General features: G+C 60.9%; 48 protein-coding genes and 1 pseudogene. 31 read left to right on the forward strand and 18 right to left on the reverse strand.

Features of this window, described 5'->3' with window-relative positions:
* Positions 1-144 precede the first annotated feature (144 nt).
* Together ACODTO_RS16145 and ACODTO_RS16150 are read right to left on the reverse strand one after the other, a co-directional pair.
* Positions 145-933 carry a hypothetical protein gene (locus tag ACODTO_RS16145; protein ID WP_139648983.1) on the reverse strand — a complete coding sequence of 263 codons (789 nt, stop codon included), beginning with the start codon at positions 931-933 and terminating at the stop codon, positions 145-147.
* A gap of 99 nt (positions 934-1,032) precedes the next feature.
* Positions 1,033-1,998: an alpha/beta hydrolase gene (locus ACODTO_RS16150; RefSeq protein ID WP_489106730.1), complete on the reverse strand. Its 966-nt coding sequence runs from the start codon at positions 1,996-1,998 to the stop codon at positions 1,033-1,035.
* 142 nt (positions 1,999-2,140) lie between these two features.
* Here ACODTO_RS16150 and aroC point away from each other — a divergent pair, with 142 nt between their 5' ends.
* The 5 genes from aroC to mtnC are packed head-to-tail and all read left to right on the forward strand — an operon-like array spanning position 2,141 to position 6,281.
* Complete coding sequence (gene aroC, locus ACODTO_RS16155; RefSeq protein WP_489106718.1) at positions 2,141-3,232, forward strand: chorismate synthase; 1,092 nt, start codon at positions 2,141-2,143, stop codon at positions 3,230-3,232.
* 34 nt (positions 3,233-3,266) lie between these two features.
* A complete protein-coding gene (locus tag ACODTO_RS16160; RefSeq protein WP_489106719.1) occupies positions 3,267-4,412 on the forward strand; it encodes an MFS transporter in 1,146 nt (381 codons plus the stop codon).
* Positions 4,409-5,029, forward strand: a complete 621-nt coding sequence (locus tag ACODTO_RS16165) for a methylthioribulose 1-phosphate dehydratase (protein ID WP_139648990.1) — start codon at positions 4,409-4,411, stop codon at positions 5,027-5,029. The genes ACODTO_RS16160 and ACODTO_RS16165 overlap by 4 nt, the downstream gene beginning before the upstream one ends.
* A gap of 18 nt (positions 5,030-5,047) precedes the next feature.
* Positions 5,048-5,593, forward strand: coding sequence for a 1,2-dihydroxy-3-keto-5-methylthiopentene dioxygenase (locus ACODTO_RS16170; RefSeq protein WP_139648992.1), 546 nt, complete (start codon positions 5,048-5,050; stop codon positions 5,591-5,593).
* Between the two features lie 4 nt (positions 5,594-5,597).
* On the forward strand, positions 5,598-6,281 hold the full coding sequence (mtnC, locus tag ACODTO_RS16175) for an acireductone synthase (RefSeq protein ID WP_489106720.1): 684 nt from the start codon (positions 5,598-5,600) through the stop codon (positions 6,279-6,281).
* 72 nt (positions 6,282-6,353) lie between these two features.
* Here the strand turns inward: mtnC and ACODTO_RS16180 are convergent, their stop codons facing one another.
* Complete coding sequence (locus tag ACODTO_RS16180; protein WP_139649123.1) at positions 6,354-6,632, reverse strand: DUF3509 domain-containing protein; 279 nt, start codon at positions 6,630-6,632, stop codon at positions 6,354-6,356.
* 350 nt (positions 6,633-6,982) lie between these two features.
* Here ACODTO_RS16180 and ACODTO_RS16185 point away from each other — a divergent pair, with 350 nt between their 5' ends.
* From ACODTO_RS16185 to ACODTO_RS16200, 4 genes are all read left to right on the forward strand, one after another.
* Positions 6,983-8,809, forward strand: a complete 1,827-nt coding sequence (locus ACODTO_RS16185; RefSeq protein WP_489106721.1) for a long-chain-acyl-CoA synthetase — start codon at positions 6,983-6,985, stop codon at positions 8,807-8,809.
* Positions 8,810-8,904: 95 nt separating this feature from the next.
* Positions 8,905-9,423 carry an ankyrin repeat domain-containing protein gene (locus ACODTO_RS16190; RefSeq protein WP_139648998.1) on the forward strand — a complete coding sequence of 173 codons (519 nt, stop codon included), beginning with the start codon at positions 8,905-8,907 and terminating at the stop codon, positions 9,421-9,423.
* Positions 9,424-9,673: 250 nt separating this feature from the next.
* Positions 9,674-10,204, forward strand: coding sequence for a hypothetical protein (locus tag ACODTO_RS16195; protein ID WP_489106722.1), 531 nt, complete (start codon positions 9,674-9,676; stop codon positions 10,202-10,204).
* Positions 10,205-10,274: 70 nt separating this feature from the next.
* On the forward strand, positions 10,275-10,466 hold the full coding sequence (locus tag ACODTO_RS16200; RefSeq protein WP_003204476.1) for a PLDc N-terminal domain-containing protein: 192 nt from the start codon (positions 10,275-10,277) through the stop codon (positions 10,464-10,466).
* A 49-nt stretch (positions 10,467-10,515) separates the two neighbouring features.
* On the opposite strand, the gene ACODTO_RS16205 is transcribed toward ACODTO_RS16200, so the two are convergent.
* From ACODTO_RS16205 to gcl, 9 genes are all read right to left on the reverse strand, one after another.
* The gene (locus ACODTO_RS16205; protein ID WP_489106723.1) at positions 10,516-11,703 is read right to left on the reverse strand and encodes an MFS transporter; all 1,188 of its coding nucleotides are present in this window, start codon (positions 11,701-11,703) and stop codon (positions 10,516-10,518) included.
* Positions 11,704-11,926: 223 nt separating this feature from the next.
* On the reverse strand, positions 11,927-12,925 hold the full coding sequence (locus ACODTO_RS16210) for a sulfate ABC transporter substrate-binding protein (RefSeq protein ID WP_139649004.1): 999 nt from the start codon (positions 12,923-12,925) through the stop codon (positions 11,927-11,929).
* Between the two features lie 85 nt (positions 12,926-13,010).
* Positions 13,011-13,835 (reverse strand): ion transporter, encoded by an 825-nt coding sequence (locus ACODTO_RS16215; RefSeq protein ID WP_139649006.1) that lies wholly within the window; start codon positions 13,833-13,835, stop codon positions 13,011-13,013.
* 20 nt (positions 13,836-13,855) lie between these two features.
* Positions 13,856-14,758 carry an urea transporter gene (locus ACODTO_RS16220; RefSeq protein WP_489106724.1) on the reverse strand — a complete coding sequence of 301 codons (903 nt, stop codon included), beginning with the start codon at positions 14,756-14,758 and terminating at the stop codon, positions 13,856-13,858.
* Between the two features lie 117 nt (positions 14,759-14,875).
* Positions 14,876-16,291, reverse strand: a complete 1,416-nt coding sequence (pyk, locus tag ACODTO_RS16225) for a pyruvate kinase (RefSeq protein WP_489106725.1) — start codon at positions 16,289-16,291, stop codon at positions 14,876-14,878.
* On the reverse strand, positions 16,281-17,561 hold the full coding sequence (locus ACODTO_RS16230) for a glycerate kinase type-2 family protein (RefSeq protein ID WP_175363172.1): 1,281 nt from the start codon (positions 17,559-17,561) through the stop codon (positions 16,281-16,283). The genes pyk and ACODTO_RS16230 overlap by 11 nt, the downstream gene beginning before the upstream one ends.
* Before the next feature lie 144 nt (positions 17,562-17,705).
* Positions 17,706-18,596: a 2-hydroxy-3-oxopropionate reductase gene (locus tag ACODTO_RS16235; protein WP_139649014.1), complete on the reverse strand. Its 891-nt coding sequence runs from the start codon at positions 18,594-18,596 to the stop codon at positions 17,706-17,708.
* Positions 18,597-18,779: 183 nt separating this feature from the next.
* Positions 18,780-19,562, reverse strand: a complete 783-nt coding sequence (gene hyi / locus ACODTO_RS16240; RefSeq protein WP_489106726.1) for a hydroxypyruvate isomerase — start codon at positions 19,560-19,562, stop codon at positions 18,780-18,782.
* Between the two features lie 153 nt (positions 19,563-19,715).
* Complete coding sequence (gene gcl, locus ACODTO_RS16245) at positions 19,716-21,491, reverse strand: glyoxylate carboligase (protein ID WP_489106727.1); 1,776 nt, start codon at positions 21,489-21,491, stop codon at positions 19,716-19,718.
* Between the two features lie 267 nt (positions 21,492-21,758).
* Between gcl and ACODTO_RS16250 the strand changes: the two genes are divergently transcribed.
* Both ACODTO_RS16250 and ACODTO_RS16255 read left to right on the forward strand, forming a co-directional pair.
* Entirely contained in the window at positions 21,759-22,199 is a 441-nt protein-coding gene (locus ACODTO_RS16250; RefSeq protein ID WP_139649020.1) for a GlcG/HbpS family heme-binding protein, read from the forward strand.
* A gap of 211 nt (positions 22,200-22,410) precedes the next feature.
* On the forward strand, positions 22,411-22,869 hold the full coding sequence (locus ACODTO_RS16255; protein WP_489106728.1) for an REP-associated tyrosine transposase: 459 nt from the start codon (positions 22,411-22,413) through the stop codon (positions 22,867-22,869).
* 109 nt (positions 22,870-22,978) lie between these two features.
* On the opposite strand, the gene ACODTO_RS16260 is transcribed toward ACODTO_RS16255, so the two are convergent.
* Positions 22,979-23,593, reverse strand: coding sequence for a TetR/AcrR family transcriptional regulator (locus tag ACODTO_RS16260; RefSeq protein WP_139649024.1), 615 nt, complete (start codon positions 23,591-23,593; stop codon positions 22,979-22,981).
* Between the two features lie 131 nt (positions 23,594-23,724).
* On the opposite strand from ACODTO_RS16260, the gene ACODTO_RS16265 reads away from it, so the two are divergent.
* Positions 23,725-24,639, forward strand: coding sequence for a DUF808 domain-containing protein (locus ACODTO_RS16265; RefSeq protein WP_175385766.1), 915 nt, complete (start codon positions 23,725-23,727; stop codon positions 24,637-24,639).
* A 132-nt stretch (positions 24,640-24,771) separates the two neighbouring features.
* On the opposite strand, the gene ACODTO_RS16270 is transcribed toward ACODTO_RS16265, so the two are convergent.
* Positions 24,772-25,512, reverse strand: coding sequence for an MlaA family lipoprotein (locus ACODTO_RS16270; RefSeq protein ID WP_217510119.1), 741 nt, complete (start codon positions 25,510-25,512; stop codon positions 24,772-24,774).
* A 25-nt stretch (positions 25,513-25,537) separates the two neighbouring features.
* The gene (locus ACODTO_RS16275) at positions 25,538-26,836 is read right to left on the reverse strand and encodes a serine/threonine protein kinase (protein ID WP_175385767.1); all 1,299 of its coding nucleotides are present in this window, start codon (positions 26,834-26,836) and stop codon (positions 25,538-25,540) included.
* A gap of 373 nt (positions 26,837-27,209) precedes the next feature.
* On the opposite strand from ACODTO_RS16275, the gene ACODTO_RS16280 reads away from it, so the two are divergent.
* The 3 genes from ACODTO_RS16280 to ACODTO_RS16290 all read left to right on the forward strand — a co-directional run bounded on the left by ACODTO_RS16280 (position 27,210) and on the right by ACODTO_RS16290 (position 30,412).
* A complete protein-coding gene (locus ACODTO_RS16280; protein WP_041024955.1) occupies positions 27,210-28,064 on the forward strand; it encodes a glycine betaine ABC transporter substrate-binding protein in 855 nt (284 codons plus the stop codon).
* Positions 28,065-28,445: 381 nt separating this feature from the next.
* Positions 28,446-28,757 (forward strand): DUF485 domain-containing protein, encoded by a 312-nt coding sequence (locus ACODTO_RS16285; protein ID WP_139649032.1) that lies wholly within the window; start codon positions 28,446-28,448, stop codon positions 28,755-28,757.
* Entirely contained in the window at positions 28,754-30,412 is a 1,659-nt protein-coding gene (locus ACODTO_RS16290; protein WP_139649033.1) for a cation acetate symporter, read from the forward strand. Before ACODTO_RS16285 ends, ACODTO_RS16290 begins: the two co-directional genes overlap by 4 nt.
* Before the next feature lie 268 nt (positions 30,413-30,680).
* Here the strand turns inward: ACODTO_RS16290 and gltA are convergent, their stop codons facing one another.
* Positions 30,681-31,970 carry a citrate synthase gene (gene gltA, locus ACODTO_RS16295; protein ID WP_041024952.1) on the reverse strand — a complete coding sequence of 430 codons (1,290 nt, stop codon included), beginning with the start codon at positions 31,968-31,970 and terminating at the stop codon, positions 30,681-30,683.
* A 350-nt stretch (positions 31,971-32,320) separates the two neighbouring features.
* Here gltA and sdhC point away from each other — a divergent pair, with 350 nt between their 5' ends.
* The 11 genes and pseudogenes from sdhC (at position 32,321) to ACODTO_RS16350 (ending at position 46,498) form a co-directional block, all read left to right on the forward strand.
* Positions 32,321-32,707 carry a succinate dehydrogenase, cytochrome b556 subunit gene (sdhC, locus tag ACODTO_RS16300; RefSeq protein WP_199275399.1) on the forward strand — a complete coding sequence of 129 codons (387 nt, stop codon included), beginning with the start codon at positions 32,321-32,323 and terminating at the stop codon, positions 32,705-32,707.
* Complete coding sequence (gene sdhD / locus ACODTO_RS16305; RefSeq protein ID WP_055137329.1) at positions 32,701-33,069, forward strand: succinate dehydrogenase, hydrophobic membrane anchor protein; 369 nt, start codon at positions 32,701-32,703, stop codon at positions 33,067-33,069. The genes sdhC and sdhD overlap by 7 nt, the downstream gene beginning before the upstream one ends.
* A gap of 3 nt (positions 33,070-33,072) precedes the next feature.
* Complete coding sequence (gene sdhA, locus ACODTO_RS16310) at positions 33,073-34,845, forward strand: succinate dehydrogenase flavoprotein subunit (protein ID WP_489106729.1); 1,773 nt, start codon at positions 33,073-33,075, stop codon at positions 34,843-34,845.
* A gap of 11 nt (positions 34,846-34,856) precedes the next feature.
* Complete coding sequence (locus ACODTO_RS16315) at positions 34,857-35,561, forward strand: succinate dehydrogenase iron-sulfur subunit (protein ID WP_024780617.1); 705 nt, start codon at positions 34,857-34,859, stop codon at positions 35,559-35,561.
* 261 nt (positions 35,562-35,822) lie between these two features.
* Entirely contained in the window at positions 35,823-38,654 is a 2,832-nt protein-coding gene (locus ACODTO_RS16320; protein ID WP_041024949.1) for a 2-oxoglutarate dehydrogenase E1 component, read from the forward strand.
* A 42-nt stretch (positions 38,655-38,696) separates the two neighbouring features.
* Positions 38,697-39,920: a 2-oxoglutarate dehydrogenase complex dihydrolipoyllysine-residue succinyltransferase gene (gene odhB / locus ACODTO_RS16325; RefSeq protein ID WP_139649035.1), complete on the forward strand. Its 1,224-nt coding sequence runs from the start codon at positions 38,697-38,699 to the stop codon at positions 39,918-39,920.
* Between the two features lie 110 nt (positions 39,921-40,030).
* On the forward strand, positions 40,031-41,467 hold the full coding sequence (gene lpdA, locus ACODTO_RS16330) for a dihydrolipoyl dehydrogenase (RefSeq protein ID WP_175363802.1): 1,437 nt from the start codon (positions 40,031-40,033) through the stop codon (positions 41,465-41,467).
* A gap of 196 nt (positions 41,468-41,663) precedes the next feature.
* Positions 41,664-42,830, forward strand: a complete 1,167-nt coding sequence (gene sucC, locus ACODTO_RS16335) for an ADP-forming succinate--CoA ligase subunit beta (RefSeq protein ID WP_003179235.1) — start codon at positions 41,664-41,666, stop codon at positions 42,828-42,830.
* Complete coding sequence (gene sucD, locus ACODTO_RS16340) at positions 42,830-43,714, forward strand: succinate--CoA ligase subunit alpha (protein ID WP_003179236.1); 885 nt, start codon at positions 42,830-42,832, stop codon at positions 43,712-43,714. The genes sucC and sucD overlap by 1 nt, the downstream gene beginning before the upstream one ends.
* Positions 43,715-44,172: 458 nt before the next feature.
* On the forward strand, positions 44,173-45,486 hold the full coding sequence (gene brnQ / locus ACODTO_RS16345) for a branched-chain amino acid transport system II carrier protein (RefSeq protein ID WP_139649039.1): 1,314 nt from the start codon (positions 44,173-44,175) through the stop codon (positions 45,484-45,486).
* A 260-nt stretch (positions 45,487-45,746) separates the two neighbouring features.
* A pseudogene (locus ACODTO_RS16350) lies at positions 45,747-46,498 on the forward strand (DUF599 domain-containing protein).
* 56 nt (positions 46,499-46,554) lie between these two features.
* Here the strand turns inward: ACODTO_RS16350 and ACODTO_RS16355 are convergent.
* Entirely contained in the window at positions 46,555-46,806 is a 252-nt protein-coding gene (locus tag ACODTO_RS16355; RefSeq protein ID WP_041024944.1) for a hypothetical protein, read from the reverse strand.
* 157 nt (positions 46,807-46,963) lie between these two features.
* Here ACODTO_RS16355 and ACODTO_RS16360 point away from each other — a divergent pair, with 157 nt between their 5' ends.
* The 4 genes from ACODTO_RS16360 (at position 46,964) to ACODTO_RS16375 (ending at position 50,684) form a co-directional block, all read left to right on the forward strand.
* Positions 46,964-47,440: a PaaI family thioesterase gene (locus tag ACODTO_RS16360; protein WP_175385770.1), complete on the forward strand. Its 477-nt coding sequence runs from the start codon at positions 46,964-46,966 to the stop codon at positions 47,438-47,440.
* Positions 47,437-47,898, forward strand: a complete 462-nt coding sequence (locus tag ACODTO_RS16365; protein ID WP_175385771.1) for a PaaI family thioesterase — start codon at positions 47,437-47,439, stop codon at positions 47,896-47,898. Before ACODTO_RS16360 ends, ACODTO_RS16365 begins: the two co-directional genes overlap by 4 nt.
* A gap of 86 nt (positions 47,899-47,984) precedes the next feature.
* Positions 47,985-49,889, forward strand: a complete 1,905-nt coding sequence (gene htpG / locus ACODTO_RS16370) for a molecular chaperone HtpG (protein ID WP_175363798.1) — start codon at positions 47,985-47,987, stop codon at positions 49,887-49,889.
* A 66-nt stretch (positions 49,890-49,955) separates the two neighbouring features.
* Complete coding sequence (locus tag ACODTO_RS16375; protein ID WP_175363797.1) at positions 49,956-50,684, forward strand: dienelactone hydrolase family protein; 729 nt, start codon at positions 49,956-49,958, stop codon at positions 50,682-50,684.
* A gap of 138 nt (positions 50,685-50,822) precedes the next feature.
* Here ACODTO_RS16375 and ACODTO_RS16380 read toward each other — a convergent pair whose 3' ends face one another.
* Complete coding sequence (locus ACODTO_RS16380) at positions 50,823-51,683, reverse strand: pirin family protein (RefSeq protein WP_489106731.1); 861 nt, start codon at positions 51,681-51,683, stop codon at positions 50,823-50,825.
* A 106-nt stretch (positions 51,684-51,789) separates the two neighbouring features.
* On the opposite strand from ACODTO_RS16380, the gene ACODTO_RS16385 reads away from it, so the two are divergent.
* A complete protein-coding gene (locus tag ACODTO_RS16385; RefSeq protein ID WP_489106732.1) occupies positions 51,790-52,821 on the forward strand; it encodes an amidohydrolase family protein in 1,032 nt (343 codons plus the stop codon).
* Positions 52,822-52,883 lie beyond the last annotated feature (62 nt).

Raw genomic sequence — 52,883 nt, forward strand, 5'->3', positions numbered from 1 at the left:
AAGCGAGATCGCCTGTCAGTTCCCCCTGTGGGAGCGAGCCTGCTCGCGAAGGCGTCAGATCAGTTGCAGGGTAGTGGCTGACACACCGCCTTCGCGAGCGGGCTCGCTCCCACAGGGGATTGCATCCATAGCTATAGCGTGGTCTCAGTGCCGCGTCGCAATCCAGATCAGCAAGCCCGCCTGGAACATGGCAAACGCCACCAGGCAGGTGATGGTGAAGCGCAGGCCGGTGTCTTCGCGCTTGAACTTGTTGACCTTTTCCTCCTGCTGCTTGAGTTTGACCTCCTGTTCCGCAAGGTTCTGCTCGGCCTGTTGCAGCATCTGCGCGGCTTCGAGGATTTCCACGAACTGCAGCTTTTCGGTATTCCAGTCTCCTTTCAGGTCGCCGACCTGGGCATCCTTGACGCTGCCCTTGAGGTGCTGGGCGTCGGCATACACCACCTCGAAGCCATGGGCTTGCAGGAAGCGGTCGCGACGCAGTCGGGTGTCTTCGTTCAGCGCGTCCTTGTTGTTCAGGTCGGCGCCGTCCACCCGGTAGCTTGACCAGCGTTTCTTGGCCCACGTAATGGCCTGGGCGGCGAGGAAGCGGCCGATGCCACGGTTCATGGGCTCCATCTGCAGGCTGTCCGGGGAAAAATGCAGGCGCTTTTCGACGTGATCGGCCCAGACGTCCAGGTGGTTCTGTTCCTTGCGCACGCGCTGGCCCGGCAACTGGATACTCATGCGCAACAAGCTGCGTTCCTTGCTATGGCGCTCGGCGTAGCTGAATTCGACAAACCGCAGCGGCCGCGCGCCCGTGGCACGGTCCGTCTTGAGCGGGGCCAGCCGGAGCATCTTGTGGTGCTCGGCTTGCACGTCCGCCCAAGGCAGCTCCGCCGCCGGTGTGGCGGGCGTTTCGGCGGTGGTGTCGGGTGAAGTTTCAGTCTCAGTCATAACGGCGAAATCCTGTCCTGGCCGGCTCGTCGGCAGCCAATGCGCTGTCCGACACCGGTCTATCGGCCACTTTTTCCAAGACTGGAGGGCTAAAAGCGTTTAACGGGTCGTTATCGAGTCAATAAAGGCCAGGATATGAGTGCCGAGGGCCGCCGCCAGGGGCAGGTCGGGGTTCTTGTAAGACGCCAGTTGCCGTTTCTCGTCGTTGGGCACGATACGCATCACGTGGTTCATGCCCTCGATCAGGGCCAGCTCGGCGTCGGGTTTGGCCGCCTTCAATTGCCGGGCATCATCGACGCTGACCTGGATGTCGTGACTGCCCTGGATGATCAGGGCTGGCACTTTCAGCGCGGCGAATGCCCGGGCCGGGTCCTGGCGGAACAGCGAGATCAGGTACGGCTGCACGCTGGGGCGGAAAATGAACTGCAACGGCGCTGGCACGTTCGCATCGACGCGACCGGCCTTGAGGCTGTCCAGCAGTTCATTGCTGCGCAACATCAGCGGCGGAGGCAGGCGGTTGCCCAGTTGCTGGCGCAGCACCAGGTCGATAGGCCGGGCGCTGCCGGCCACCGAGATGACTGCCGCCGCATTGGCCTGGGGGGCGGCGAGGCTGGCGATCAGCGCGCCCTCGCTGTGCCCCAGCAGAATCAACGGGCCCAGCCGTGGGTCGGCGGCCAGCTTGTGACTCCAGGCCACGGCGTCGGCCACATAGGCCTCGACACTCAGGTCGCGTTCGTCCGGTGTCGCGGCCAGGCTGGCGGCCACGCCGCGCTTGTCATACCGCACGCTGGCAATGTTGTGTTTGGCCAGCACCCAGGCCAGGCGCTTGAGGCTGTCATTGCGCCCGCCCTCGGGGTTATTGCCGTCGCGATCCGTAGGACCGGACCCGGAAATGATCAGGACAACCGGCACCGGCGTGTCGGATTTTGGCAGTAACAGTGAACCGAAGAGTTCCCCATGGCCGGTATCGAGGCTGATCGGTCTTAGCAGGACCGTCGCCTGGGCCAGGCTGGAAAACAGGCCGATCAACAGGGTAAGGCTCAGGACACGCAGGTTTAGCATCATCACGCCACTGGTTACGAAGGTGCCGGTTGGACTGGCGGTCACCGATAAGGTTCGAGGATGAACTACGCAGTTAGCCTGCGTATACTGGCGCCCATCACGAATCCCAGATTGAGTTTCTCAGCGATTTCACGGAGCACCCTGCATGTCCGGCAATACCTACGGCAAGCTGTTCACCGTCACCACCGCGGGCGAAAGCCATGGCCCGGCGTTGGTCGCCATTGTCGACGGCTGCCCGCCGGGCCTGGAGCTTTCCCTGGAGGACCTGCAGCGTGACCTGGATCGCCGCAAGCCCGGTACCAGCCGCCACACCACCCAGCGCCAGGAAGCCGATGAAGTCGAGATCCTGTCCGGCGTGTTCGAAGGCCGCACCACCGGCTGCGCCATCGGCCTGCTGATCCGCAACACCGACCAGAAGTCCAAGGACTACTCGGCCATCAAGGACCTGTTCCGCCCGGCCCATGCCGACTACACCTACCACCACAAGTACGGTGAGCGCGACTACCGTGGTGGCGGTCGCAGTTCGGCCCGGGAAACCGCGATGCGCGTGGCGGCCGGGGCGATTGCCAAGAAATACCTGGCCAGCCAGGGCATCGTGATTCGTGGCTACATGAGCCAGTTGGGCCCTATCGAAATCCCGTTCAAGACCTGGGATTCGGTGGAGCAGAACGCCTTTTTCTGCCCCGACCCGGACAAAGTGCCAGAGCTTGAGGCCTACATGGATCAATTGCGCCGGGACCAGGATTCGGTCGGCGCGAAGATCACCGTGGTGGCCGAAGGGGTGATGCCCGGCCTCGGCGAGCCGATTTTCGACCGCCTCGACGCCGAACTGGCCCACGCACTGATGAGCATCAACGCGGTGAAAGGCGTGGAAATCGGTGCCGGTTTCGCCTGCGTCGCCCAGCGTGGCACCGAGCACCGCGACGAACTGACCCCGCAGGGTTTCCTCAGCAACAACGCCGGCGGCATCCTGGGCGGCATTTCCTCGGGCCAGCCGATCGTGGCGCACCTGGCCTTGAAACCGACGTCCAGCATCACTACGCCGGGCCGCTCCATCGATACTCAGGGCAACCCGGTGGAAGTCATCACCAAGGGCCGTCACGACCCGTGCGTCGGCATCCGTGCCACGCCGATCGCCGAGGCGATGATGGCGATCGTGTTGATGGATCACCTGTTGCGCCATCGCGGCCAGAACGCCGATGTAAGGGTCAGCACCCCGGTGCTGGGTCAGCTTTGATGGCTGACCTGCCGACCGCCGTGGCCTGACGACCATGGCGGCACTGCCGTACTGGCGGCTTTCCAGCTTCTATCTGTTCTATTTCGCCTTGCTCGGTTCGACGGCGCCGTTCCTGGCGCTGTATTTCGATCACCTGGGATTCAACGCGGCACGCATCGGCGAGCTCGTCGCGATTCCCATGTTGATGCGCTGCGTGGCGCCGAATATCTGGGGCTGGCTGGGGGATTACACAGGGCAGCGCCTGGCGATCGTGCGGTTCGGCGCGGTCTGTACGTTGCTGACCTTTTCCCTGATCTTCATCGACAAGAGCTACGCCTGGCTGGCGATGGTCATGGCGTTGCACGCGTTCTTCTGGCACGCGGTGCTGCCGCAGTTCGAAGTCATCACCCTGGCCCACCTGAGCGGGCAGGCCTCGCGCTACAGCCAGATCCGCCTGTGGGGCTCCATCGGTTTCATCATCGCCGTGGTCCTGCTGGGCCGGTTGTTCGAATGGCTGAGCCTGGACATCTACCCGCTGGCGCTGGTGCTGATCATGGGGGGCATCGTGCTCGCCAGCTTCTGGGTGCCCAATGCCCAGCCGGTGCAGGGGCCGCGGGTGACGGGCGACGGGTTCCTGCGCCAGTTGCGCAACCCCGGTGTGCTGGCCTTCTACGCTTGCGTCGGCCTGATGCAGATGAGCCACGGGCCGTATTACACCTTCCTGACGCTGCACCTTGAACGGCTGGGTTACAGCCGTGGGGTGATCGGCGTGCTGTGGGCCGTCGGCGTGGTGGCGGAAGTCCTGGTGTTCCTGGTGATGAGCCGGATCCTGGCGCGGTTTTCCGTGCGACGGGTGCTGCTGGCGAGTTTCCTGCTGGCGGCGTTGCGTTGGTTGCTGCTGGGATCATTGGCCGAATTTCTCTGGGTACTGCTGTTTGCCCAGGTGCTGCATGCGGCGACCTTCGGCAGCTTTCACGCCGCTGCCATCCATTTCGTGCAACGTAGCTTCGGCTCCCGCCAGCAAGGCCAGGGCCAGGCGCTGTATGCCGCGCTGGCCGGCACGGGCGGGGCATTGGGCGCGTTGTACTCCGGCTACAGCTGGAACGCCTTGGGCGCCACCTGGACTTTCAGCATCGCCAGCGTCGCAGCTTTCGCTGCAGCCGTTATCATTGCCACACGTATGCAAGAGGACAGGCCATGAGCCTTACCCGTGAACAGCTTGCCCGGGAAATCATCGATGCCGGGCGTTTTCTGTATGGCCGCGGTTGGTCCCCGGCCACCAGCAGCAATTATTCCACCCGTCTTGCCCCTGACCAGGCCTTGCTCACCGTGTCTGGCAAGCACAAGGGGCAGTTGGGCGTTGATGATGTGCTGGCCACTGACCTGGATGGCAACAGCCTGGAACCGGGCAAGAAACCTTCCGCCGAAACCCTGCTGCACACCCAGCTCTATCGCTGGCGCCCGGAGATCGGTGCGGTGCTGCACACCCATTCGGTGAACGCCACGGTGCTGTCGCGCCTGACTAACGAGGCGTTCATCGATTTCGAAGACTATGAACTGCAAAAAGCCTTCAGCGGCGTGTCGACACACGAGTCCCGGGTGCGTGTGCCGATTTTCGACAACGACCAGGACATCGCCCGCCTGGCCGCCAAGGTACAGCCGTGGCTCGCCGAGCATCCCGATTGCGTGGGTTACCTGATCCGTGGCCACGGCCTGTATACCTGGGGGGCACGCATGAGTGATGCGTTGCGCCAGATCGAGGCGTTCGAGTTCCTGTTCGAGTGCGAGCTGAAAACCCGCGCACTCCTGAACCGTTAATTTGCTGGAGTCATTGCCATGAGCAGCCTGTCCGTTTACCACGTCTCAAGTCCTGACATCCCGAACAAGGTGTTGACCCACTTTGAAGACATCGCCGCGACCCTGGCCGAACAAGGGGTTCGCTTCGACCGTTGGGAGGCCGCGATGAAAATCCAGCCTGGCGCGACCCAGGACGAAGTCATCGCCGCCTATCGGAGCCAGATCGATCAATTGATGACCGAGCGCGGCTACATCACGGTCGATGTCATCAGCCTCAACAGCGATCATCCGCAAAAGGCCGAGTTGCGCGCCAAGTTCCTCGATGAACACCGTCACGGCGAGGACGAAGTCCGCTTTTTCGTCGCCGGGCGTGGTCTGTTTACTCTGCACATTGATGATTACGTCTACGCCGTGTTGTGCGAAAAGAACGACCTGATCTCCGTACCTGCCGGTACACCGCACTGGTTCGACATGGGCGAGCACCCGCACTTCGTTGCCATTCGCCTGTTCAACAACCCGGAAGGCTGGGTCGCCAAGTTCACCGGCGACGACATCGCCAGCCGTTTCCCACGTCTGGAGGACTGAGCCCGTGTCGATCAAAGCCATACTCACCGACATCGAAGGCACCACCAGCGCGGTGAGTTTCGTCTTCGACGTGCTGTTTCCCTACGCGGCGAAGCATTTGCCGGCATTTGTCCGTCAGCACGCCGACCGCGGCGACGTAGCCGGGCAACTGGCTGCGGTGTGCCAGGACAGTGGCGAGCCGGAGGCAGACATCGAGCGGGTCATCGCGATTTTGCTGGGCTGGATTGCCGAAGACCGCAAGGCCACGCCACTCAAGGCGTTGCAGGGCATGGTCTGGGAGCAGGGGTATCAGGCCGGGCAATTGAAAGGACACGTGTACCCGGATGCGGTAGAGGCCCTCAAGCGCTGGCATCAGGCTGGCTATGGGCTCTATGTGTATTCATCGGGGTCGATCCAGGCGCAGAAGCTGATCTTCGGCTGTTCGGAAGCCGGTGACCTGTCGCCACTGTTCAGCGGTTACTTCGACACCACCTCAGGGCCCAAGCGCGAGGTCCAATCCTATCAGCGGATCAGCCAAACCATGGGCATTGCGCCGGACGAGATCCTGTTCCTGTCGGACATCGTCCAGGAACTGGATGCGGCCCAGGGGGCTGGCATGGCGACGTGTGGATTGGCTCGAGAGGGGGGGGAGTTACCTGGACATCTCACCGTGAAGAGTTTTGCCGACATAAACCCCGAGGGTTTCTGAGGATCACCGCAAATCCTGTGGCGAGGGGATGAATCCCCTCGCCACAAAAGCTCAACCGTTAGAACTTCGGCATCAAGCGCTGTGGTACGTCGGCAGCGCGAAGCGATGCTGGCTTTGCAGCATAGCGATCTGCGGCAGCTCGCTGGCCTGTTCAGCCAAGTCACGACGGATAGCACTGATCACCCAGGACAATTGGTCCCCTGCATGCAGCTGGGCGTAGGAAATCGAGCGTTTGAACTGTTTGCCTTCGCTATTGCGCAATGTCAGCAGGATGCCGCCGTCCGGGCGAGCTTGTGTAGTCACTTCGTAGTTGGAAAACAGGGACGCGAACTTCTCTTGAATCATATTCATATGACTGCTCCTTGGTGGTGGCAAACCGTGGAGGAGAAGTTGCACTGACCATGCCAGCATTGGATCCGCTTTAAATCCTTTTAAAAACAACAAGTTATATTTTTTGTGTTTTTTCGCTTTCGTGCATCTTGCATGAATAGCCATCGTGCATCCTGCATTTTGCGTGGTCAGGCAATCATTTTTGGAACCAAATCGATTTCTGACGCTCACGTCTCGCCTGTTCCCGGCGGTGGATACAAAACATTGCAAAAACCGCGTGTACAGCGCGGCAACCGCTGGGTACTTTCGACCGAACATCGCTGCCAGCCTGAGCGCAGGAACCGAGACCCGCAGGTCGAACAGGGAGTTTCATGAGTCGTATACCCAGCGACGCCATTACCTGGGGCATGATGCTGCGCAAGCTGCCTGCCCTCGTCAGCGTCGTTCCCCGGATCGTCAAGGGTCGCAAGCTCGTCTATGTCCGGGACCCGGCCCAACCCTGCGGCCTGGGCTGGAGCTTCGAACAGGCCACGCAACGCAATCCCCAGGGCCCGGCATTGCTCTGCGGCGACATGGCCTTGAGTTATGCACAGGTCAACGAGCAGGCTAATCGCATCGCCCATTACTGGTTGGCGCAGGGCATCGGCAAGGGCGACTGCATCGCGATCTTTCTCGAAAACCGTCCACACCTGCTGATCACGCTGCTGGCGGTGGCGAAGGTCGGGGCGGTCAGCGCCATGCTCAACACCTCGCAAACGGGGGATGCGCTGGTCCATAGCCTGGCGTTGGTTGCGCCGGTCGCGGTCGTGGTGGGGGATGAGCGGGTCCCGGCTTTCGAGGAAGTGCGCGGCCGCACCGCGCTGTCGAGCGCTCGCACCTGGTGGCTGGCGGACGAGCAAGGCGCCGCTGTCCCTCGGGGGTTCGTCGACTTGCTGGGCAACAGCGATGACTACCCCGGTGATAACCCGGCCAGCAGTCGGCAGGTGTTTTTCAACGACCCGTGTTTTTACCTCTACACCTCGGGCACCACCGGGCTGCCCAAGGCCGTGATATTCCGTCACGGGCGCTGGACGCGCACGTCCACCCACCTTGGCCTGATTGCCCTGGACATGCGGCCCGACGACGTCCTCTATTGCCCCTTGCCCCTGTATCACGCCACGGGCCTGTGCATGTGTTGGGGAGCGGCGATTTGTGGCGCGTCGGGTTTTGCGATCCGGCGCACGTTCAGCGCCGGCCGGTTCTGGAGCGATGTACGCCGTTATCGGGCGACCACGCTGGGTTATGCGGGGGAGCTGTGCCGCTACCTGATCGACCAGCCCGCCAGCGTTGAAGACCGGTGCCATGGGGTGAAGAAGATGATCGGCAATGGCCTGCGGCCGGGCGCGTGGGCTGCGTTCAAGACCCGCTTCGGTGTCGAGCACATCTGTGAGTCGTACGCGGCCAGCGACGGCAATATCGGCTTCACCAACCTACTGAATTTCGACAATACCGTCGGTTTTTCCCTGACGGGTTGGGCGCTGGTGCAGTACGACCATGGCAGCGGGAGGCCGTTGCGCAACCTGCAAGGGCGAATGCAGAAAGTGCCGAAGGGCCAGCCGGGCCTGCTGCTGGCCCGGATCGATGACCAGGCGCCCTTGGATGGCTACACCGACCCGGTCCGGACCGAAGAGGCTATCTGCCGGGATGTCTTCGCCCCTGGCGACCGTTACTTCAACACCGGTGACCTGCTGCGTGACCTCGGCTTTGGCCACGGGCAATTCGTCGATCGTCTCGGCGACACCTACCGCTGGAAGGGCAAAAACGTTTCCACGACACAGGTCGAGAATGTCTTGCTGCAGCATCCGCAAGTGGCTGAGGCGGTGGCCTATGGGGTGGAGATCAACGGCAGCGATGGGCGCGCCGGCATGGCGGCGATCACCCCGTCCGAATCGTTGGCAACCCTTGATTTCGGCGAGCTGCTGCAGTTTCTGCAAGCCAGGCTGCCGGCCTGTGCGGTGCCGCTGTTCCTGCGCATCAAAGTGAAAATGGACATCACCGGCACCTTCAAATACCACAAGACCCGGCTCAGGCGCGAAGCCTTCGACCCCTGCGTCATGGGCGACGAGCCGGTCTACGCATGGTTGCCCGGCAGCAGGACCTACGTGCGGGTCGACCGCCAGTTGGCGACGCAGATCCAGGGTGGGCAGTTCGACTATTGATTCTGGCTATGACGGGTACTGAGAAAAAGGGGATGACAGGCCCTGCGCCGCTCGGGAAACTAGCCGCATTCTCGAAGACTCAAGTGGAGTACCCCATGTCCGATACAAGCCGCCAGATGACCCCGGAAGAGGCCGCGGAATTTGCCGAACAGGTGTTCAACGTGGCGCGCCAGGGTGACGCCGCCATGATGGCGGCCTTGCTGAGCAAAGGCTTGCCGCCCAACCTGCGTAACCACAAGGGCGACACCTTGTTGATGCTGGCCGCTTATCACGGGCACGTGGAAACGGTGAAAGTACTGCTGGAACACAAGGCCGACCCGGAAATCCGCAACGACAACGGCCAGAGCCCGATTGCCGGCGCGGCGTTCAAGGGCGACCTGGCGGTGGTCTCGGCGCTGGTGGACGGTGGCGCACAGGTGGAAGGTGCCTCCTTCGACGGTCGCACGGCGCTGATGATGGCGGCGATGTTCAACCGGGTGGCGATCGTCGACTACCTGATCGGCAAAGGCGCGGACCCGAAGGCGAAGGACGCCAACGGCGCCTCGGCCCTGGACGCGGCCCGGACCATGGGCGCGGCGGATACCACGGCGCAGTTGGAGAAGTTGTTGGGTTGATATCTTTACGAGTACGGCTCTTCAGTCTGCAATACCTTGTGGCGAGGGGATTTATCCCCGCTGGGGCGCGAAGCGGCCCCACAACCTGACAACTCGGTGTTCAGGTTATCTGGAGGGGCTGCTTCGCAGCCCAGCGGGGATAAATCCCCTCGCCACAAAAGCATTGATGCAGCGGGTCTGTTTCAGTCCCTGGCCGGGTGTGATCGGGTATCCTGCGTGCCCTTGAATTTCATTGCCACAGGATTCGCCCATGAAAGCCGTACTCGTCGAACTCATCAGCAAAATCAGCTCCGGCTGCCTGGGCGATGCCGACATTGACAGGATTGCCGACGAAGCGGCCCAGGCCTATGCCGATCCGGCGGCTTTCCTGACGGCCAACCCGGACATCAACTACGACGACACCTTTCCGATCCCCCTGGGCGAATGGGTGGTCGTCGGCAGTTTGCCCGACACCGTGCTGTTCCAGGCTGACACCTATGTGCAGTTGTTCGAGCAGATCGTCGCGTCTTTCGGCCCCGGCGTGGCGTTCAACCTCAAGCCCAAGCAACTGGCGAAAACCGAGGCCCTGACGGCGCTCAACCGCATCCAGATCCAGATGAGCAGCCTGAACAAGGAAAACGGCGGCTATGTGCTGATGAACTTCAGCCAGTTGCTCGATGATGAATTGCAGATGGTGCTGGTGTACGGCAACGACGTGCCGCGGGTGCTGGAGTTGTGCGCGCAAGCCGGCATTGCCGCCGCCCCCGCCCTGGAAGCCCTCAAGGTCGCGATACACGTCTGAAGCAATAAAACGGAACCCTCGTCGGGGCCGACTATCCTAAGTGTGCATGCCATCACTTGGGAGCGACACCATGGGTTCCACCTTCAACGGCCTGGTTGGCCTGATCATCCTGGCGCTCGATATCTGGGCGATCATCAATGTGCTCAAGAGTGGCGCGGAAACCGGGATGAAAATCCTCTGGGTACTGCTGATCCTGCTGTTGCCGGTATTGGGCCTGATCATCTGGGCGATTGCCGGGCCGCGAGGCAACGTGCGGATTTGACGACGCTTGCGCTGTACCCGGCAGGCTTTGCCCGCCGGGCCTCTATCGATTACGCCGCCGCCAACGCGTGTTTCTGTGACGTGCCAAGAAAGCGCAGCAGGGCCAGCAGCGGGAAGGCGCTGCCGATGATCACGACCCACAACCAACCGCCATGCTCGTACACCGCACTGGCAATCGATGAGCCGAAGGCACCGCCGACGAAGATGCTGGTCATGTACAGGGCATTGAGACGGCCGCGGCTTTTGGCATCCAGGGCATAGATGGTGCGCTGGCCCAGCACCATGTTCATCTGCACACAAAAGTCCAATACCACGCCCGTGACAGCCAGGCCGATGACGCTGTAGAGCGGATGGATGAACGCTGGCAGGAAACTCAGGCTGGCGAACAGCATCGCCAGCAGCGAGGCGATGCGGGTGTGACCGGCGTCGGCCAGTCGACCGGCAATGGGGGCAGCGATGGCGCCAATGGCACCGACCAGGGCGAACAGGGCAATCTCGGTCTGGGACAGCCCATGGTTACGCGCCAGCTCCAGGGGCACGGCGGTCCAGAACAGGCTGAACGTGGCGAACATGCAGGCCTGGTAAAACGCCCGTTGGCGCAGCAGCGGTTGTTGTCGCAGCAAAGTGCCGAGAGAACCCAGCAGTTGCCCGTAGGTGGCACTGTGGTCAGGTTGGCGCTTGGGCACGGTGAACGCCAGGACAAGGCTGATCACCGCCATCAATGCCGCCGCAATCATGAACATCGCGCGCCAGCCGAAGTGATCGGCCACCACGCTGGACACCGGCCGTGCCAGCAGGATCCCCAGCAGCAGCCCTCCCATGATCCCGCCGACCACTCGACCCCGGGACGCTTCCGGCGTGAGATGCGCGGCGAGGGGAATCAGGACTTGCACCGACACTGAACTGAACCCCACCAGCAGCGAAACCAACAGGAAAACATTCGGTTGATCGGTGAACGCCGCGCCCAACAGGCTGGCAATCGCCACGAGGGTGGTGAGGATCATCAACCGGCGGTTTTCCAGCAGGTCGCCCAGCGGCACCAGGAAGAACAGGCCCAGGGCGTAACCGATCTGGGTCAGCGAGACGATCAGGCTGGCCATGGTGTTGGACAGGCCGACGTCAGGGGCGATCAGGTCGATGATGGGTTGGGCGTAATAGATGTTCGCAACGATGGCGCCGCAGCAGAAGGCGAACAGCAGGACCATGTCTCGGGTCAGGGCGGGGGAGTTGGCGGTCATGGGGTTTCCGTCAATGACTAGTAAGGATTGCGGGCAAGGCTAAAGGCTGTGCCGGCTTTGGGGTAGTCGCCTGGATTGATAACAACCATGTCCGGGATTGATGCGACTGTGGGAGCGAGCCTGCTCGCGATGGCGGTGTGTCAGTTACCAGTGCTTGTCTGACACTCCGCCATCGCGAGCAGGCTCGCTCCCACAGGTTTTTGTGTGGCCTGGAAAGTGGCGTTTATTGCCCGTTGTAGATCTGGTCGAAAATCCCACCGTCATTGAAGTGCGTCTTCTGCACGGTGCGCCAGTCGCCGAAGGTTTTTTCTACCGACAGGAAATCCACTTTCGGGAAGCGGTCGGTGTATTTGGCCAGGATGGCTGGGTCCCGCGGACGCAGGTAGTTGGCGGCGGCGATTTCCTGGCCTTCGGGCGACCACAGGTACTTGAGGTACGCCTCGGCGGCGTCGCGGGAGCCTTTTTTATCCACAACCTTGTCCACCACGCTGACCGGAGGCTCGGCTTCGGCGGACACGCTTGGGTAGACCACTTCGAACTGGTCGCGACCGAACTCGCGGGCGATCATCTCGGCTTCGTTTTCAAAGGTCACCAGCACGTCGCCGATCTGGTTGGTCATGAACGTGGTCGTCGCGGCACGACCGCCAGTGTCCAGCACAGGCGCCTGCTTGAACAGCTTGCCGACGAAGTCCTTGGCCTTGGTTTCATCGCCGCCGTTCTTCAGCACATAGCCCCAGGCCGACAGATAGGTGTAGCGGCCGTTACCGGAGGTCTTCGGGTTGGGCACGATCACCTGCACGCCGTCCTTGAGCAGGTCGGGCCAGTCTTTCAGGGCCTTGGGGTTGCCCTTGCGCACGATGAACACCGTGGCCGAGGTGAACGGGGCGCTGTGGTTCGGCAGGCGGCTGACCCAGTCCTCGGGCACCAGTTTGCCGTTGTCCGCCAGGGCGTTGATGTCGGTGGCCATGTTCATGGTGATGACATCCGCCGGCAACCCGTCGATGACCGAGCGTGCCTGCTTGCTCGAGCCGCCGAAGGACATCTGCACGGTGATGTTCTCGTTGTGCTCGGCCTGCCAGTGCTTCTGGAAGGCGGCGTTGTAATCCTTGTAGAAGTCGCGCATCACGTCGTAGGACACGTTGAGCAGCGTCGGTGCGGCGTGGGCCAGGCTGCCGAAGGTCAGGCCGGCGGCGAGAAGAGTGGCGCCAAAAAAGTTCTTCACTGCGAATTCCTTTTTTATAGGGAAGGAGATGCCGGGCAAACTAGCCGCAAGCTCATAGGTCTTCAAGCATTTAAAAGTACTTTGCTTATTCCAATTTCTTAAACAGCGCGTTGCCACAACGGGAGCAGAAAGCCGCTGCCTGTTCATGGCTGTTTTTACTGCACACCGGGCAATCGTGATTAAGTTGGTCACCGCGCATGGCGGTGGCCAGTTCCGCGGTGAAGATACCGGTGGGCACCGCGATGATCGAGTAACCGGTGATCATCACCAGGGATGAAACCACCTGGCCCAAGGGCGTCTTGGGCACGATATCGCCGAAGCCCACGGTGGTCAGCGTCACGATCGCCCAGTAGATGCCCTTGGGAATGCTGGTGAAGCCATGCGCCGGGCCTTCGATGACGTACATCAGCGTGCCGAACACCGTCACCAGGGTGGAGACGCTGACCAGGAACACGATGATCTTCTGCTTGCTGCCTCGCAGCGCCGCCATCAGGTAATTGGCTTGCTTCAGGTAAGGGCTGAGCTTGAGCACCCGGAAGATCCGCAGCATCCGGATGATCCGAATGATCAGCAGGTACTGGGCATCGCTGTAATACAGCGCCAGGATACCCGGCACGATCGCCAGCAGATCCACCAGGCCGTAGAAACTGAACGCATAGCGCAGGGGCTTGGGCGAGCAATACAGGCGCAGGCCGTACTCGACGATGAAGACGAAGGTGAAACCCCATTCGATCCCGGCCAACACGCCCGCGTAGTTCTTGTGCACGCTGTCGATGCTGTCGAGCATCACGATCACCAGGCTGGCAAGGATGATCAACAGCAGCGTACTGTCGAAGCGTCGACCGGCCACGGTGTCGGTCTGGAAAATCATGATGTAGAGGCGTTTACGCCAATTGTCGGTGCTGTCCATAACCTTCGCCTGATTCAGAGTCAGCGAAGCCTAGGGCGATAGCCCCGCAGAGCGCAAGGCGCGGTGTTGCGTCTGGCTGGGTGCCACGTTCGAATCGTGGCGCGGACCAGCCAGCCGGCGAGGATGAAAGGGGCGGTCAGCGGTGCCAGGCCGAGGGCGGCGAACCCGGGTGTGAGCAGTATCGCCAGGAGGATGCCCGCGAGCGGCAGCCAGGGTGAGCGTCGCGTTTGGCCGAGCGCCAGCGCCACCAGGGCCGGGTTATAGCCAGCCAGCCCTGACAGGGCGGCTGCATTCTCATGATGCAACAAGGCGAAGGCCAGGCCGGCAACGGAACCGAACAATGCCCAGCGTGCGGCGCGAGGGTTGGTCAGCAGCAGGCCGGTCGCAATCAGCGCTCCGGCCAACGGTTGGTCGAGAAACACGATCTGGCCCAATCCATTCAAGCAACCGGTGAGCAGGTTGGGCATTGTCAGTTCGACTGTCAGTGGGGGCGGATGCAGCGGGGCGAATCCCAGCAGCAACCAGCCCAGCCCCACGAAGGGCGCTGTGTAGGCGGGCAGGCAGCGCGGGCCACGGGTGCGCTTGAGCCATTGCTGGGTCAGCATCGCACTGAGGCCGCCGCCCGCGATGATCAGCGGCGGCAGTAAGACGGACCAGGGCAAGACCAGGCCCGACAGCAACCCCAGCAGGATGCCGTTGTAGCTGAACAGCCCGGCCTGGCGATCCGCCTTGGGGTAATCGCGTCGCTGGGCCGTGAGTAGCCCGGCCACGCCGCCCAGCAACGCCCACCCGAACAGAGCCGGCGCGCTGAACAGGATCGCCAGCAGGCACAACAGGCCGCACAGCGGATGACGTTGGAGGAAGATCTGGCTGAAGCCGTTGAGCAGGGCGGTGGCCCAGTCGGGGCAGTGGGTATTGGGCATGGCTGGGTGGTATGTCTGATGGATCGAGTCGAGCCCATCGCGAGCAGGCTCGCTCCCACAAAGAGCGACGCAATCCCTGTGGGAGCGAGCCTGCTCGCGATGGGGTCCGTACAAGCGCTAGATCAACGTCTCGATGCGCAACGAATTGGTCGACCCCGGCTGCCCGAACGGCACGCCCGCCGTGATCAACAGCGTATCGCCGCGTTGCGCCATGCCTTGGGCCTGGGCAATTTCCAGGGCGGTGGAACATACTTCATCCACCTGCCGCAGCCGATCATTGACCACGGAGTGCACGCCCCAGGCCACCGTCAAGCGGCGGGCGGCTTGAAGGTTCGGCGTAAGGTTGAGGATCGGCACCGTCGGCCGTTCCCGCGCGGCTCGCAGGCTGGAGCTGCCCGATTCGCTGTAGTTCACCAGCACCGCCACCGGCAGGACGTTGCTGATGCGACGGATCGCGCAACTGATGGCGTCCGACACCGTGGCCTCGGCTTTCGGTCGGCTGACGTCCAGTTGGGCCTGGTAATCCGGGCCGTTTTCGACCTGGCGGATGATCTTGCTCATCACCTGCACGGCTTCGAGGGGGTAGTCGCCCGACGCGGTTTCCGCCGACAGCATCACCGCATCGGCGCCTTCTGCCACGGCGTTGGCGACGTCGGTGACCTCGGCTCGGGTGGGGGCCGGGGAGAAGCGCATCGACTCCAGCATCTGGGTCGCCACCACTACCGGTTTGCCGAGGGCGCGGCAGGTGCCGATGATGTTCTTCTGGATCTGCGGCACGCTCTCGGCCGGCACTTCAACGCCCAGGTCGCCACGAGCAACCATGATCGCGTCGCTCAACTCGGCGATTTCCCGCAGTTGGGCCACCGCCGACGGTTTCTCGATCTTGGCCATCAGGAACGCCTTGTCGCCAATCAGTGCACGGGCTTCGCGGATGTCTTCGGGACGTTGGACGAACGACAGCGCCACCCAGTCCACGCCCAATTCCAGGCCGAAGCTCAGGTCGCGACGGTCCTTGGCGGTCAGAGGGCTCAGGTCGAGTACCGCTTGGGGCACGTTTACGCCTTTGCGGTCCGACAGTTCGCCACCGTTGAGCACTTCGGTGTCGATGGCATCGCTATGCCGGGCAGTCACCCGCAGGCGCAGCTTGCCGTCATCCAGCAACAGTTCCATGCCCGGCTCCAGGGCCGCGATGATTTCCGGGTGGGGCAGGTTGACCCGGCGTTGATCGCCGGGCGTTGGGTCCAGGTCCAGGCGCAGGGCCTGGCCGCGTTGCAGCAGGACCTTGCCGTCAGCGAATCTGCCGACCCGCAGTTTCGGGCCTTGCAGGTCCATCAGGATACCCAGCGGATAGTTGAGCCGCTGCTCCACTTCGCGAATCCACTGGTAGCGCCGGGCATGGTCGGCGTGATCGCCGTGGCTGAAGTTCAGGCGGAAGATGTTCACCCCGGCCCGCACCAGCTCATGGATGTCGTCGATCCCGCGGGTGGCGGGGCCGAGGGTGGCGAGGATCTTGACCTTTTTGTCAGGCGTCATGGGTGGGGTTCTCGAGTATCAGGATGGCGCGGAAGTCGTTGACGTTGGTGCGGGTCGGCTCGGTGACGATCAACCCATCCAGCGCGGCGAAATAGCCGTAGCCGTTGTTGTTGTCCAGCTCGTCGCTGGCGCTCAGGCCCAGCTCGGCGGCGCGGCGGTAGCTGCCTGGGGTCATGATGGCGCCAGCGTTGTCTTCGGAACCGTCGATGCCGTCGGTGTCGCCGGCCAGTGCATAAATACCGGGGTGGCCCTTGAGGTTGTCGGTCAGGCTCAACAGGAATTCGGCATTGCGACCGCCTCGGCCGTGGCCGCGCACGGTCACCGTGGTTTCGCCGCCGGACAGGATCACGCACGGTGCCGCCAGGGGCTGGCCGTACCGGGCGATTTGCCGGGCGATGCCGGCATGGACTTTCGCCACTTCCCGCGACTCGCCCTCCAGGTCGCCAAGGATCAGCGGGCTGAAACCGGCCTGGCGGGCTTTCACCGCAGCCGCTTCCAGGGATTGCTGGGGGCGGGCGATCAATTGGAAATGACTGCGGGCCAGGCTCGGGTCGCCGGGCTTGACGGTTTCCGACTCCGCGCTGCGCAGCCAGGCGTGCACCGACGCCGGGACCTCGATGCCGTAGCGCTGGAGGATCGCCAGGGCTTCGGCCGATGTGCTGGGGTCGGCCACGGTGGGGCCGGATGCGATGACGGTGGCGAGGTCGCCCGGCACATCGGAAATCGCATAGGTGTAGACCGTCGCTGGCCAGCAGGCCTTGCCCAGGCGTCCGCCCTTGATTGCCGAAAGGTGCTTGCGCACGCAGTTCATCTCGCCGATGGTGGCGCCGGATTTGAGCAAGGCTTTGTTGATCGCCTGCTTGTCGGCCAGGGTGATGCCGGCCGCCGGCAGCGCCAGCAACGCCGAGCCACCGCCGGACAACAGGAAGATCACCCGGTCGTCTTCCGTCAGGTTGCTGACTAACGCCAGCACCCGTTCGGCCACTGCCAGGCCGGCCGCGTCAGGTACGGGGTGGGCGGCTTCCACCACCTCGATTTTCTGGCAAGGCGCGCCATGGCCGTAGCGGGTCACCACCAGGCCGCTGACCTCGCCCTGCCAGCAACGCTCGACTACCTGCGCCATCGCGGCGGCGGCCTTGCCGGCGCCGATGACAATCACCCGGCCGCTGCGGTCGGCTGGCAGATACTGTTCAAGGACGTGCTGCGGATGGGCCGCGTCGATGGCTGCGGCAAACAGCTCGCGGAGCAATTGTTGCGGATCGACCGACATGGCGGGCTCCCGATTCTTATTATTGGATTGATGCGATCTTCTGTGGGAGCGAGCCTGCTCGCGATAGCGATGCTTCAGACACAGCCTTATCGACTGTGAAACAGCCATCGCGAGCAGGCTCGCTCCCACAGGGAAACACCGGGCTCAGTTATCGCGAATCGAGAAATTCGCCATGTGTTCCAACCCCTTGATCAGCGCCGAGTGATCCCAGTTACTGCCGCCGATGGCTGCGCAGGTGCTGAACACTTGCTGGGCGTTGGCGGTGTTGGGCAGGTTGATGTTCAGTTCCCGTGCACCTTGCAGGGCCAGGTTCAGGTCCTTCTGGTGCAGGCTGATGCGGAAGCCCGGATCGAAGGTGCCTTTGATCATGCGCTCGCCGTGCACTTCCAGAATCTTCGACGAAGCAAAACCACCCATCAGCGCTTCGCGGACCTTGGCCGGATCGGCGCCGTTCTTCGACGCGAACAACAGGGCTTCGGCCACGGCCTGGATGTTCAGCGCGACGATGATCTGGTTGGCGACCTTGGCGGTCTGGCCGTCGCCGTTGCCGCCCACCAGGGTGATGTTCTTGCCCATGGCCTGGAACAGCGGCAGGGCGCGTTCAAACGCGCTGCTGTCACCACCGACCATGATGCTCAGGGTTGCGGCCTTGGCGCCGACTTCGCCACCGGACACCGGGGCATCGAGATACTGCGCGCCTTTCTCATTGATCTTCGCTGCGAATGCCTTGGTGGCGGTGGGGGAGATCGAACTCATGTCGATCACCACCTTGCCCGAACCCACGCCCGCCGCGACGCCGTCGGCGCGGAACAGCACGTCATCGACCTGGGGCGTGTCCGGGACCATGACGATGATGAACTCGGCTTCCTGGGCGACTTCCTTCGGGTTGGCCAGGGCCACCGCGCCGCCGGCCAGCAGATCGGCGGGAGCCGGGTCGTGATGTTGGGACAGGAACAGGCTGTGCCCGGCCTTTTGCAGGTTCAGTGCCATGGGGTGACCCATGATGCCGGTGCCGATGAATCCGATTTTAGCCATGGGAGAATCCTCTTGTTTTGTTGCTGCTTCAGGCAAATGAAGAACTGCTTTTATGTGGGAGCGAGCTTCTGTGGGAGCAAGGCTTGCCCGCGATAACATCGGCTCGGTACCAGGATGAACCGAGGTGCCTGCATCGCGGGCAAGCCTTGCTCCCACACGGGCCCGCTCCCACAGGAGTGCATTTCAGATCGCGTTATGGGTTTTCAGCCAGTTCAGGCCTGCTTCGGTGGTGGTCAACGGCTTGTATTCGCAGCCGACCCAACCGGAGTAACCGATGCGGTCCAGGTGTTCGAACAGGAAGCGATAGTTGATCTCGCCGGTGCCCGGCTCGTTGCGCCCCGGGTTGTCCGCCAGTTGCACATGGTTGATCTCGCCCAGGTGCGCCGACAGGGTCCGGGCCAGGTCTCCTTCCATGATCTGCATGTGGTAGATGTCGTACTGCAGGAACAGATTGGTGCTGCCCACCTGCTCGCGGATCGACAGTGCCTGGGCGGTGTTGTTCAGGTAGAAGCCGGGGATGTCGCGGGTATTGATGGCTTCCATCACCAACTTGATGCCCTTGGCTTGCAGCTTCTCGGCGGCGTACTTCAGGTTGGCGACGAAGGTTTTGCGCACCAGGGCTTCGTCGCAACTGTGCGGGCAGATCCCGGCCAGGCAGTTGACCTGGGTGTTGCCCAGCACCTGGGCGTAGGCGATCGCCAGATCGACACCGGCGCGGAACTCCTCGACCCGGTCCGGCAGGCAGGCAATGCCACGTTCGCCCTTGGCCCAGTCACCGGCCGGCAGGTTGAACAGCACTTGGGTCAGGCCGTTGGCGTCGAGCAGGGCCTTGAGTTCGGCGGAGCTGTAGTCGTAGGGGAACAGGTATTCGACACCCGTGAAACCGGCCTTGGCGGCCGCTTCGAAACGGGCGAGGAAATCCTGCTCGGTAAACAGCATGGACAGGTTGGCGGCGAAACGCGGCATGACAGTCTCCTATGAATATTCTGAAGCCGTTGTGAGAATGGGCCTCTGTGGGAGCAAGGCTTGCCCGCGATAACATCGCCTCGGTATCAAGATGAACCGAGGCGCCTACATCGCGGGCAAGCCTTGCTCCCACACGAGCCCGCTCCCACAGGGTCAATCGAGCAACGAAATGGCCGTCGGCGCGTCGTTGCCCACCAGTGCCAGGTCTTCGAATTCGCTGACGGCGTTGATCTCGGTGCCCATGGAAATATTGGTCACCCGCTCCAGGATGACCTCGACGATCACCGGCACCCGGAACTCCTCGATCATTTCCTGGGCCTTGCGCAACGCCGGCTGGATGGCGGACGGTTCGAACACCCGCAGCGCCTTGCAACCCAGGCCCTCGGCGACGGCGACGTGGTCCACCCCATAGCCGTTGAGTTCCGGCGCGTTGAGGTTGTCGAAGGACAGCTGTACGCAGTAGTCCATGTCGAACCCGCGTTGTGCCTGGCGAATCAGGCCCAGGTAGGAGTTGTTCACCACGACGTGCATGTACGGCAGTTTGAACTGCGCACCCACGGCCAGTTCTTCGATCATGAACTGGAAGTCGTAGTCCCCCGACAAGGCCACGACCTTGCGGCTCGGATCGGCCTTGACCACCCCCAGCGCAGCGGGAATGGTCCAGCCCAACGGACCGGCCTGGCCGCAGTTGATCCAGTGGCGTGGCTTGTAGACGTGCAGGAACTGCGCCCCGGCGATCTGCGACAGGCCGATGGTGCTGACGTAGCAAGTGTCCTTGCCGAACACCTGGTTCATTTCTTCGTACACGCGCTGGGGCTTGACCGGCACGTTGTCGAAATGCGTCTTGCGTTGCAGGCTGGCCTTGCGCTGCTGGCAGTCCTGCAGCCAGGCGCTGCGGTTCTTCAGTTTGCCGGCGGCCTGCCATTCACGGGCGACTTCGATGAACACCGTCAGTGCCGAAGCGGCGTCGGAGACGATGCCCAGGTCCGGGGTGAACACGCGGCCGATCTGGGTCGGTTCGATGTCCACGTGAATGAACCGACGACCTTCGGTGTAGACATCCACCGAACCGGTGTGGCGGTTGGCCCAGCGGTTGCCGACACCCAGCACCAGGTCCGACTTGAGCAGCGTCGCGTTGCCGTAGCGGTGGGATGTCTGCAGGCCGACCATGCCGACCATCAGCGGGTGGTCATCCGCAATTGTGCCCCAGCCCATCAGCGTGGGGATCACCGGGATACCGGTCAGCTCGGCGAATTCCACCAGCAGCTCGCTGGCATCGGCGTTGATGATACCGCCACCGGCCACGAGCAAAGGGCGTTCGGCCTGATCGAGCATCGCCAGGGCTTTCTCGACCTGCGCACGGTTGGCCGCAGGCTTGGCCAGCGGCAGCGGCTGGTAGGTGTCGATGTCGAACTCGATTTCCGCCATCTGCACGTCGAAGGGCAGGTCAATCAATACCGGGCCGGGGCGGCCGGAGCGCATCTCAAAGAACGCCTTCTGAAACGCATAGGGCACCTGGCCCGGTTCCAGGACGGTGGTGGCCCACTTGGTCACCGGTTTGACGATGCTGGTGATGTCCACCGCTTGGAAGTCTTCCTTGTGCAGGCGGGCGCGGGGAGCCTGCCCGGTGATGCACAGGATTGGGATCGAGTCGGCCGAGGCGCTGTAGAGCCCGGTGACCATGTCGGTGCCGGCCGGGCCCGACGTGCCGATGCAGACGCCGATGTTGCCAGCCTTGGTGCGGGTGTAACCCTCAGCCATGTGCGAGGCGCCTTCAACGTGGCGCGCGAGGACATGATCGATGCCACCCACTTTCTGTAGGGCGGAATACAGCGGGTTGATCGCGGCACCCGGAATACCGAAGGCGGTGTCCACGCCTTCACGGCGCATCACCAGAACGGCGGCTTCGATTGCTCTCATTTTGCTCATGGTTTTGTGCCTCTTACGTTTTGTAATTGTATACAAGTGGCTTTTCGGCGAGTTTATTCACGGCGAATGGTGCAGGTCAATCCTTTTCCTCAAGTGCCTGTTTCATTCGTCGGAAGGCCGATAACCATGGGGGCTTTGGTCGCGTATGGCGATTTAAGGAAATTATTGTATACAAAAATAAATAGTATTGTGTTCTATTTGTTGTGTGAGGTTTTGCTGAAGGTGAAACCCAGAAGGCTTTCCAACAACAAAAGAAGGACAGCATCCATGAGCGCTCTAACCTTGAACGTCGCCGTCAACCTGGCGGGGCAAGCCCTTGTCGCGGGTCGTGAAATCAACGCAGCACCCCTGACCGTCGCGGTCCTCGACAGCGGCGGGCACCTGATTGCCCTGCAGCGCGAAGACGGCGCCAGCCTGCTCCGTCCGCAGATCGCCATCGGCAAGGCCTGGGGCGCCATTGCCCTGGGCAAAGGCTCACGCCTGCTGGCCCAGGACGCCCAACAGCGCCCCGCCTTCATCGCTGCATTGAACAGCCTGGGGCAGGGCAGCATCGTGCCGGTTCCGGGTGGGGTATTGATCAAGGATCAGGCAGGGCAGGTATTGGGTGCGGTTGGTATCAGCGGCGATCTATCGGATGTCGATGAGCAGGTGGCTGTCAGGGCTGTGGAGGCAATGGGGTTGTGGGCGGATGCGGGGGTGGTTGCTTGATGCGGCGGTGAGTTGACGAACGCCTTCGCGAGCAAGCCCGCTCCCACAGGTGTTGGTGGTGGATACAAAATGTATGCATACAGGAAACCCCTGTGGGAGCGGGCTTGCTCGCGAAGGCAATCGACCAGACACATCCAGCTAAAAGTCTGATCATGATCTTGCATTCCTGTCGCTAGCCTTTTCAGGAGTTCACTGCAAAGGAAGCAATGGAATGTCTATCCGCTCAGCTTCACACCGCCTGCGTATTGGTCGATATGCAGAGCCAAATCGCATCTATCTGCTGACAGCCAACACATTGGCGCGCGAACCTGTCTTCAAGGACTATGGTTTGGGCAGGATAGTTATTCAGCAGTTCAGGGAAATACAGAAATGTGGCATCGCAGACTCCTTGGCTTTCGTCGTAATGCCCGACCATTTTCATTGGCTAATTCAGCTGCATCGCGGGTCTTTAGGGGCGTTGATGTGTCAGGTGAAATCGCTAAGTGTCAGGGGAGTCAACGAGAGGTCTGGGAGATCAGGTGGCCTTTGGCAGCAGGGATACCATGACCGGGCACTGCGGCGGGAAGATGACTTGGTCAAGCTCGCGCGGTATGTCGTGGCCAACCCTTTGCGGGCCGGATTGGTCAAGCGGTTTGGCGATTATCCACTGTGGGATGCGATCTGGGTCTGATTTGGAATTGAGTCGCCTCCATCGCGAGCAGGCTCGCTCCCACAAGGAAAGCAGTCATACAGCCAGACCCTGTGGGAGCGAGCCTGCTCGCCATAAAGGCGACTCGATGCTAAGCCTGGCGATCCAACTCACACCCCTTCAACACCAACCGGATAATCGTCTGCGCCGCCGCTTCATAATCGGCTTCATCCAGCTTCGTCTTGCCGGTGATGGCAGTAATCTGCCAGTCGAAGTCGGCATAGGTCTGGGTGGCGGCCCAGATGCTGAACATCAGGTGGTTGGGGTCGATGGGGGCTATCTGGCCGCGGTCGATCCAGGTCTGGATACAGTCGATGTTGTGCCGGGCCTGGGCATTGAGCTGTTCCACCAGGTCGGGGCTCAGGTGGGGGGCGCCGTGCATGATCTCGCTGGCGAAGACTTTCGAGGCGAAGGGCAGGTCGCGGGAAATGCGGATCTTGGAGCGGATATAATGGCTCAGCACTTCGCCGGGCACGCCGTCGGCGTTGAAGGGGGTCGAGGCCTGGAGGATCGGCTCGATGATGCTTTCCAGGACCTCGCGGTAGAGGTTTTCCTTGGATTTGAAATAGTAGTAGACGTTGGGTTTGGGCAGGCCCGCCTTGGCCGCGATGTCGCTGGTCTTGGCCGCCGCGAAGCCCTTGTCGGCAAATTCCTCGCTGGCGGCACGCAGGATGAGTTCTTTGTTGCGCTCGCGGATAGTGCTCATAAACCCAGGGGTTCCTTGCCTGTTCTGGCGGTGGCGCATGGTAGCACCGGCCTCGCGCGACGCTCAAGAATGCCCCGTGGCACGGCGGCTCGCGGTATGCTGCGCGGCATTATCATTCAAGGAGCCCCTCCATGGCTGGAAGCAGTTTGCTGGTATTGATCGACGACATCGCCACCGTGCTCGACGATGTTGCGCTGATGACCAAGATGGCCGCGAAGAAAACCGCCGGCGTGCTTGGCGACGATCTGGCGCTCAATGCCCAGCAAGTGTCCGGCGTGCGGGCCGAGCGAGAGCTGCCGGTGGTTTGGGCCGTGGCGAAGGGCTCATTCATCAACAAGCTGATCCTGGTGCCGTCGGCCCTGGCTATCAGTGCCTTCGTGCCGTGGCTGGTGACGCCGCTGTTGATGGTGGGTGGCGCCTATCTGTGTTTCGAGGGGTTCGAAAAACTCGCCCACAAGTTCCTCCACAGCCCGGCCGAGGACCAAGCCGAGCACACGCAGCTGGTCGAGGCCGTGGCCGATCCGGCGGTGGACCTGGTGGCGTTTGAGAAGGACAAGATCAAGGGCGCGGTGCGTACTGATTTCATTCTGTCGGCGGAGATCATCGCCATCACCCTCGGCACCGTCGCCGATGCACCACTGACCCAGCAGGTGATTGTGCTGTCGGGCATTGCTGTTGTCATGACCGTCGGCGTCTACGGCTTGGTGGCCGGGATCGTCAAGCTCGATGACCTGGGGCTGTGGCTGACGCAGAAGCCGGGGCAGGTTGCCAGAAGCATCGGTGACGCCATCCTGCGCGCCGCGCCGTACATGATGAAAAGCCTGTCGGTGATCGGCACGGCGGCGATGTTCCTGGTGGGCGGCGGCATCCTCACCCATGGCGTGCCGGTGGTGCACCACTGGATCGAAGCCGCGGCGGCGAGTGCCGGCGGGGCCGGGTTCATCGTGCCGATGTTGCTCAATGCGGTGGCGGGGATCGTCGCGGGAGCGGTGGTGCTGGCGGGGGTGATGGTGGTGGGCAAGGTCTGGAAGGCGCTGAAAGGCTGAACCTGACAACCCGGAACCACTGTGGGAGCGAGCCTGCTCGCGATAGCGCTCTGTCAGGCAACATAAATGTTGAATGTCAGGCCCTCATCGCGAGCAGGCTCGCTCCCACAGGGGATCTCACTTGGCCGACTGTTACTCGGCAATCTGCAACTTGCGCGATTCCGTGTACACGTAGCGCACCTTTTCATACTCGAACGGCGAGTTCAGTTGGCCATAGCGGAAGGTGGTCTGGTAGCGCTTGTCCACGCCGCGCAGGAGCAGCAGTTCCGGGTGGTTGGCGCTGACTTCCGAGACGTTCAGGAAGTTGATCGCTGACTCGGCGGTGTAGTCCACCAGCAACCCCGAAGTATCCCGCAGGTTGGAAGGGCCGAAGATCGGCAGTACGAAGTAGGCGCCGGCGGGCACGCCGTAGAAGCCCAGGGTCTGGCCGAAATCTTCGCTCTGGCGCGGCAGGCCCATGGAGGTGGCGGGATCCCACAGGCCGGCGACGCCGATCGTGGTGTTGAGCAACAGCCGCGCCGTGGTCTCCATCGAACGCTTGCCCTTGAATTGCAGCAGGCTGTTCATCAGGTTCGGCACGTCCCCCAGGTTATTGAAGAAGTTGCTGACCCCGGTGCGCACGAAACTCGGGGTGACGTAGCGGTAGCCATCGACCACGGGGAGGAATACCCATTGGTCGAAACGGTAGTTGAAGTGATAGACGCGACGGTTCCAGGACTCGAGCGGGTCATAGACGTTCAGCGCGTTGAGGGTCGAGCGCTCGAATTCGCGCTGGTCCAGGCCCGGATTGAACTTGAGTTTGCTCAGCGGTTCCTTGAAGCCGTCGGCATCCACCGTGGGCTTGTCATCGGCGTGAACCACGCCCGCACCCATTAACGCAGCGATAAGCAGGAGGTATTTAGCCACGGAAGAACTCCAGCATGGCGTCGCTGTTGACGCGGTAATTGAGGTTGCCGCAGTGGCCGCCCAGTGGATACACCGTCAGGCGGTCGCCAAAGGTCTTGCGCAGGAAGCCCAGGTCGCCGGGGCCGAGGATGACGTCGTCGGCGTTGTGCATCACGGCGATCTTCGAGCTTTCATGCAGATAATCCTTCAGGGCATAGAGGCTGACCTGGTCGACCAGTTGCAGCAGGCTGCCGCCGTCGGTCCGCGCGCGCCACATCGGGATCACTTGTTCGGTGAGGTAGCAGTCGAAATCGCATTGCAGCGCACGCTTGAGAAACGGCGTCAGGCTGGTGCTTTCGGTGATCGGGAACTTGGGCGGGGTAATCAGGCCGCGACGGTTGATCAGGTCCGAAGTGAAGGCGATATCGGCCGCCGAGAAACGGAACGACGTGCCGATCAGCATCGCCATCTGTTCGTTGCTCAAGTGTTGCTTGGACTGCTGGAAGTCATAAAGGAGGGCATCGTTGAGGTCGATGTAGCCTTTTTGCTGGAAGTAGCGGGTCAGTTTGTTCAGCACCACTTCATAGAAAGTCGTGGTGCTGTTGATGCCCTTGACCTTGGTCTGGACCAGTTTGTCCAGGTTGGTGACCGAGGTATAGAGGTTCACCGGCGGGTTCAGCAACAGCACTTTCTTGAAGTTGAAGCTGCGCCGGGTTTCGTCCAGGTGCGCGACGAAGGCTGCGTCCAGCGCGCCTAGGCTGTAGCCGGTGAGGTAGTACTCGGTCACCGGCACCTTGGGGTGCTGCGCACGCACGGCTTGCATGACCCGGTACATGTCTTCGGCATCTTCCTTGGTGATGCCCGGGGTGGCGAAGCGCGAAGCGGAGCTCATGAAGTCGAAACTGGTGGGCGACGACAACTGCACCACGTGATAGCCGGCCTTATAGTAGAGGCGCTTGAGGTATTCGTTGAGGGTGCTGTCGTACCGGGCGCCGGTACCGGCGATCAGGAAGATCAGCGGGGCCGGTTTGTCCTGGGTGGCCATGCGGTAGGTGAGGCTTTTCACCGGCCAGAAGTTGTCCGGCAGGATGAACTCGCGCTCCGGGCGCAGGGTGACGCTGTAGTCCGCCTGGTTGATGTCCTCGATCAAGGGCAGCTCGGGGCGCAGGTCAGGCGGGGTGGTCGCAATGGTCGCCTCGAACGGGTTGGTCAAGGGGTAGCCATAACTGGCGGCGTCGATGTCCACCGCCAGTGCGGACGCACTCAGGATAAGGCCGCCGATGAGGGCAGCGAAGCGCAAGGAACGGAGCATGACTGGATCCCTTAGAGGATGGTGCCGAATGAGGTTCGCAGGCTATGACCACTGAAGCGAAACCAAGTGCCATGATCGGCACGAAACAGGTTTGAGTCGGGGGTCGGCAGCAACGGGACGATACACGGTGTGGGTGGTTGGTGGCTAGTTGCCTACACTTGTCGTGGATGGCGTTCTGATGTCGCTCCTCGCTGTTTCGATGTCGCTAACAGATCAGGTTCCAGATCGTCGCAGGTTGATGATCGTTGCATCAGTACTCCACTGATGTTCGAACTGGCTTGGCAGGCGAGCGTGATGGGGGCGCTGAGCACCATAACAACACGTTGACGTCGCTCGGCATTCGTCGGGCGCAGCACTTTCGGGGAAGTACACGATGAAGATGCGACGACTCATGGGCGCAGGTGCCGCACTGGTACTGGCGATCAGCTCCACACTGGCCAGCGCCGAAACCAAAACCCTGAGCATCGGCTACGTTGACGGCTGGTCCGACAGCGTCGCGACGACTCACGTAGCGGCGGAAGTCATCCAGCAGAAGCTCGGCTATGACGTGAAACTGCAAGCGGTGGCGACCGGGATCATGTGGCAGGGCGTGGCCACCGGCAAGCTCGATGCCATGCTCTCGGCCTGGTTGCCGGTGACTCACGGCGATTACTGGGCGAAGAACAAGGATCAGGTGGTCGATTACGGCCCCAACTTCAAAGATGCGAAGATTGGCCTGATCGTGCCCGAGTACGTCAAGGCTCAGTCCGTGGCTGATCTGAAGACCGATGAAAGCTTCAAGAACCGCATTGTTGGCATTGACGCCGGTTCGGGCGTGATGCTCAAGACCGAACAGGCGATCAAGGACTACGACCTGACCGGCTATCAACTCAAGGCCAGTTCCGGCGCCGGCATGATTGCCGAGCTGACCCGTGCCGAGAAAAAGAACGAATCCATTGCCGTCACCGGTTGGGTTCCGCACTGGATGTTCGCCAAGTGGAAACTGCGCTTCCTGGAAGACCCGAAAGGCGTCTATGGTGCAGCTGAAACCGTGAACAGCATCGGCAGCAAGGAACTGGCGACCAAGGCGCCGGAAGTGGCTGAATTCCTGAAGAAATTCCAATGGTCGTCGAAAGACGAAATCGGCGAAGTCATGCTGGCTATCCAGGAAGGCGCCAAACCTGAAGCTGCTGCCAAGGACTGGGTCGCCAAGCACCCGGACCGCGTGAAGGAGTGGACTGGCAAGTAATCTGCCTGATTTAACAATCTCCAGAAACCGCATGACGTCGTGTCATGCGGTTTTTTTTTGCGATACGCAATACTCGAATCCTGCACACATACCTGTGGGAGCAAGGCTTGCCCGCGATGCAGGCGCCTCGGTTGATCTTGATGTCGGAGCGATACCGTCGCGGGCAAGCCTTGCTCCCACAGAGGCTCGCTCCTGGCTATCCAGGAAGGGGCCAAGCCTGAAGTACAGAGGCTCGCTCCCACAGGGTGCGGTGGCGATAGTTTTTGCTGAAAATTGGCAAAACCGTCATGTCGTTCTAATACTAAGGTCGTCTGGAACCTCGCCTTGAGCCGCATAGAGTAGAGTCGTTCCATCTTAAATTGTGCTGCGAGGATAAAAACAATGAACGACAGCATTTACCTCTCGATTCAAAACAGCCCGCGCTTCAAGGAGCTGGTGAGAAAAAGAGAAAGGTTCGCCTGGATTCTTTCGGCGATCATGCTAGGGCTGTACTCCGGATTCATTCTTCTGATCGCCTACGGGCCGCACGTTCTCGGGGCCAAGATCACGCCCGAGTCGACGATCACCTGGGGTATTCCCATCGGTGTCGGCCTGATTGTCTCGGCGTTCGTCCTGACCGCTATCTACGTGCGACGCGCCAACGGCGAGTTCGATGAGCTGAACAATGCGATTCTCAAGGAGGCTCAACAATGATCCGGCGTCTACTGGCTCTATTGAGCATCGCAGCGTTCGCCCCGGGTGCCTGGGCGGCTGAGGCCCTGACCGGGGCCGTGGAGAAACAGCCCCTCAACGTCTCTGCCATCATCATGTTCGTGGCGTTTGTCGGCTTGACCCTGTGCATCACCTACTGGGCGTCCAAGCGGAGCAAGTCGGCCAGCGACTACTATGCGGCGGGTGGGCGGATCACCGGTTTCCAGAACGGCCTGGCCATCGCCGGTGACTACATGTCCGCGGCGTCCTTCCTGGGGATTTCCGCGCTGGTGTTCGCTTCCGGCTATGACGGCCTGATCTACTCCATCGGCTTCCTGGTGGGCTGGCCGATCATTCTGTTCCTGATCGCCGAGCGCCTGCGTAACCTGGGTAAATACACCTTTGCCGACGTGGCGTCCTATCGCCTGGGGCAAAAGCAGATCCGTACCTTGTCTGCCAGCGGTTCGCTGGTAGTGGTGGCGTTCTACCTGATCGCACAGATGGTCGGCGCTGGCAAGCTGATCCAGCTGCTGTTCGGCCTGGACTACCACGTTGCGGTGGTGCTGGTGGGTATCCTGATGTGCCTTTATGTGCTGTTCGGCGGCATGCTGGCGACCACCTGGGTACAGATCATCAAGGCAGTGCTGTTGCTGTCCGGTGCTTCGTTCATGGCGCTGATGGTCATGAAGCACGTCAACTTCGACTTCAACATGCTGTTTGCCGAGGCGGTCAAGGTTCACCCTAAAGGCGAGGCGATCATGAGCCCTGGCGGTCTGGTGAAGGATCCGGTCTCGGCCTTCTCTCTGGGCCTGGCGCTGATGTTCGGTACCGCTGGCCTGCCACACATCCTGATGCGCTTCTTCACCGTGAGTGACGCCAAGGAAGCGCGCAAGAGCGTGCTGTACGCCACTGGTTTCATCGGTTACTTCTACATCCTGACCTTCATCATCGGCTTTGGCGCGATCCTGCTGGTCAGCACCAACCCGGCCTTCAAGGACGCGGCAGGTGCCTTGCTGGGCGGTAACAACATGGCGGCGGTGCACCTGGCCAACGCTGTGGGTGGCAGTGTGTTCCTGGGCTTCATCTCGGCCGTGGCGTTCGCCACCATCCTGGCGGTTGTGGCAGGCCTGACCCTGGCCGGTGCCTCGGCGGTGTCCCATGACTTGTATGCCAGTGTGATCAAGAAAGGCAAGGCCAACGAGAAGGATGAGATCCGTGTCTCGAAGATCACCACCATCGCTCTGGCGGTGCTGGCGATCGGCCTGGGCATCCTGTTCGAGAAGCAGAACATCGCGTTCATGGTGGGCCTGGCGTTCTCCATCGCGGCGAGCTGCAACTTCCCGGTGCTGCTGCTTTCGATGTACTGGAAGAAACTGACTACCCGCGGCGCCATGATTGGCGGCTGGCTGGGCCTGGTCAGCGCCGTGGGCCTGATGATCCTCGGCCCAACCATCTGGGTACAGATCATGGGTCACGAGAAGCCGATCTACCCGTATGAGTACCCTGCGCTGTTCTCGATGGCCATTGCCTTCGTCGGTATCTGGTTCTTCTCCATCACCGACAAGTCGGCTGAAGCCGAGAACGAGCGGGCGCTGTTTTTCCCGCAGTTCGTGCGTTCGCAGACTGGCCTGGGGGCGAGTGGGGCGGTTAATCACTGAGGCGGTAAGTAGCAAGCGTAGCGTTTGAAGAAATACCCCGGTCGAGAGGCTGGGGTATTTTTTTGTGCCCGGGAGAAAGGGGAATCAGGTCTGGTGCCATCGCGAGCAGGCTCGCTCCCACAGCTGACCGCATTCCAATGTGGGAGCGAGCCTGCTCGCGATGGCGTCAAAATGGTCACTACAGGGGGGCTCAAGCAAAACGGCCCCCGCTCTTGTATATAAGAAGCGGGGGCCGTTCAGTGAAGCTGGAGGATGCTATGGCAAGGACTTACTTGCGATCTTCCAGCTTGGTGATGTCACGCGACTCGTAGCCGGTGTACAACTGGCGTGGACGGCCGATCTTGTAAGGGCTGGAGAGCATTTCCTTCCAGTGGGAGATCCAGCCGACGGTCCGCGCCAGGGCGAAGATCACGGTGAACATGCTGGTTGGAATGCCGATCGCCTTGAGGATGATCCCCGAGTAGAAGTCGACGTTCGGGTACAGCGAGCGTTCGATGAAGTACGGGTCGGTCAGGGCGATCTCTTCCAGGCGCATGGCCAGTTCGAGTTGCGGATCGTTCTTGATCCCCAGTTCCTTGAGCACTTCGTCGCAGGTCTGCTTCATGACGGTGGCGCGTGGGTCGCGGTTCTTGTAGACCCGGTGACCGAAGCCCATCAGCTTGAACGGATCGTTCTTGTCCTTGGCCTTGGCGATGAACTTGTCGATGTTCGAGACATCGCCGATTTCATCGAGCATGGTCAGTACCGCTTCGTTGGCACCGCCGTGGGCCGGGCCCCAGAGTGCCGCGATACCGGCGGCGATACAGGCGAACGGGTTGGCACCCGACGAGCCGGCCAGACGCACGGTGGACGTGGAGGCGTTCTGCTCGTGGTCGGCATGGAGGATGAAGATCCGATCCATGGCCTTGGCGAGCACCGGGCTGATCGGTTTGATCTCGCACGGGGTGTTGAACATCATGTGCAGGAAGTTTTCCGCGTACGACAGGTCGTTGCGCGGGTACATCATGGGTTGACCCATGGAGTACTTGTAGACCATCGCCGCCAGGGTCGGCATCTTCGCCACCAGGCGGACCGCGGAGATTTCGCGATGCTGGGGGTTATTGATGTCCAGGGAGTCGTGGTAGAAGGCCGAGAGGGCGCCGACAACGCCGCACATGACGGCCATCGGGTGGGCATCGCGACGGAAGCCGTTGAAGAAGGACTTCAGCTGCTCGTGAACCATGGTGTGGTTTTTCACGGTGCTGACGAACTGGGCCTTTTGTTCTGCGGTCGGAAGCTCGCCGTTGAGCAGCAGGTAGCAGGTTTCCAGGTAGTCCGATTTTTCAGCCAGTTGCTCGATCGGGTAGCCGCGGTGCAGCAGGATGCCGTTGTCGCCGTCGATGTAGGTGATCTTCGACTCGCACGAAGCGGTCGACATGAACCCTGGGTCGAAGGTGAAGCGGCCCGTGGCCGTCAGGCCGCGAACGTCGATTACATCGGGACCAACGGTGCCGGTTAAAATGGGCAGCTCGACGGGGGCTGCGCCCTCGATGATCAACTGCGCTTTTTTGTCAGCCATGTGGCCTCCTATTAATGCTTGGAATCATCAGACAGACCCCCCACGCAGGGCCCGCACCACTATAGTGAGATAAATCCGAATGTCAATTTGCCTAAAGTCTTGCTCCAGAAGGCTTTAACCGGACTTTTTCCTCGAAATTACCTGCCGTTTACGCCTTTTGCCGCTGTTGTGCAATGCGCCATCAGTGGAAGGTGAACGCGTTGTCATTAGTAACCTAACTGTCTATACTCGGCAGCCGACCGCCAGGGGCTTTGGGCCTGCTTTACTGGGGGTCGTCACTCCCTGGGTGGTGAGCACCTGACCAGTGCGCGCCGCAACAACTTTGCCCTGATTCTTAGGGGCTCTTCAGTGTGAAAAAAGCCGTGAAAAGCCAACGACCTGTAAACCTAGACCTAAGGACCATCAAACTCCCCATCACCGGCGTTACATCGTTTCTTCACCGCGTTTCCGGCATCATCCTCTTCCTGGGCCTTGGCATCATGCTTTATGCATTGGGCAAATCCCTGGGGTCCGAGGAAGGTTATGTCGAGGTGAAGGCATGCTTGACCAGTCCACTGGCCAAGTTCGTCGCGTGGGGCCTCCTGTCCGCTCTGCTGTATCACTTGGTTGCCGGTGTGCGCCACTTGATCATGGATATGGGCATCGGTGAGACGCTGGAAGGCGGCCGCCTGGGCTCGAAAATTATCATCGCCGTTTCCGTGGTGCTGATTGTTCTGGCAGGAGTTTGGATATGGTAACCAGCGTTACGAATCTTTCGCGTTCGGGCCTCTATGACTGGATGGCGCAGCGCGTGTCTGCTGTCGTTCTCGCGGCTTATTTCATCTTTCTGATCGGCTATCTCGCCGCGAACCCTGGCATTGGCTATGAACAATGGCACGGTCTGTTCGCACACAATGCGATGCGTATCTTCAGTCTGCTGGCTCTCGTTGCCCTGGGCGCTCACGCCTGGGTTGGCATGTGGACCATTGCAACCGACTACCTGACGCCGATGGCTCTGGGCAAGTCGGCGACTGCCGTACGTTTCCTCTTCCAGGCAGTATGCGGCGTTGCGATGTTCGCTTACTTCGTCTGGGGCGTGCAGATTCTCTGGGGTATCTGATCCATGGCTAACATTCCAACGATTTCTTTCGACGCCATCATCATTGGCGGCGGCGGTGCCGGCATGCGCGCAGCGCTGCAACTGGCCCAGGGCGGTCACAAGACTGCCGTGATCACCAAGGTCTTCCCGACCCGTTCGCACACTGTTTCCGCCCAGGGCGGCATCACCTGCGCCATCGCTTCGGCCGACCCGAACGATGACTGGCGCTGGCACATGTACGATACCGTCAAGGGTTCCGACTACATCGGTGACCAGGACGCTATCGAATACATGTGTCAGGAAGGCCCGGCCGCGGTGTTCGAGCTGGACCACATGGGCCTGCCGTTCTCCCGTACCGAAACCGGCCGTATCTACCAGCGTCCGTTCGGTGGTCAGTCCAAGGACTACGGCAAGGGCGGCCAGGCTGCACGCACCTGCGCGGCATCCGACCGTACCGGTCACGCGCTGCTGCACACCCTGTACCAGGGCAACCTGAAAGCCGGTACCACGTTCCTGAACGAGTACTACGCCGTAGACCTGGTGAAGAACCAGGACGGCGCCTTCGTCGGTGTGATCGCGATCTGCATCGAAACCGGCGAAACCACCTACATCCGCTCGAAAGCCACCGTACTGGCGACCGGCGGTGCAGGTCGTATCTATGCTTCCACCACCAACGCCCTGATCAACACCGGTGACGGCGTCGGCATGGCCCTGCGTGCTGGCGTGCCGGTACAAGACATCGAAATGTGGCAGTTCCACCCGACCGGCATCGCCGGCGCCGGTGTACTGGTTACCGAAGGTTGCCGCGGTGAAGGCGGTTACCTGATCAACAAGCACGGCGAGCGTTTCATGGAGCGTTATGCTCCGAACGCCAAGGACCTTGCTGGTCGTGACGTCGTAGCGCGTTCGATGGTCAAGGAAATCATCGCCGGTAACGGCTGTGGCCCGAATGGCGACCACGTGATGCTCAAACTCGACCACCTGGGCGAGGAAGTGCTGCACAGCCGTCTGCCAGGCATCTGCGAACTGTCGAAGACTTTCGCTCACGTCGACCCGGTCGTTGCGCCGGTTCCAGTGGTTCCAACCTGCCACTATATGATGGGCGGCGTTCCCACCAACATCCATGGCCAGGCAATCACCCAGAACGCCGAAGGCGTGGACGAAATCATCCCTGGCCTGTTCGCAGTGGGTGAAGTGGCGTGCGTATCGGTTCACGGTGCGAACCGTCTGGGCGGCAACTCGCTGCTCGACCTGGTGGTCTTCGGTCGTGCCGCTGGCCTGCACCTGGAGAAGGCGCTGAGCGATGGCATCGAATACGACGACGCTACCGAAGCTGACATCAATGCAGCCTTGTCGCGCCTGAACGCCCTGAACAACCGTACCGATGGCGAAGACGTGGCTACCCTGCGTCGCGAGCTGCAAAGCTGCATGCAGAACTACTTCGGTGTATTCCGTACCGGCGAATACATGCAGAAGGGTATTGCCCAGCTGGCAGAACTGCGTGAACGAATTGCCAATGTGAAGATCAACGATAAGTCACAGGCGTTCAACACCGCTCGTATCGAAGCGCTGGAACTGCAGAACCTGCTGGAAGTGGCCGAAGCTACCGCCATCGCCGCAGAAGTGCGTAAAGAGTCCCGTGGTGCCCACGCCCGCGAAGACTATGAAGACCGTGACGACGAAAACTGGCTGTGCCACACGCTGTACTTCCCGGGTGAAAAACGCGTCGCCAAGCGTGCCGTGAACTTCTCGCCGAAGACTGTTCCGACTTTCGAACCTAAAGTCCGGACTTATTAAGGGTGACCGCCATGTTGCAAGTCAGTGTTTATCGCTACAACCCTGATCAGGACGCTGCGCCGTTCATGCAGGATTTCCAGGTCGATACCGGTGGTAAAGACCTGATGGTGCTGGACGTGCTGGCCCTGATCAAAGAGCAGGACGAAGGTTTCTCCTATCGTCGTTCCTGCCGCGAGGGTGTTTGCGGCTCCGATGGCATGAACATCAACGGCAAGAACGGCCTGGCCTGCATCACGCCACTGTCGGCCGTTGTAAAGGGCAACAAGCTGATTGTTCGTCCGCTGCCAGGTTTGCCGGTTATTCGTGACCTGGTCGTCGATATGAGCATCTTCTACAAGCAATACGAGAAGGTGAAGCCATTCCTGCAGAACGACACGCCGGCTCCGGCCATCGAGCGTCTGCAGTCCCCGGAAGAGCGTGAGAAGCTCGACGGTCTGTACGAGTGCATCCTGTGCGCTTGCTGCTCGACCTCGTGCCCATCCTTCTGGTGGAACCCGGACAAGTTCCTGGGCCCGGCCGCCCTGCTGCAAGCGTACCGCTTCCTGGCAGACAGCCGTGACACCAAGACGTCCGAGCGTCTGGCCGCACTGGATGACCCGTTCAGCGTATTCCGCTGCCGCGGGATCATGAACTGCGTCAACGTCTGCCCGAAAGGCCTGAACCCGACTAAGGCCATCGGTCACGTACGTAACATGCTGCTGCAAAGCGGCGTGTGATTCAGCTGCTGTACCCGTAGAGCCGCTGTACCCGTAGAGGCTAAGGCGCGGGCTTCAACCCGCGTCGTAGCATAACCAGAACAGCCGCTTACAAAGCGGCGGTTCTTATTTTGAAGAAATGAGACAAGCAGGGGCATCCGGGCTGGTACCCGGACTATCAGCGTGATCCTAAGTGGCTTGTTTTAGTCGCTGCACTCGGACTTCTGCAAGTTTGCTCGGTGTTTTCGCCGATGGTGTTCCCCTAATCGAGGGTGACCAAGCATGCAAGAAAGCGTGATGCAGCGCATGTGGAACAGTGCCCACCTCTCCGGTGGTAACGCTGCCTATGTGGAAGAGCTCTACGAGCTCTACCTGCACGACCCTAACGCTGTGCCAGAAGAATGGCGCACCTATTTTCAGAAGTTGCCAGCTGACGGTAACTCTGCCACCGATGTTTCGCACTCGACGATTCGCGATCATTTCGTGCTGCTGGCAAAGAACCAGCGCCGCGCTCAACCGGTCTCCGCCGGCAGCGTGAGCAGCGAACACGAGAAGAAGCAAGTTGAAGTACTGCGACTGATCCAGGCCTACAGGATGCGAGGCCACCAGGCAGCCCAGCTGGACCCGCTGGGGCTGTGGCAGCGTCCTGCACCTGCAGACCTGTCGATCACTCACTACGGCTTGACCAATGCCGATCTTGATACGACCTTCCGTGCCGGCGACCTGTTCATCGGCAAAGAGGAAGCGAGCCTACGTGAAATTCACGAAGCGTTGCAGCAGACATATTGCCGCACCATTGGCGCTGAGTTCACGCACATCACCGATTCCGAGCAACGCCAGTGGTTCCAGCAGCGTCTGGAAAGCGTTCGTGGCCGTCCGACGTACTCCGCCGACATCAAGAGCCACCTGCTCGAGCGCGTCACTGCCGGTGAAGGTCTGGAAAAGTACCTGGGCACCAAATACCCGGGCACCAAGCGTTTCGGCCTGGAAGGCGGCGAGAGCCTGATTCCGATGCTGGACGAGCTGATCCAGCGTTCCGGTTCGTACGGCACCAAGGAAGTGGTCATCGGCATGGCCCACCGTGGCCGTCTCAACGTGCTGGTCAACACCTTCGGCAAGAACCCGCGCGAGCTGTTCGACGAGTTCGAAGGCAAGAAGAAGGTCGAGCTGGGTTCCGGTGACGTTAAATACCACCAGGGCTTCTCGTCCAACGTGATGACCACCGGTGGCGAAGTCCACCTGGCCATGGCGTTCAACCCGTCCCACCTGGAAATCGTTTCCCCGGTGGTCGAAGGTTCGGTTCGCGCCCGTCAGGATCGTCGCAACGACCCGACCGGCGAGAAGGTACTGCCGATCTCCATCCACGGTGACGCGGCATTCGCCGGTCAGGGCGTGGTCATGGAAACCTTCCAGATGTCCCAGACCCGCGGTTTCAAGACCGGCGGTACGGTGCACATCGTCATCAACAACCAGGTTGGTTTCACCATCAGCAACCCGTTGGACTCGCGCTCCACCGAGTACGCGACCGACGTGGCGAAGATGATCCAGGCGCCGATCCTCCATGTGAATGGCGATGATCCGGAAGCCGTGCTGTTCGTGACCCAGCTGGCCATCGACTACCGCATGCAGTACAAGCGTGACGTGGTGATCGACCTGGTCTGCTACCGTCGTCGCGGCCACAACGAAGCCGACGAGCCAAGCGGCACCCAGCCTCTGATGTACCAGCAGATCGCCAAGCAGCGCACTACCCGTGAGCTGTATGCCGAGCGTCTGACCCAGAGCGGCGTGCTGAATGCCGAGCGCGTCCAGGAAAAAGTCGATGAATATCGCAACGCCCTGGACAATGGCCTGCACGTTGTAAAAAGCCTGGTCAAAGAGCCGAACAAAGAGCTGTTCGTGGACTGGCGTCCATACCTGGGCCACGCCTGGACCGCTCGTCACGACACGCGTTTCGACCTCAAGACCCTTCAGGAACTGTCCGCCAAGCTGCTGGAAATTCCGGAAGGTTTCGTGGTCCAGCGCCAGGTCGCGAAGATCTACGAAGACCGTCAGAAGATGCAAGCCGGCGGCCTGCCGATCAACTGGGGTTACGCCGAAACCATGGCGTACGCGACCCTGGCGTTCGAAGGTCACCCGATCCGCATCACCGGCCAGGACGTAGGTCGCGGCACTTTCTCGCACCGCCACGCGGCGCTGCACAACCAGAAAGACGCCAGCACCTACATCCCGCTGCAACACCTGTACAAAGGCCAGCCACGTTTCGACCTGTACGATTCGCTGCTGTCCGAGGAAGCCGTCCTGGCGTTCGAATATGGCTACTCCACCACCGAGCCGAATGCGCTGGTGATCTGGGAAGCCCAGTTCGGCGACTTCGCCAACGGTGCCCAGGTGGTGGTCGACCAGTTCATCACCAGCGGCGAGCACAAGTGGGGTCGTCTGTGCGGCCTGACCATGCTGCTGCCACACGGTTATGAAGGGCAGGGGCCGGAGCACTCCTCGGCACGTCTGGAGCGTTACCTGCAACTGTGCGCCGAGCACAACGTCCAGGTCTGCGTACCGACGACCCCGGCTCAGATCTATCACCTGCTGCGTCGTCAGGTCATCCGTCCGCTGCGCAAGCCGCTGATCGTGCTGACGCCGAAGTCGTTGCTGCGCCACAAGCTGGCGATCTCCACGCTCGAGGACCTGGCCGAAGGCTCGTTCCAGACCGTTATTTCCGAGATCGATACACTGGACGCGGCCAAGGTGACTCGCCTGATCCTGTGCAGCGGCAAGGTCTACTACGACCTGCTGGAAAAACGTCGTGCCGAAGGCCGCGAAGACATCGCCATCGTGCGTATCGAGCAGCTTTACCCGTTCCCGGAAGAAGACCTGATGGAGGCCATCGCGCCTTACACCAATCTCACCGACGTGGTGTGGTGTCAGGAAGAACCGATGAACCAGGGCGCGTGGTACAGCAGCCAGCATCACCTGCGTCGCAGCATCGGCAACCATAACAAGGCCCTGGGCCTGGAATACGCCGGTCGTGACGCTTCTGCTGCACCTGCTTGTGGTTACGCATCGATGCACGCCGAGCAGCAGGAACAACTGCTGCAAGATGCCTTCACCGTTTAATGCCTTCGCGCACCTGAAACCGAATTTAAGGAACCACAGATAATGGCTATCGAGATCAAAGCCCCCACTTTCCCGGAATCGGTTGCCGATGGCACCGTTGCCACCTGGCACAAAAAACCGGGCGAGGCTGTCAAGCGTGACGAACTGATCGTCGACATCGAGACCGACAAGGTCGTGCTGGAAGTCCTGGCGACCGCCGACGGCGTGCTGGGCGCGATCGTCAAGAACGAAGGCGACACTGTTCTGTCCGACGAAGTGCTGGGCTCGATCGTTGAAGGTGGTGCTGCCGCCGCTGCTCCGGCCGCTGCTGCTGCACCTGCCGCTGCCCAGGCCGCCGCTCCGGCTGCCGATGGCGAAGACGATCCAGTCGCTGCGCCGGCTGCCCGCAAGATCGCCGAAGAAAACGGCATCAACATCGCTTCCGTTGCCGGCACCGGCAAGGGTGGTCGTGTGACCAAGGAAGACGTCGTTGCCGCCGTGGCCGCCAAGAAAGCCGCTCCAGCCGCCGCACCTGCCAAGCCAGCCGCACCGGCCGCTTCGGCACCGGTGTTCGCTGCCGGTGATCGCGTTGAAAAACGCGTACCGATGACTCGCCTGCGTGCCAAGGTTGCCGAGCGTCTGGTCGAAGCCCAGTCGAACATGGCGATGCTGACCACCTTCAACGAAGTCGACATGACCGAAGTCATGGCCCTGCGTTCGAAGTACAAGGACCTGTTCGAGAAGTCCCACAATGGCGTACGCCTGGGCTTCATGTCGTTCTTCGTCAAGGCTGCCACCGAAGCGCTGAAACGCTTCCCGGCCGTCAACGCGTCGATCGACGGTTCCGACATCGTCTACCACGGCTATGCCGACATCGGTGTTGCGGTTTCCAGCGACCGTGGCCTGGTGGTTCCGGTCCTGCGTAACGCCGAACTGATGAGCCTGGCCGAAATCGAAGGCGGCATCGCCACCTTCGGCAAGAAGGCCCGTGACGGCAAGCTGTCCATCGAAGAGATGACCGGCGGTACGTTCACCATCACCAACGGTGGTACATTCGGTTCGATGATGTCGACGCCGATCGTCAACCCGCCACAAGCGGCGATCCTGGGCATGCACAACATTCTGCAGCGTCCGATGGCGATCAACGGTCAGGTTGTGATTCGCCCGATGATGTACCTGGCCCTGTCCTACGATCACCGCCTGATCGATGGTAAAGAAGCCGTGACGTTCCTGGTGACCATCAAGAACCTGCTGGAAGATCCGGCTCGTCTGCTGCTGGATATCTGATATCGCCGCGAGGGCCGGTCTGTCGATCGGCCCTTTGCTGAAACAACCGGTTTCGTCCCACGGCGGTCTCCACAAGTGACCGTCCGGTTTGATTCGAGAAGGAATGACTCATGACTCAGAAATTCGACGTGGTAGTGATTGGTGCGGGCCCTGGTGGCTACGTAGCGGCCATCAAGGCTGCGCAACTGGGCCTCACTACTGCCTGCATCGAGAAGTACACCGACAAAGAGGGCAAACTGGCCCTGGGCGGTACCTGCCTGAACGTCGGTTGCATTCCATCCAAGGCGCTGCTGGACAGCTCCTGGAAGTTCCACGAAGCGCAAGACGGCTTCAAGATCCACGGTATCAGCCACTCCGGCGTGAGCATGGATGTACCGGCGATGGTCGGTCGCAAGGCCAACATCGTGAAGAACCTGACCAGCGGTGTTGCCACCCTGTTCAAGGCCAACGGCGTGACCTCGATCCAGGGCCACGGCAAGTTGCTGCTGGGCAAGAAAGTCGAAGTGACCAAGCCGGACGGCTCGGTTGAAGTGATCGAAGCCGAAAACGTCATCCTGGCTCCTGGCTCGCGTCCGATCGACATTCCACCGGCTCCGGTCGACCAGAATGTGATCGTCGATTCCACCGGTGCCCTGGAATTCCAGACCGTGCCAAAACGCCTGGGCGTGATCGGCGCTGGCGTGATCGGCCTCGAGCTGGGTTCGGTATGGTCGCGCCTGGGTGCGCAAGTGACCGTACTGGAAGCCCTCGACACCTTCCTGATGGCGGCTGACACTGCAGTTTCCAAGGAAGCGCTGAAAACCCTGACCAAACAGGGCCTGGACATCAAGCTGGGCGCTCGCGTGACCGGTTCGAAGGTCAACGGCGAAGAAGTCGTGGTGACTTACACCGACGCCAACGGCGAACAGACCATCACCTTCGACAAACTGATCGTTGCGGTCGGCCGTCGTCCGGTGACCACCGACCTGCTGGCTGCCGACAGCGGTGTTGAAATCGACGAGCGCGGTTTCATCCAGGTTGATGATTTCTGCGCCACCACCGTACCGGGCGTCTACGCCATCGGTGACGTGGTCCGCGGCATGATGCTGGCGCACAAGGCGTCCGAAGAAGGCATCGTGGTGGTCGAGCGCATCAAGGGTCACAAGGCCCAGATGAACTACGACCTGATCCCTTCGGTTATCTACACCCACCCGGAAATCGCATGGGTCGGTAAAACCGAGCAAGCCTTGAAAGCCGAAGGCGTTGAAGTTAACGTCGGCACCTTCCCGTTCGCCGCCAGTGGCCGTGCCATGGCAGCCAACGATACCGGCGGTTTCGTGAAAGTCATCGCCGATGCCAAGACGGATCGCGTATTGGGCGTTCACGTCATCGGCCCAAGCGCTGCCGAGCTGGTACAGCAAGGCGCGATCGGCATGGAATTCGGCACCAGCGCTGAAGATCTGGGCATGATGGTCTTCTCCCATCCGACCCTGTCCGAAGCCTTGCACGAAGCGGCCCTGGCCGTAAATGGCGGCGCCATCCACGTGGCCAACCGCAAGAAGCGTTAATAAATAATAAGAAACCACGGCGGTTCGGCCCGTCGTGAGCCTTGCGAGCAAGACTCACCGCGGAATGTCCGCTGGACGCAGTCTTGCGTAGCTCGACCGGTTGCCCGGAAGGCTACGCAAGCAGCAGTCACAGGTGGTGCGGCACTGAAACGGTGCAGCACCGAATGCGCAGTACCTAACGAAGACGGTAATAAGCATGAATCTTCACGAGTATCAGGGTAAGCAGCTGTTCGCTGAGTACGGCCTGCCAGTATCCACAGGCTACGCGGTAGACACCCCGGAAGCAGCAGCAGAAGCTTGCGACAAAATCGGCGGCAGCGAGTGGGTTGTCAAAGCCCAGGTTCACGCCGGTGGTCGCGGTAAAGCGGGCGGCGTCAAGCTGGTTCGCAGCAAAGAAGACGCCAAGGCCTTCGCACAGCAGTGGCTGGGCAAGCGTCTGGTAACTTACCAGACTGATGCCAATGGTCAGCCAGTCACCAAGATCCTGGTTGAATCGTGCACTGATATCGCTAAAGAGCTGTACCTGGGCGCTGTCGTTGACCGTTCGAGCCGCCGCATCGTGTTCATGGCTTCCACCGAAGGTGGCGTGGACATCGAGAAAATCGCTCACGATACCCCTGAGAAAATCCTCAAGGCCACCATCGATCCACTGGTTGGCGCTCAGCCATTCCAGGGTCGCGAACTGGCATTCCAGCTGGGTCTGGAAGGCAAGCAGGTCACTCAATTCGCCAAGATCTTCGTAGGTCTGGCCAAGCTGTTCCAGGACCACGACCTGGCACTGCTGGAAGTGAACCCGCTGGTGATCAAGGCCGACGGCGACCTGCACTGCCTCGATGCCAAGATCAACATCGACGCCAACGCCATGTACCGTCAGCCTAAGCTGAAGACTTTCCACGATCCGTCGCAAGACGATCCGCGCGAAGCGCACGCTGCCAAGTTCGAACTGAACTACGTAGCCCTGGAAGGTAACATCGGCTGCATGGTCAACGGTGCCGGCCTGGCCATGGGTACCATGGACATCGTCAACCTGCATGGCGGCAAGCCAGCCAACTTCCTCGACGTGGGCGGTGGTGCTACCAAGGAACGCGTAACCGAAGCGTTCAAGATCATCCTGTCCGACACCAACGTCGCTGCAGTACTGGTCAACATCTTCGGCGGCATCGTTCGTTGCGACATGATTGCCGAAGGCATCATCGGCGCCGTGAAAGAAGTTGGCGTGAAAATCCCGGTTGTTGTTCGCCTCGAAGGCAACAACGCTGAGCTGGGCGCTAAAGTACTGGCAGAAAGCGGTTTGAACATCATCGCTGCTACCAGCCTGACCGACGCTGCTCAACAAGTCGTTAAAGCTGCGGAGGGCAAATAATGAGCGTCCTGATCAATAAAGACACCAAGGTTATCTGCCAGGGTATTACCGGTTCGCAAGGTAGTTTCCACACCCAGCAAGCCATCGAATACGGCACCAAGATGGTTGGCGGCGTAACGCCTGGCAAGGGCGGCACCGAGCACCTGGGCCTGCCTGTCTTCAACACCGTCAAGGACGCTGTTGCAGCCACTGGCGCTACCGCCAGCGTGATCTACGTTCCGGCTCCTTTCTGCAAGGATTCCATCCTTGAAGCGGCGTTCGGCGGCATCAAGCTGATCGTGTGCATCACCGAAGGCATCCCGACCATCGACATGCTGGAAGCCAAGGTCAAGTGCGACGAGCTGGGTATCACCCTGATCGGCCCTAACTGCCCAGGCGTGATCACTCCAGGCGAATGCAAGATCGGCATCATGCCAGGTCACATTCACTTGCCAGGCAAGGTCGGTATCGTTTCCCGTTCCGGCACCCTGACCTACGAAGCTGTGAAGCAGACCACTGACGCCGGTTTCGGTCAGTCGACTTGCGTCGGCATCGGCGGTGACCCGATCCCAGGCTCGAACTTCATCGACATCCTGAAGCTGTTCCAGGAAGACCCGAAGACCGAAGCGATCGTCATGATCGGTGAGATCGGCGGTTCGGCTGAAGAAGAAGCGGCTGCCTACATCAAGGCAAACGTGACCAAGCCGGTTGTTTCCTACATCGCAGGTGTGACTGCTCCTCCGGGCAAGCGCATGGGCCATGCTGGCGCAATCATCTCTGGCGGCAAAGGCACTGCAGACGAGAAGTTCGCTGCACTGCAAGACGCAGGCGTGAAAACCGTGCGTTCGCTGGCAGACATCGGCAAGGCCCTGGCCGAGCTGACTGGCTGGGAAATGAAGAAGTAAGCTTCGGCTGACCTTTTCGTTCCAGCGACAAAGGCCACCTTCGGGTGGCCTTTGTCGTTTCTGGTACTTGTGTGGAAGCAGCGTGGAAGCAAGTGTGGGAGCAAGGCTTGCCCGCGATGCAGGCGCCTCGTTTTCGCAGGCACCGAGCCGTCTTCGTCGCGGGCAAGCCTTGCTCCCACAGATAAATCTCCTCGCCACAGGTCATCCGCTGTCCACCAGGGAGGTTATGGGGGAAAAATAGATATGTAAACGCGACACAGAAACGTCGTGTATCGGATAGTTTGCCCTGTAACAGTGCGTTTGTGCTCCAGATTGGTTAGGCTAGCAGCCATTTTGCGACCGCTGCCCACAAGGAAGCGCCGCGCTAAACGGGTCGGTCCCATACGGATCGGCAGCATTTCCCTCTACCCTCGGGGAAATCCCTCTCTAAATTCCGATTCAGTAGTGTGGTTTCCTTAATGAAAGTGTTGAAAGGCCAGGACATCCTGGCGCTTGGTTTCATGACATTTGCCCTGTTCGTCGGGGCCGGCAACATCATCTTCCCGCCTATCGTCGGTTTGCAGTCCGGGCCTCATGTCTGGATGGCGGCGCTGGGCTTTCTGATCACGGCGGTCGGGCTGCCGGTGGTCACCGTGGTCGCCCTGGCGAAGGTCGGCGGGGCGATGGATGCCTTGAGCAGCCCCATCGGCAAGATCGCCGGCGGTCTGCTGGCCGCGGTCTGCTACCTGGCCGTCGGCCCGCTGTTCGCCACGCCGCGTACCGCCACCGTCTCGTTCGAAGTCGGCCTGGCGCCGCTGACCGGCGAAAGCCCGCTGGCGCTGTTCCTCTACAGCGCGGTGTATTTCCTGGTGGTGTTCTTCATCTCGCTCTACCCGGGTCGGCTGCTGGATACCGTTGGACGGTTCCTCGCGCCGCTGAAGATCATTGCCCTGGCCGTGTTGGGGATCGCAGCGTTTGCCTTGCCCGCCGGTGGTATCGGCGTGGCCACGCCGGAGTATGTCGCGGCACCGTTCTCCCAGGGTTTCATCAACGGCTACCTGACCATGGATACCCTCGGTGCCCTGGTGTTCGGCATCGTCATCGTCAACGCGATCCGCTCCCGAGGCGTCGAATCGCCGGCCTTGATCACCCGTTACGCAATCATTGCCGGGTTGATCGCCGGGCTCGGCCTGGCGCTGGTCTATATCAGCCTGTTCCGCCTGGGTTCGGGCAGCCACGAAGTGGCGCTGGGTGCCACCAACGGCGCTGCCGTGCTGCATGCCTACGTGCAACACACCTTCGGCAGCCTGGGCAGCGGTTTCCTCGCCGTACTGATCTCCCTGGCCTGCCTGGTGACCGCGGTGGGCCTGACCTGTGCCTGTGCCGAATACTTCAGTCGCGTCCTGCCGCTGTCCTACAAGACGCTGGTGGTGATCCTGGCGGCGTTTTCGTTGCTGGTGTCCAACCTCGGCCTGACCAAGCTGATCGCCTTCTCGATTCCGGTGCTGACCGCCATCTATCCACCGTGCATCGCCCTGGTGGCCCTGAGCTTCTGCAAGGACTTCTGGCACGAACAGGGGCGCATCGTCGGCCCGGTGATGCTGGTGTCGTTCCTGTTTGGCCTGGTCGACGCGCTCAAGGGAGCAGGGCTGGCAGACTGGATGCCGGCGCAACTGGCTCATCTGCCGCTGAGCGAGCAGGGGCTGGCCTGGCTGGTGCCGTCGGTCATGACCCTGGTCGTGGCCGTGGTGTGTGATCGCCTGCTGGGCAAGCGCAGCGAAGCACTGGCTTAAGCATCTACAGCCGTTCTCGCTAACCGAAATGCCCCGTATCAATCGATACGGGGCATTTTTTTATGCAGCGGTGTCTTTTTCCTTGGGCTAACGTCGAAGCAGTGTCCTGCACAAATGAAGTTTTCCTGTGGGAGCGAGCCTGCTTGCGATAGCGGTAAGTCAGCCAATGAATGGATAGCTGATCAATCGCAATCGCGAGCAGGCTCGCTCCCACAGGAGGCGCAGCAACTGCACCATGTTCTTTTTATACAAGGAATTGCATGTCATTCATCCAAGTCAACCTGATCCATCTCCTGGCCGCTGTCTGGTTCATCGTCTGCTGGGGCGGCTATACCCGTTATGCCACGTGGAAGGCCCGTGATACGGCCTGTCTGGCCAGCGTGATGCACCTGTATCGTGAAGACTGGATGCGTCGCATGCTGCTGCGCGAGAACCGTATCGCCGACGCCAGCGTGATCGGTAACCTGGAGCGTAACGCATCATTCTTTGCCTCCAGCACGTTGATCATCCTGGCCGGCATCCTGACGGTACTCGGCGCATCCGACCGGGCGGTGTCCTTGCTGGCGGACCTGCCGCTGGTGCAGCAGGCTTCCCAGGGCATGGCCGAAGTCAAGCTGCTGTGCCTGGCGTTGGTGTTCGTGTACGCGTTCTTCACGTTCAGCTGGTGCATGCGTCAATACAACTTCGCGGCGGTCCTGGTGGGCTCGGCACCGATGATCGGCGAACGCCATGTCTCGGAGCAGGAACGCAAGGCCTTTGCACTGCGGGCCGCGCGAGTTATCTCGATGGCCGCCAACCAGTTCAACTTCGGCCTGCGTTCTTATTACTTCGGCATGACCATGTTGGCGTGGTTCGTCAGCCCCTGGTTATTCATGTTGATGAGTGCCGGCGTGGTGTTCGTGCTCTATCAGCGCGAGTTTCATTCCGATGTGCTGGACGTCATGGTCTATACGCCGACGGAAGTACCGGCACCGGAAGTCGTCAAGGACGCGGCATGACAACGGCCGGATAAATCGCAGGCAAAAGAAAACCCGCACTTGGCGGGTTTTCTTTTGCCGCTAAAACCGATCAGTTGGTTTTAGGCGCTGTGGCAGGAGCTTGTTCCTGAGCAGCGGCTTTGTTCGCTTCAGCCTGATCTTTGGCGGCTTCGGCGTTTTCTTTCGCCGCGTCGTTCACTTTATCCTGTGCTTTGTTCATGTCCTGCTGAGCTTGCTCAGCATGTTGGTTGGCATCTTGAGCTTTGTCCTCGGATTTCTTATCGCAGGCAGCGAGACCGAGGGAGGCGGCCAACATCAAGGCAATAGCTAAAGTCTTACGCATGGGGTGTTTCTCCTTATGGATATAACTACTGGCCGTTTGAGCAATCCCCCTCGGGTTAAGTTCCTCTTTTGCGACAGATATATAACTTTGCTATGCAATGGAACTTTATGAGTCGCGCCTGTTATCACGCCTCGTTACTGACAAGAGCATTGAACCCATGGCCGAAGACCCCGTTTTTGAGCGCGCCACGCGTTTCCTGTCCGCGCTGAGACATTGCCAGGTGCTGGGCCTGAAGTTGCACAGCGCCAGCCACGAAGGCTTGACCCTGGTGCTGCCTTTCAGCCCCCGGATCGTGGGCAACCCGCTTACCGGTGTCCTTCATGGCGGGGCGTTGACCTCATTGATGGACACCGCCTGCGGCATGTCGACCCTCTGCGTGCTGCCTGAGTTCGAGGTCTGTCCGACCCTGGACCTGCGCATCGACTACATGCACGCCGCCGAGCCGAACAAGGATGTCTATGGTTTCGCGCAATGCTATCGGGTGACGCCGGACGTGATTTTCACCCGTGGTTTCGCCTATCAGGACGATCCCGATCAGCCCATCGCCCATGTGGTGGGTACGTTCATGCGCCTGGGCCAGCACGCCAGGGGGCTGACGAAAGGCGGCCCGATGACTGCCAGGAACACGCCATGACCAACATTACCCGGGAACACCTGCGCCAGGCCTGCGAGCAGGGCGATCATGCGCGGCTGCTCGCCGCGATCCCCTATGCCCAGCTCATCGGCGTCGAATGCGTGCGCCAGGGCGATGACCTGCTCTTTCGTCTGCCGGCCAACAAGGACAATATTGGTAACCCTTTACTGCCGGCGATCCATGGCGGCGTCATTGCCGGCTTCATGGAGCTGGCGGCAGCCGTCCATCTGTTGATCGTCACTCGCGCGCCGGGTGTGCCGAAGATCATCGATTTCTCCTTGGATTACCTGCGCGCCGGGCAATTTCGCGACACCTATGCCAGGTGCCAGGTCTGGCGCCAGGGCCGGCGGGTGGCCAACGTTGCCGTCACTGCCTGGCAAGACGTGGAAGCCGAGCCGATCGCAACCGCACGGGCGCATTTCAAGATCCAGGAGCCTGCAAAGCCGGACCACCCTTGAAATCCCCATCGCTGCCCCCACCTTGAGGACATCCCGCCGCCATCTCAGCGAGGCGGACACCACCATCCACTTGGAGTTTGATGACCATGAGCGTGGAAACTCAAAAGGAAACCCTGGGCTTCCAGACCGAGGTAAAGCAACTGCTGCACCTGATGATTCACTCGCTGTATTCGAATAAGGAAATTTTCCTTCGCGAGCTGATTTCAAACGCCTCCGACGCTGTCGACAAATTGCGTTTCGAAGCCCTGTCCAAGCCAGAATTGCTGGAAGGCGGCGCTGAACTGAAAATCCGTGTGAGCTTCGACAAGGACGCCAAGACCGTCACCCTCGAAGACAACGGTATCGGCATGAGCCGCGAAGAGGTGATCACGCACCTGGGCACCATCGCCAAGTCCGGCACTGCCGATTTCATGAAAAACCTGTCGGGCGACCAGAAGAAGGATTCCCACCTGATCGGTCAGTTCGGCGTCGGCTTCTATTCCGCGTTCATCGTCGCCGAGCAGGTCGAAGTATTCAGCCGCCGTGCCGGCCTCGCTGCGAGCGAAGGCGTGCATTGGTCGTCCAAGGGCGAGGGCGAGTTCGAAGTCGCCACCGTCGACAAGGCTGATCGCGGCACCCGCATCGTGCTGCACCTCAAGTCCGGTGAGGACGAATTCGCCGATGGCTGGCGCCTGCGCAACATCATCAAGAAGTACTCCGACCATATCGCGTTGCCGATCGAGCTGCCGAAGGAAGTCACCGCCGCTGAAGGCGAAGAAAAGCCTGAAGTGGAATGGGAAACCGTCAACCGCGCCAGCGCCCTGTGGACTCGGCCACGCACCGAGGTGAAGGACGAGGAATACCAGGAGTTCTACAAGCACATCGCCCACGATTACGAGAACCCGCTGAGCTGGAGCCATAACAAGGTCGAAGGCAAGCTGGAATACAACTCGCTGTTGTACGTGCCGGCCCGTGCTCCGTTCGACCTGTACCAGCGTGAAGCGCCACGTGGCCTGAAGCTGTACGTGCAGCGCGTGTTCGTGATGGACCAGGCCGAATCGTTCCTGCCGCTGTACCTGCGTTTCATCAAGGGTGTGGTGGATTCCAACGATCTGTCCCTGAACGTTTCGCGGGAAATCCTGCAGAAAGATCCGATCATCGATTCCATGAAGTCGGCGCTGACCAAGCGTGTCCTGGACATGCTGGAAAAACTGGCGAAGAACGAGCCCGAGCAATACAAGAGCTTCTGGAAGAACTTCGGCCAGGTGATGAAAGAAGGTCCGGCCGAGGACTTCGCCAACAAAGAGAAGATCGCCGGCCTGCTGCGCTTTGCGTCGACCCAGGGTGACGATGGCGAGCAGATCGTCGGTCTGGCCGATTACCTGGCCCGCGCCAAGGAAGGTCAGGACAAGATCTACTACCTGACCGGTGAAACTTATGCACAGGTCAAGAACAGCCCGCACCTGGAAGTCTTCCGCAAGAAAGGCATCGAAGTGCTGCTGCTGACCGACCGTATCGATGAGTGGCTGATGAGCTACCTCAACGAGTTCGACGGCAAGAGCTTCGTCGACGTGGCCCGTGGCGACCTGGACCTCGGCAACCTGGATTCGGAAGAAGACAAGAAAGCTGCCGAAGAAGTCGCCAAGAGCAAGGAAGGCCTGGTGGAGCGGATCAAGACAGCCCTGGGCGATGCCGTCAGCGAAGTGCGTGTCTCGCACCGCCTGACCGATTCCCCGGCGATCCTGGCCATCGGTGAACAGGACCTCGGCCTGCAAATGCGCCAGATCCTGGAAGCCAGCGGCCAGAAAGTCCCGGACTCCAAGCCGATTTTCGAGTTCAACCCGGCTCACCCGCTGGTGGAAAAACTCGACAACGAGCAGAGCGAAGAGCGCTTCGGCGACCTGTCGCACATCCTGTTCGACCAGGCGGCCCTGGCGGCGGGCGACAGCCTGAAGGACCCGGCGGCCTATGTACGTCGCCTGAACAAGCTGCTGGTTGAACTGTCAGCTTGATGAGGTAAGGAAAACCCCGCTTCGGCGGGGTTTTCGTTTCTGGTATCCATTAAAAAGGAGACAGTCATGAGTCAGATTACGGTTCGTTCAGTGGTCTATCAGATCGACGGCCAGACCTACGAAAGTCGCCTGGCCTTCGATGCCGCCCAGCAGGGCCCGCGTCCGGGCTTGCTGATGGCGCCGAACTGGATGGGGGTTGGGGCGGGGGCCGAGGACATCGCCAAGTCGGTGGCGGCCAAGGGGTATGTGGTGTTGATCGCCGACCTGTACGGCCAGACCGTGCGCCCTACCAATGCCGATGAGGCGGGGGCGGCGATGATGCCGCTCAAGAATGACCGGGCTCTGTTGCGCAAGCGCATGCAGGCGGCATTCGAACAACTGCAAGGGCAGGGTGAGACGCCGGTCGACGTTGCGAGACTCGCCACGTTCGGCTTCTGCTTCGGCGGTTGCTGTGCCTTGGAACTGGCCCGCGCGGGTGCGCCGCTGAAGGCCGCCATCTCGTTCCATGGCACCCTGGATACGCCGAACCCGGCGGATGCGCAGAACATCAAGGGCTCGGTGCTGGTGATGCACGGCGCGTCAGACCCGCTGGTGCCGAAAGAACAACTGCCGGCCTTCGAAGACGAAATGAACGCCGCCGGGGTCGATTGGCAGCTGCTCAGCTACGGTGGCGCGGTGCATTCGTTCACCGACCCCCACGCCAATGTACCGGGCAAGATGATGTACAACCCCAAGGTGGCCACGCGGGCGTTCCGGTCGATGCATAATTTACTGGATGAAGTGTTTGCGGGCTGAGTTGGGCTTGATCTGATTCTGTTGTTGTCTGGCCTGCCGTCATCGCGAGCAGGCTCGCTCCCACATTGGATGGGTGAACGACGCCCTCCTGTGGGAGCGAGCCTGCTCGCGATGGCGATCTATCAGGCGATACTGAACTCAGGGCAACTCGATCCGCTCACTTTCCCCCGGCACGGTCGGCCAGTCTCCGGCCGCCCAGCGGCGGCGGGCTTCGTCGATCCGGGCCGGATCGCTGGCGACAAAGTTCCAGTTCATCCGCCGCGGCCCGTCCAGCGGTGCGCCGCCGAACAGCACGGCATGGCAGTCGCTGCTGGCAAACAGCGTTATCTCTTCCCCGACCGGCAATATCACTAGGGAATGGGGCTCCACTGGCTCTCCTTCGAGCAGCGCTTCACCGCTCAATACGTACAGTGCCCGTTCTGCATGCTCGGTGGGAATCAGCAGCGTCGTCGCGGTTTGCAGGTTGAGTTCGGCATAGAGCGTAGGAGACAGCACCGGTACTGGCGATTCCAGGCAAAAGCCTGACCCGGCGATCATGCGGATAACGACGCCCAGGTTGTCGCTGACCGGCAGGGTGCGTGCCGGGTGATGGCTGTAATGCCCCGGCCCTTGTTCGTGGGATTGGGGCGAGGCCAGCCAGACTTGCAAGCCGTGCATGACGAAATCGCTGCCCAGTTGCGCGGCCGGCGTGCGCTCGACATGGGCTATGGCGCTGCCAGCGGTCATCCAACTGACATCCCCGGCCTCGACCACCTGGTCCGAGCCCAGGCTGTCCTTGTGTTGGATTTTTCCTTCGAACAGGTAGGTGAGGGTGGAGAGCCCGATGTGGGGATGCTGGCGGATATTCATCCCTTTGCCGGCCGGGTAGGTGGTCTGCAGCATATGGTCGAAAAACACGAAAGGTCCCACGCTGCGGCACTTGGCGGACGGCAGCGGGCGAAGAATCGGCTGGCCTTCGACATCTTCTGCGCGGGGGCGAACGGTCAGGGGCAGGGTCATGGTGTCTCCCGGATTGAACAACGGATGCGGCGAGCATAACCCGCCGTCGCGGTTGGCGGCACGGGCGACTTGAACCTGGGTGGGAAGGGTGGGGTCTATGCTGCTCATGGCCCTTGGAGATGACCCATTGACCCGTCTGATCTTCGCCTGGTTGCTGATCGCTTCGAGCAGTGCCGCCATGGCCCGCGAATATGCCTACAGCGATGCGCACCTGCATTACGTCGATTTCTTTCAGGAAACCGCCGGCATGCCCAAGCTGCTCCAGGCGATGGCCGACAATCGCATCGAGCATGTGATGATTGCAGGTATCCCGGTCGCCAAGAAATGGCACGAGGACGAGCCCAAGCGTCCACGTTATTACGCCGGTGACGATGCGGATGCCTATTGGTACAGCGCCACCGATGGGATTGTCGCGGCGGCGGTGAGCAAGTTGACCACCGAGCAACGCCGGCACTTTCATCCGTTCCTGTCGGGTTTCAACCCCAATGACAAGAACTCCGCCGCCCATGTCCAGCGCATGCTCGATCTGTACCCGGGGTTGTGGCAAGGCATCGGTGAAGTCTTCACCCGTCATGATGACCTCACGGCGCTGACCTCGGGCGACACCCCGCGCGCCAACAACGAAGCCATGACGATGATCTATCACTTGGCGGCCGAGCACGACCTGCCGGTAATGCTGCATTCCAACATCACCTCCAAGCGTGAGAAGAATCCGCTTTACCTGCCAGAAATCGAAGAATCGTTGCGCAGGCACCCGCACACCCGCTTCATCTGGGCCCACGCCGGCACCAGCATGGAGATTCATCGGCATCAGACCCGATTGGATTTCCTGCTGCCAACCCTGACCCGGCTGCTCGAGGCCTACCCCAATCTGTACATAGATCTGTCCTGGAGCCTGCTCACGCCCTATTTGCTCGACGAAGCGGGCACGCCTCGGCCGGAGTGGGTAAGGCTGGTGGAGCGCTTTCCGGAGCGCTTCATGGTGGGGTCGGATGTGGTCGGACGTTTCGGCAAACTGGGGAAGGAGCTGCACGGCTTCGATCCGTTTCTCGATGCCTTGCCCGAAGAGGTAGCGAGGAAGGTGGCGCGGGATAATTTCCTGGCAGTGTTGTGTGGGAGCAAGGCCTGCCCGCGATGAATTCAACGCGGTCTTGAGCGCTGAGGTGTCTGGATCGCGAGCAAGCTATGCTCCCACAGGTA

Source organism: Pseudomonas sp. FG13, from assembly GCF_057809755.1.

Bases quoted from the DNA above. Each gene is read 5' to 3' on its own strand.
- sucD (WP_003179236.1), top strand. From the start codon at position 42,830: ATGAGCGTCCTGATCAATAAAGACACCAAGGTTATCTGCCAGGGTATT.
- ACODTO_RS16355 (WP_041024944.1), bottom strand. From the start codon at position 46,806: ATGCGTAAGACTTTAGCTATTGCCTTGATGTTGGCCGCCTCCCTCGGT.
- sdhA (WP_489106729.1), top strand. From the start codon at position 33,073: ATGGCTAACATTCCAACGATTTCTTTCGACGCCATCATCATTGGCGGC.
- ACODTO_RS16220 (WP_489106724.1), bottom strand. From the start codon at position 14,758: ATGCCCAATACCCACTGCCCCGACTGGGCCACCGCCCTGCTCAACGGC.
- ACODTO_RS16265 (WP_175385766.1), top strand. From the start codon at position 23,725: ATGGCTGGAAGCAGTTTGCTGGTATTGATCGACGACATCGCCACCGTG.
- ACODTO_RS16250 (WP_139649020.1), top strand. From the start codon at position 21,759: ATGAGCGCTCTAACCTTGAACGTCGCCGTCAACCTGGCGGGGCAAGCC.
- gltA (WP_041024952.1), bottom strand. From the start codon at position 31,970: ATGGCTGACAAAAAAGCGCAGTTGATCATCGAGGGCGCAGCCCCCGTC.
- ACODTO_RS16190 (WP_139648998.1), top strand. From the start codon at position 8,905: ATGTCCGATACAAGCCGCCAGATGACCCCGGAAGAGGCCGCGGAATTT.
- htpG (WP_175363798.1), top strand. From the start codon at position 47,985: ATGAGCGTGGAAACTCAAAAGGAAACCCTGGGCTTCCAGACCGAGGTA.
- ACODTO_RS16315 (WP_024780617.1), top strand. From the start codon at position 34,857: ATGTTGCAAGTCAGTGTTTATCGCTACAACCCTGATCAGGACGCTGCG.
- ACODTO_RS16230 (WP_175363172.1), bottom strand. From the start codon at position 17,561: ATGTCGGTCGATCCGCAACAATTGCTCCGCGAGCTGTTTGCCGCAGCC.
- ACODTO_RS16360 (WP_175385770.1), top strand. From the start codon at position 46,964: ATGGCCGAAGACCCCGTTTTTGAGCGCGCCACGCGTTTCCTGTCCGCG.
- pyk (WP_489106725.1), bottom strand. From the start codon at position 16,291: ATGACGCCTGACAAAAAGGTCAAGATCCTCGCCACCCTCGGCCCCGCC.
- aroC (WP_489106718.1), top strand. From the start codon at position 2,141: ATGTCCGGCAATACCTACGGCAAGCTGTTCACCGTCACCACCGCGGGC.
- ACODTO_RS16170 (WP_139648992.1), top strand. From the start codon at position 5,048: ATGAGCAGCCTGTCCGTTTACCACGTCTCAAGTCCTGACATCCCGAAC.
- ACODTO_RS16180 (WP_139649123.1), bottom strand. From the start codon at position 6,632: ATGAATATGATTCAAGAGAAGTTCGCGTCCCTGTTTTCCAACTACGAA.
- ACODTO_RS16270 (WP_217510119.1), bottom strand. From the start codon at position 25,512: ATGGGTGCGGGCGTGGTTCACGCCGATGACAAGCCCACGGTGGATGCC.
- ACODTO_RS16380 (WP_489106731.1), bottom strand. From the start codon at position 51,683: ATGACCCTGCCCCTGACCGTTCGCCCCCGCGCAGAAGATGTCGAAGGC.
- hyi (WP_489106726.1), bottom strand. From the start codon at position 19,562: ATGCCGCGTTTCGCCGCCAACCTGTCCATGCTGTTTACCGAGCAGGAT.
- sdhD (WP_055137329.1), top strand. From the start codon at position 32,701: ATGGTAACCAGCGTTACGAATCTTTCGCGTTCGGGCCTCTATGACTGG.
- ACODTO_RS16385 (WP_489106732.1), top strand. From the start codon at position 51,790: ATGGCCCTTGGAGATGACCCATTGACCCGTCTGATCTTCGCCTGGTTG.
- ACODTO_RS16285 (WP_139649032.1), top strand. From the start codon at position 28,446: ATGAACGACAGCATTTACCTCTCGATTCAAAACAGCCCGCGCTTCAAG.
- ACODTO_RS16200 (WP_003204476.1), top strand. From the start codon at position 10,275: ATGGGTTCCACCTTCAACGGCCTGGTTGGCCTGATCATCCTGGCGCTC.
- ACODTO_RS16150 (WP_489106730.1), bottom strand. From the start codon at position 1,998: ATGATGCTAAACCTGCGTGTCCTGAGCCTTACCCTGTTGATCGGCCTG.
- ACODTO_RS16365 (WP_175385771.1), top strand. From the start codon at position 47,437: ATGACCAACATTACCCGGGAACACCTGCGCCAGGCCTGCGAGCAGGGC.
- gcl (WP_489106727.1), bottom strand. From the start codon at position 21,491: ATGAGCAAAATGAGAGCAATCGAAGCCGCCGTTCTGGTGATGCGCCGT.
- brnQ (WP_139649039.1), top strand. From the start codon at position 44,173: ATGAAAGTGTTGAAAGGCCAGGACATCCTGGCGCTTGGTTTCATGACA.
- ACODTO_RS16160 (WP_489106719.1), top strand. From the start codon at position 3,267: ATGGCGGCACTGCCGTACTGGCGGCTTTCCAGCTTCTATCTGTTCTAT.
- ACODTO_RS16185 (WP_489106721.1), top strand. From the start codon at position 6,983: ATGAGTCGTATACCCAGCGACGCCATTACCTGGGGCATGATGCTGCGC.
- ACODTO_RS16215 (WP_139649006.1), bottom strand. From the start codon at position 13,835: ATGGACAGCACCGACAATTGGCGTAAACGCCTCTACATCATGATTTTC.
- ACODTO_RS16260 (WP_139649024.1), bottom strand. From the start codon at position 23,593: ATGAGCACTATCCGCGAGCGCAACAAAGAACTCATCCTGCGTGCCGCC.
- ACODTO_RS16195 (WP_489106722.1), top strand. From the start codon at position 9,674: ATGAAAGCCGTACTCGTCGAACTCATCAGCAAAATCAGCTCCGGCTGC.
- lpdA (WP_175363802.1), top strand. From the start codon at position 40,031: ATGACTCAGAAATTCGACGTGGTAGTGATTGGTGCGGGCCCTGGTGGC.
- sucC (WP_003179235.1), top strand. From the start codon at position 41,664: ATGAATCTTCACGAGTATCAGGGTAAGCAGCTGTTCGCTGAGTACGGC.
- ACODTO_RS16165 (WP_139648990.1), top strand. From the start codon at position 4,409: ATGAGCCTTACCCGTGAACAGCTTGCCCGGGAAATCATCGATGCCGGG.
- ACODTO_RS16375 (WP_175363797.1), top strand. From the start codon at position 49,956: ATGAGTCAGATTACGGTTCGTTCAGTGGTCTATCAGATCGACGGCCAG.
- ACODTO_RS16280 (WP_041024955.1), top strand. From the start codon at position 27,210: ATGAAGATGCGACGACTCATGGGCGCAGGTGCCGCACTGGTACTGGCG.
- ACODTO_RS16145 (WP_139648983.1), bottom strand. From the start codon at position 933: ATGACTGAGACTGAAACTTCACCCGACACCACCGCCGAAACGCCCGCC.
- odhB (WP_139649035.1), top strand. From the start codon at position 38,697: ATGGCTATCGAGATCAAAGCCCCCACTTTCCCGGAATCGGTTGCCGAT.
- ACODTO_RS16320 (WP_041024949.1), top strand. From the start codon at position 35,823: ATGCAAGAAAGCGTGATGCAGCGCATGTGGAACAGTGCCCACCTCTCC.
- ACODTO_RS16275 (WP_175385767.1), bottom strand. From the start codon at position 26,836: ATGCTCCGTTCCTTGCGCTTCGCTGCCCTCATCGGCGGCCTTATCCTG.
- ACODTO_RS16205 (WP_489106723.1), bottom strand. From the start codon at position 11,703: ATGACCGCCAACTCCCCCGCCCTGACCCGAGACATGGTCCTGCTGTTC.
- ACODTO_RS16290 (WP_139649033.1), top strand. From the start codon at position 28,754: ATGATCCGGCGTCTACTGGCTCTATTGAGCATCGCAGCGTTCGCCCCG.
- ACODTO_RS16255 (WP_489106728.1), top strand. From the start codon at position 22,411: ATGTCTATCCGCTCAGCTTCACACCGCCTGCGTATTGGTCGATATGCA.
- ACODTO_RS16235 (WP_139649014.1), bottom strand. From the start codon at position 18,596: ATGGCTAAAATCGGATTCATCGGCACCGGCATCATGGGTCACCCCATG.